General features: G+C 46.7%; 53 protein-coding genes and 1 riboswitch (1 of these 54 running past the window's edge). Of the genes, 37 read left to right on the top strand and 16 right to left on the bottom strand.

Annotated elements, in window-relative coordinates:
• The first annotated feature begins 61 nt into the window (after positions 1-61).
• From MKY35_RS03595 to nadE, 3 genes are all read left to right on the top strand, one after another.
• Positions 62-1,801: an ATP-binding protein gene (locus MKY35_RS03595; protein WP_342445618.1), complete on the top strand. Its 1,740-nt coding sequence runs from the start codon at positions 62-64 to the stop codon at positions 1,799-1,801.
• Between the two features lie 141 nt (positions 1,802-1,942).
• Positions 1,943-2,377 carry a BrxA/BrxB family bacilliredoxin gene (locus tag MKY35_RS03600; RefSeq protein ID WP_029515801.1) on the top strand — a complete coding sequence of 145 codons (435 nt, stop codon included), beginning with the start codon at positions 1,943-1,945 and terminating at the stop codon, positions 2,375-2,377.
• Between the two features lie 101 nt (positions 2,378-2,478).
• Entirely contained in the window at positions 2,479-3,288 is an 810-nt protein-coding gene (gene nadE / locus MKY35_RS03605) for an ammonia-dependent NAD(+) synthetase (protein WP_025722646.1), read from the top strand.
• Positions 3,289-3,402: 114 nt separating this feature from the next.
• Here the strand turns inward: nadE and MKY35_RS03610 are convergent, their stop codons facing one another.
• On the bottom strand, positions 3,403-4,230 hold the full coding sequence (locus tag MKY35_RS03610) for an alpha/beta hydrolase (protein ID WP_322251856.1): 828 nt from the start codon (positions 4,228-4,230) through the stop codon (positions 3,403-3,405).
• A gap of 183 nt (positions 4,231-4,413) precedes the next feature.
• Here MKY35_RS03610 and acpS point away from each other — a divergent pair, with 183 nt between their 5' ends.
• Together acpS and mutY are read left to right on the top strand one after the other, a co-directional pair.
• Positions 4,414-4,818: a holo-ACP synthase gene (acpS, locus tag MKY35_RS03615; RefSeq protein WP_029515799.1), complete on the top strand. Its 405-nt coding sequence runs from the start codon at positions 4,414-4,416 to the stop codon at positions 4,816-4,818.
• Between the two features lie 4 nt (positions 4,819-4,822).
• Positions 4,823-6,055, top strand: coding sequence for an A/G-specific adenine glycosylase (mutY, locus tag MKY35_RS03620; RefSeq protein WP_342445619.1), 1,233 nt, complete (start codon positions 4,823-4,825; stop codon positions 6,053-6,055).
• Between the two features lie 409 nt (positions 6,056-6,464).
• On the opposite strand, the gene MKY35_RS03625 is transcribed toward mutY, so the two are convergent.
• The 4 genes from MKY35_RS03625 to MKY35_RS03640 all read right to left on the bottom strand — a co-directional run bounded on the left by MKY35_RS03625 (position 6,465) and on the right by MKY35_RS03640 (position 9,306).
• Positions 6,465-6,812 carry a winged helix-turn-helix transcriptional regulator gene (locus MKY35_RS03625; protein ID WP_019685981.1) on the bottom strand — a complete coding sequence of 116 codons (348 nt, stop codon included), beginning with the start codon at positions 6,810-6,812 and terminating at the stop codon, positions 6,465-6,467.
• 162 nt (positions 6,813-6,974) lie between these two features.
• On the bottom strand, positions 6,975-7,721 hold the full coding sequence (locus tag MKY35_RS03630) for an SDR family oxidoreductase (RefSeq protein WP_058711000.1): 747 nt from the start codon (positions 7,719-7,721) through the stop codon (positions 6,975-6,977).
• Positions 7,722-7,961: 240 nt separating this feature from the next.
• Positions 7,962-8,360, bottom strand: coding sequence for an HAD-IA family hydrolase (locus MKY35_RS03635; protein WP_342445620.1), 399 nt, complete (start codon positions 8,358-8,360; stop codon positions 7,962-7,964).
• A 304-nt stretch (positions 8,361-8,664) separates the two neighbouring features.
• A complete protein-coding gene (locus MKY35_RS03640; RefSeq protein ID WP_029515793.1) occupies positions 8,665-9,306 on the bottom strand; it encodes a TetR/AcrR family transcriptional regulator in 642 nt (213 codons plus the stop codon).
• A 228-nt stretch (positions 9,307-9,534) separates the two neighbouring features.
• Here MKY35_RS03640 and MKY35_RS03645 point away from each other — a divergent pair, with 228 nt between their 5' ends.
• Complete coding sequence (locus tag MKY35_RS03645; RefSeq protein ID WP_342445621.1) at positions 9,535-10,422, top strand: NAD(P)H-binding protein; 888 nt, start codon at positions 9,535-9,537, stop codon at positions 10,420-10,422.
• A 451-nt stretch (positions 10,423-10,873) separates the two neighbouring features.
• Here the strand turns inward: MKY35_RS03645 and MKY35_RS03650 are convergent, their stop codons facing one another.
• Positions 10,874-11,281 (bottom strand): MerR family transcriptional regulator, encoded by a 408-nt coding sequence (locus MKY35_RS03650; protein WP_318627576.1) that lies wholly within the window; start codon positions 11,279-11,281, stop codon positions 10,874-10,876.
• A 230-nt stretch (positions 11,282-11,511) separates the two neighbouring features.
• On the opposite strand from MKY35_RS03650, the gene MKY35_RS03655 reads away from it, so the two are divergent.
• Positions 11,512-12,456 (top strand): MBL fold metallo-hydrolase, encoded by a 945-nt coding sequence (locus MKY35_RS03655; RefSeq protein ID WP_318627575.1) that lies wholly within the window; start codon positions 11,512-11,514, stop codon positions 12,454-12,456.
• A 285-nt stretch (positions 12,457-12,741) separates the two neighbouring features.
• Here the strand turns inward: MKY35_RS03655 and MKY35_RS03660 are convergent, their stop codons facing one another.
• Positions 12,742-13,563: an AraC family transcriptional regulator gene (locus MKY35_RS03660; protein ID WP_342445622.1), complete on the bottom strand. Its 822-nt coding sequence runs from the start codon at positions 13,561-13,563 to the stop codon at positions 12,742-12,744.
• 174 nt (positions 13,564-13,737) lie between these two features.
• On the opposite strand from MKY35_RS03660, the gene MKY35_RS03665 reads away from it, so the two are divergent.
• Positions 13,738-15,930, top strand: a complete 2,193-nt coding sequence (locus MKY35_RS03665) for an alpha-galactosidase (RefSeq protein WP_342445623.1) — start codon at positions 13,738-13,740, stop codon at positions 15,928-15,930.
• A gap of 24 nt (positions 15,931-15,954) precedes the next feature.
• Positions 15,955-17,388 carry a PTS transporter subunit EIIC gene (locus MKY35_RS03670; RefSeq protein ID WP_342445624.1) on the top strand — a complete coding sequence of 478 codons (1,434 nt, stop codon included), beginning with the start codon at positions 15,955-15,957 and terminating at the stop codon, positions 17,386-17,388.
• A gap of 179 nt (positions 17,389-17,567) precedes the next feature.
• Here MKY35_RS03670 and MKY35_RS03675 read toward each other — a convergent pair whose 3' ends face one another.
• Both MKY35_RS03675 and MKY35_RS03680 read right to left on the bottom strand, forming a co-directional pair.
• Positions 17,568-18,059, bottom strand: a complete 492-nt coding sequence (locus MKY35_RS03675) for a DinB family protein (RefSeq protein ID WP_342445625.1) — start codon at positions 18,057-18,059, stop codon at positions 17,568-17,570.
• A gap of 134 nt (positions 18,060-18,193) precedes the next feature.
• Positions 18,194-18,808: a superoxide dismutase gene (locus MKY35_RS03680; protein ID WP_039270645.1), complete on the bottom strand. Its 615-nt coding sequence runs from the start codon at positions 18,806-18,808 to the stop codon at positions 18,194-18,196.
• A 521-nt stretch (positions 18,809-19,329) separates the two neighbouring features.
• On the opposite strand from MKY35_RS03680, the gene MKY35_RS03685 reads away from it, so the two are divergent.
• The 7 genes from MKY35_RS03685 (at position 19,330) to MKY35_RS03715 (ending at position 25,009) form a co-directional block, all read left to right on the top strand.
• Entirely contained in the window at positions 19,330-19,755 is a 426-nt protein-coding gene (locus MKY35_RS03685; protein ID WP_039270647.1) for a GNAT family N-acetyltransferase, read from the top strand.
• Between the two features lie 319 nt (positions 19,756-20,074).
• Positions 20,075-20,659 (top strand): signal peptidase I, encoded by a 585-nt coding sequence (lepB, locus tag MKY35_RS03690; protein WP_029515784.1) that lies wholly within the window; start codon positions 20,075-20,077, stop codon positions 20,657-20,659.
• 38 nt (positions 20,660-20,697) lie between these two features.
• Entirely contained in the window at positions 20,698-21,135 is a 438-nt protein-coding gene (rnhA, locus tag MKY35_RS03695; protein ID WP_023986996.1) for a ribonuclease HI, read from the top strand.
• A gap of 95 nt (positions 21,136-21,230) precedes the next feature.
• Positions 21,231-22,979 carry a tRNA epoxyqueuosine(34) reductase QueG gene (gene queG, locus MKY35_RS03700; RefSeq protein WP_342445626.1) on the top strand — a complete coding sequence of 583 codons (1,749 nt, stop codon included), beginning with the start codon at positions 21,231-21,233 and terminating at the stop codon, positions 22,977-22,979.
• 107 nt (positions 22,980-23,086) lie between these two features.
• Positions 23,087-23,341: a YneF family protein gene (locus MKY35_RS03705; RefSeq protein WP_013308742.1), complete on the top strand. Its 255-nt coding sequence runs from the start codon at positions 23,087-23,089 to the stop codon at positions 23,339-23,341.
• Between the two features lie 54 nt (positions 23,342-23,395).
• Complete coding sequence (folE, locus tag MKY35_RS03710; protein WP_013308743.1) at positions 23,396-23,989, top strand: GTP cyclohydrolase I FolE; 594 nt, start codon at positions 23,396-23,398, stop codon at positions 23,987-23,989.
• Positions 23,990-24,163: 174 nt separating this feature from the next.
• Complete coding sequence (locus tag MKY35_RS03715; RefSeq protein ID WP_342445627.1) at positions 24,164-25,009, top strand: lipoate--protein ligase family protein; 846 nt, start codon at positions 24,164-24,166, stop codon at positions 25,007-25,009.
• Positions 25,010-25,213: 204 nt separating this feature from the next.
• Here MKY35_RS03715 and MKY35_RS03720 read toward each other — a convergent pair whose 3' ends face one another.
• Together MKY35_RS03720 and MKY35_RS03725 are read right to left on the bottom strand one after the other, a co-directional pair.
• Positions 25,214-26,593, bottom strand: a complete 1,380-nt coding sequence (locus MKY35_RS03720) for a Fe-Mn family superoxide dismutase (protein ID WP_342445628.1) — start codon at positions 26,591-26,593, stop codon at positions 25,214-25,216.
• Between the two features lie 256 nt (positions 26,594-26,849).
• Positions 26,850-27,887 (bottom strand): alpha/beta hydrolase, encoded by a 1,038-nt coding sequence (locus MKY35_RS03725; protein WP_307352489.1) that lies wholly within the window; start codon positions 27,885-27,887, stop codon positions 26,850-26,852.
• A gap of 299 nt (positions 27,888-28,186) precedes the next feature.
• Here MKY35_RS03725 and MKY35_RS03730 point away from each other — a divergent pair, with 299 nt between their 5' ends.
• Positions 28,187-28,930: an IclR family transcriptional regulator gene (locus tag MKY35_RS03730; protein WP_342445629.1), complete on the top strand. Its 744-nt coding sequence runs from the start codon at positions 28,187-28,189 to the stop codon at positions 28,928-28,930.
• 155 nt (positions 28,931-29,085) lie between these two features.
• Positions 29,086-29,198, top strand: a riboswitch (TPP riboswitch).
• Between the two features lie 187 nt (positions 29,199-29,385).
• On the top strand, positions 29,386-31,230 hold the full coding sequence (gene thiC, locus MKY35_RS03735; RefSeq protein WP_342445630.1) for a phosphomethylpyrimidine synthase ThiC: 1,845 nt from the start codon (positions 29,386-29,388) through the stop codon (positions 31,228-31,230).
• A gap of 122 nt (positions 31,231-31,352) precedes the next feature.
• Here the strand turns inward: thiC and MKY35_RS03740 are convergent, their stop codons facing one another.
• The gene (locus MKY35_RS03740) at positions 31,353-31,505 is read right to left on the bottom strand and encodes a hypothetical protein (RefSeq protein ID WP_010348453.1); all 153 of its coding nucleotides are present in this window, start codon (positions 31,503-31,505) and stop codon (positions 31,353-31,355) included.
• A gap of 508 nt (positions 31,506-32,013) precedes the next feature.
• Between MKY35_RS03740 and MKY35_RS03745 the strand changes: the two genes are divergently transcribed.
• From MKY35_RS03745 to MKY35_RS03755, 3 genes are all read left to right on the top strand, one after another.
• On the top strand, positions 32,014-32,850 hold the full coding sequence (locus MKY35_RS03745) for a YitT family protein (RefSeq protein ID WP_322251843.1): 837 nt from the start codon (positions 32,014-32,016) through the stop codon (positions 32,848-32,850).
• Between the two features lie 622 nt (positions 32,851-33,472).
• Positions 33,473-33,670 (top strand): SdpI family protein, encoded by a 198-nt coding sequence (locus tag MKY35_RS03750; protein ID WP_342446596.1) that lies wholly within the window; start codon positions 33,473-33,475, stop codon positions 33,668-33,670.
• Between the two features lie 184 nt (positions 33,671-33,854).
• A complete protein-coding gene (locus MKY35_RS03755; protein ID WP_342445631.1) occupies positions 33,855-34,202 on the top strand; it encodes a DUF1648 domain-containing protein in 348 nt (115 codons plus the stop codon).
• Positions 34,203-34,275: 73 nt separating this feature from the next.
• Here MKY35_RS03755 and acnA read toward each other — a convergent pair whose 3' ends face one another.
• A complete protein-coding gene (gene acnA / locus MKY35_RS03760; RefSeq protein WP_342445632.1) occupies positions 34,276-36,987 on the bottom strand; it encodes an aconitate hydratase AcnA in 2,712 nt (903 codons plus the stop codon).
• Between the two features lie 420 nt (positions 36,988-37,407).
• Between acnA and MKY35_RS03765 the strand changes: the two genes are divergently transcribed.
• The 14 genes from MKY35_RS03765 to MKY35_RS03830 all read left to right on the top strand — a co-directional run bounded on the left by MKY35_RS03765 (position 37,408) and on the right by MKY35_RS03830 (position 52,104).
• Positions 37,408-38,403, top strand: a complete 996-nt coding sequence (locus MKY35_RS03765) for an amidase domain-containing protein (protein WP_029515772.1) — start codon at positions 37,408-37,410, stop codon at positions 38,401-38,403.
• A gap of 73 nt (positions 38,404-38,476) precedes the next feature.
• On the top strand, positions 38,477-39,565 hold the full coding sequence (locus tag MKY35_RS03770; RefSeq protein WP_342445633.1) for a D-alanine--D-alanine ligase: 1,089 nt from the start codon (positions 38,477-38,479) through the stop codon (positions 39,563-39,565).
• Positions 39,566-39,666: 101 nt separating this feature from the next.
• Entirely contained in the window at positions 39,667-39,990 is a 324-nt protein-coding gene (locus tag MKY35_RS03775) for a hypothetical protein (RefSeq protein ID WP_007428793.1), read from the top strand.
• A 139-nt stretch (positions 39,991-40,129) separates the two neighbouring features.
• Positions 40,130-41,131, top strand: a complete 1,002-nt coding sequence (uvsE, locus tag MKY35_RS03780) for a UV DNA damage repair endonuclease UvsE (protein WP_029515770.1) — start codon at positions 40,130-40,132, stop codon at positions 41,129-41,131.
• 174 nt (positions 41,132-41,305) lie between these two features.
• Positions 41,306-42,172, top strand: a complete 867-nt coding sequence (locus MKY35_RS03785) for an inositol monophosphatase family protein (RefSeq protein WP_013308756.1) — start codon at positions 41,306-41,308, stop codon at positions 42,170-42,172.
• Positions 42,173-42,211: 39 nt separating this feature from the next.
• A complete protein-coding gene (locus MKY35_RS03790; RefSeq protein WP_029515768.1) occupies positions 42,212-42,454 on the top strand; it encodes a hypothetical protein in 243 nt (80 codons plus the stop codon).
• A 124-nt stretch (positions 42,455-42,578) separates the two neighbouring features.
• Positions 42,579-44,309 (top strand): histidine kinase, encoded by a 1,731-nt coding sequence (locus MKY35_RS03795; RefSeq protein WP_342445634.1) that lies wholly within the window; start codon positions 42,579-42,581, stop codon positions 44,307-44,309.
• The gene (locus MKY35_RS03800) at positions 44,287-45,846 is read left to right on the top strand and encodes a response regulator (RefSeq protein WP_039270670.1); all 1,560 of its coding nucleotides are present in this window, start codon (positions 44,287-44,289) and stop codon (positions 45,844-45,846) included. Before MKY35_RS03795 ends, MKY35_RS03800 begins: the two co-directional genes overlap by 23 nt.
• Before the next feature lie 175 nt (positions 45,847-46,021).
• Entirely contained in the window at positions 46,022-47,314 is a 1,293-nt protein-coding gene (locus MKY35_RS03805) for an extracellular solute-binding protein (protein WP_342445635.1), read from the top strand.
• Between the two features lie 238 nt (positions 47,315-47,552).
• Positions 47,553-48,461, top strand: a complete 909-nt coding sequence (locus MKY35_RS03810; protein WP_023987015.1) for a sugar ABC transporter permease — start codon at positions 47,553-47,555, stop codon at positions 48,459-48,461.
• 5 nt (positions 48,462-48,466) lie between these two features.
• The gene (locus MKY35_RS03815) at positions 48,467-49,306 is read left to right on the top strand and encodes a carbohydrate ABC transporter permease (RefSeq protein WP_023987016.1); all 840 of its coding nucleotides are present in this window, start codon (positions 48,467-48,469) and stop codon (positions 49,304-49,306) included.
• Between the two features lie 113 nt (positions 49,307-49,419).
• Entirely contained in the window at positions 49,420-50,532 is a 1,113-nt protein-coding gene (locus MKY35_RS03820; protein WP_342446597.1) for a rhamnogalacturonan acetylesterase, read from the top strand.
• 72 nt (positions 50,533-50,604) lie between these two features.
• Positions 50,605-51,639: a glycoside hydrolase family 88 protein gene (locus MKY35_RS03825; protein ID WP_342446598.1), complete on the top strand. Its 1,035-nt coding sequence runs from the start codon at positions 50,605-50,607 to the stop codon at positions 51,637-51,639.
• 51 nt (positions 51,640-51,690) lie between these two features.
• Positions 51,691-52,104: a sensory rhodopsin transducer gene (locus MKY35_RS03830; RefSeq protein ID WP_342445636.1), complete on the top strand. Its 414-nt coding sequence runs from the start codon at positions 51,691-51,693 to the stop codon at positions 52,102-52,104.
• A 94-nt stretch (positions 52,105-52,198) separates the two neighbouring features.
• Here MKY35_RS03830 and MKY35_RS03835 read toward each other — a convergent pair whose 3' ends face one another.
• The 3 genes from MKY35_RS03835 to MKY35_RS03845 all read right to left on the bottom strand — a co-directional run bounded on the left by MKY35_RS03835 (position 52,199) and on the right by MKY35_RS03845 (position 55,887).
• On the bottom strand, positions 52,199-53,158 hold the full coding sequence (locus tag MKY35_RS03835) for a DMT family transporter (protein WP_342445637.1): 960 nt from the start codon (positions 53,156-53,158) through the stop codon (positions 52,199-52,201).
• 207 nt (positions 53,159-53,365) lie between these two features.
• The gene (locus MKY35_RS03840) at positions 53,366-54,682 is read right to left on the bottom strand and encodes a glutamate-1-semialdehyde 2,1-aminomutase (RefSeq protein WP_342446599.1); all 1,317 of its coding nucleotides are present in this window, start codon (positions 54,680-54,682) and stop codon (positions 53,366-53,368) included.
• Between the two features lie 83 nt (positions 54,683-54,765).
• Positions 54,766-55,887, bottom strand: a complete 1,122-nt coding sequence (locus MKY35_RS03845) for an LCP family protein (protein WP_342445638.1) — start codon at positions 55,885-55,887, stop codon at positions 54,766-54,768.
• 103 nt (positions 55,888-55,990) lie between these two features.
• Here MKY35_RS03845 and MKY35_RS03850 point away from each other — a divergent pair, with 103 nt between their 5' ends.
• Positions 55,991-57,031 carry an ATP-binding cassette domain-containing protein gene (locus MKY35_RS03850; RefSeq protein WP_165150775.1) on the top strand — a complete coding sequence of 347 codons (1,041 nt, stop codon included), beginning with the start codon at positions 55,991-55,993 and terminating at the stop codon, positions 57,029-57,031.
• Positions 57,024-57,671, top strand: partial view of an ABC-2 family transporter protein gene (locus MKY35_RS03855; protein WP_053324641.1) — the 5' portion only. The gene runs 147 nt beyond the window's last position; only the first 648 of its 795 coding nucleotides appear in the window; the start codon lies at positions 57,024-57,026; its stop codon lies off the right edge, out of view. The genes MKY35_RS03850 and MKY35_RS03855 overlap by 8 nt, the downstream gene beginning before the upstream one ends.

Here is a 57,671-nt window from a genome sequence, read left to right on the forward strand (position 1 = left end):
TGTAGCCTGTGCTTTAATTCAACTAACGGCGTCAAGGAAAGATGATGAGGGGGAGAAGTCCTTGTTAATTGCGTTGAAGGAAAGTGTGCTCCAAGTTCTCCTTGCCGTTATATCGGCGGGTTTTTTCTCTATATTAACGGATTATGGGGATAAGAAAAAGGTTTGGGGCGGCAATCTGCTTCCTGGACCCACTCAAGGAATACTGTATTTGTGTTGCTTACCAGCCATATTGCTATGTACACTCTTTCAATATCAGTCTCCGTATGGTCTACCTTCTAATCTCGGTATTATTCCCCTTGCTGTTGGCATCATGTACGGTAGACGTCGCACTGCCTTTGTGCTCGCTGCTTCCGCACTGATGGGTGTCCTGATTGTAGCCCAGTCGACAGAAATGTCTCCAATGTATGTAGGTACTGGTTTTATCCTTTTTCCTTTTATGCTCCTGCATGTCAAGTTCTTTCAAAGAGGAACATTGCTGGACAAAAAGCTCCTGATCTCCGCATATGTTGTGGCTGATATGCTGTTTAAGGCGATATTTCCGCTACTGTGGGGCAAACAGGATGTCTCGGTATACATTCCTGACTTACTTACAACGTTTTGGAATATGGGTGCAGGGGTGCTGGCAAGTTTTACGGTCGTGAGTCTGATGCATAATGCCTTTGAGAAGCTGACGCTTCGGCGTGATGTGACTGAGTTTACGAGCAAATACTTAATTGAAGTGGATAAGCTGCGTCAAGTTATGGATTTGATGCCGTTATCTCTTGTTACTCTGGACAGCGAAGAACGAGTTATACATATGAACAAAACGATGCTGGAACTCTATCGAAACTACGATCCCTACATTACACTGCCTGAGATAGTGGGTCGTCCATTGAGCACGTTATATGGTTTTGACACTTTACCTGTGGTTAACGAACGGGTTGCGAAAGCGTTGGAAGGAGAGGCGGGGGCTGATTTTATAAATGTTACTCCCAAAGTATTCTTCTCCAGTTTCCTTCCTATTCGTGATAAACATGTAAACCAAACGACAGGCGTCATTATCGCCCTGCAAGATATTACAGAGCTTGAGACGCTGCGCAGTGAGCTAGGCAATTTCGAGAGGCTAAGTCTGGTTGGACAGATGGCAGCGGGCATTACTCATGAAATACGTAATCCGATGGCGGTTGTGCGTGGTTTTTTACAGCTTATGCGTGAGAAAAGCCCAGAATCGCTCAACCATTATTACCGCATTGTGATGGAAGAACTTGACCGGGCGAACGGGATTATTAACGATTTTCTTTCACTGGCCCAGAATCGAATTGTCGAGAAGGAGCAATGTCATCTGCATGATATTATTCGCGAACTGACGCCTTTATTGTGGGCAGATGCGAATCTGAGGGGGCAGACGATTGATCTAAAGCTGGAGGATCATGTGACGATGCTGCATTTGAACCCTAAGGAAATAAAGCAATTGCTGCTTAATTTATCGCGTAATGCGATGGAAGCCATGGGGGAAAAGGGAGTGCTGACCATTTCTACTCATGAGGAAGGGGATTTCGTGGAACTGGAAGTAAAGGATACAGGGCCTGGAATTCCGCAAAAACAGCTTGAAAAGCTGTTCCAACCTTTTTACACCACCAAAACGAAAGGTACAGGTCTGGGTCTGGCCTTATGTCAAAGTATAGTGGAGCGTCATCACGGTACGATTGCCGTAGATTCGGTGGAGGGAATGGGCACGCAGTTTAAAGTTCGATTGCGCAGAACTGTCCCGACTTACCGGGATCATTCTGAGCCTCCTGTCATGAGTCCGATACAGAAATAATCGTTCAAAAATATAGCCGGATTTTTGCAAATTACGTGAAAAAGATTGTATAATGAAATTTAGATGTCCATGCCTTTACTACGGCAAAGGATGAAATTAGAAACGTACTATACATGATTTTCGGAAAAGGAGTGAAAGAATATGTCTATGTCTTTCGATCAATATATGAGAGATTCAGTTCAGCCGATGCGCGATGAACTGACGAATCTTGGGATTCAGGAACTGCGTACCTCTGAAGATGTGGAGGCCAAGCTGCCTAATAGTAAAGGAACAGTGCTGGTGGTTGTGAACTCGGTATGTGGTTGTGCCGCAGGCCAATGCCGCCCGGGTGTGGGTGAAGCACTGAAGCATGATATTACGCCAGATCATCTGTATTCGGTTTTTGCCGGACAGGACAAGGAAGCAACGGCAAAGGCTCGCGAATTTTTCGCACCTTACCCACCGTCTTCCCCTTCTATCGCGCTGTTGAAAGACGGCGAGCTGGTTCACTTCATCGAGCGTCATCAGGTGGAGGACCGTTCGGCAGATCAGATTGCTGCTGATTTGACCAGTGCATTTGATCGTTTTTGCCGGTAAGACTGCTCAAGCTATGCCCCGCATTTTTCGCCTGCGAAACTTGCCGGGGCTTTTGCATGTTGGCTTGTGAAGGAAATTCCTAAAAAAGAGGTGCTTATCTGATGAGTTTGCAGGAACAGATTATTGCTGAATTGGGAGTACAGCCTACGATTAACGTAGAGGCAGAGGTCCGTAAGCGTGTGGATTTCCTCAAGTCGTATGTAACGAAAACGGGAAGCAAAGGGCTGTTGATCGCCATCAGTGGCGGGATTGACAGTGCCGTAGCAGCTGCTTTGTGCAAGCGGGCTACAGATGAATTGACGCAGGAACAAGGAGACGAATACAAAACGTTGGGTGTATTCCAGCCATACGGCCAACAGGAAGATATCGAGCATAGCTACGCGGTTGCCAAAGCGTTCGACCTGAAATATGCCGGGGAAACGAACATTAAGGAAGCCGTGGACAAGGTTGCCGTGGAAGTGGAGCATACGTTAAAGGATATTGGTCTTGAGCGTTCGATTACTCCGCAAGTGAGAGGGAATGTAAAGGCAAGAACACGTATGGTAGTTCAGTACGCACTTGCGAATGAGCTGAATTTGCTCGTCGTTGGCACAGATCACGCTTCCGAAGCCATCACAGGCTTTTATACCAAATGGGGCGATGGTGCGGTCGATATTACGCCACTTAGCACGCTGAACAAACGTCAGGTGCGCTTGCTCGCCAGCTATCTCGGAGTTCCGCAGGCCATTTTGGACAAAGCGCCTACAGCTGGATTGTGGGAAGGCCAGACGGATGAAAAAGAACTGGGGATCTCCTACGAAGCAAACAGTGACTATCTGGAAGGCAAGGAAATTGACCCGGCGGCACGCGAAAAGCTGGAAAGCTTCTTTACACGTACTGCGCATAAGCGGACAAGCATCCCAGGAGTTTAAGCATTAATCATTATGTAATTTTAAAATGCTCAAGCGAGGATTTTGCAAAATTCTGAAGTAAATAAATGCGGCGATCCGCCCGGCGGATCGCCGTTTGTATTGAAGGGGTAATAATTAATTGGCGATCCACTCAATGAAGCGGCGGGTTTCGGTAATCGCCTGATCCAGTGGAAGACTGCCTCCCTGGAATGGATGAACGGTATTAAAGGTATGATTGCCGCCTTGAATTTGTACCCATTCGATGTCGGGACGAACGGATGTGAGCAGGGCAGAGCCTTCTCGTAGACGTTTGGAATCTTCGGTTCCCTGGATCAGTACAGCTGGGAGCTGGCTGTTGGCAAGTCTGTCTACAATGGAAAAACGCTGGCGATTTTGTTCCAGGTCTTCCAGAATGATAGCATCCAGCGGGAGCTGTTGCCCGGTTCTGGCGTTCTCCACATAGCTGCGCCCCTTGGCGCGCATTTCTTCTTTTTGCGGTAAAGTAAACAGATCAAGATCTGTTACGCCATTCCATGAAATGACGCCAGCAATCTCGCCGGGATGATCCAGAGCGTATACAAAGCAGCTTCCCGCGCCACGGCTATGTCCTAACAGAAACAACGGCAATTCTCTGAACTCATGGCGTGCTCTCAGATTGGATAGCAATAGTTCCAGATCCTCTTGTTCGCGGCTATAGGTGTTGCGTGCGAACTTTTCCAGCTCGGTAAAATTCTCCAGATCCTCACCTATGCCATTATGTGAAAAGTTGAAGGTCACAACATGGTTATCCATACTCAAGGCTTCTGCTATATAGGGGAACATGCCCCAATCCTTAAATCCTTTGTAGCCATGAGCGATGATGAGCAGGCTTTTGGCTGTATTTTTAGAGGGAAACCAGGAAGCCCGGATCACCGCATCTGTTCCTGCTTCGGTACCTGCTTCAACAATAATGGTTTCTGACATCCTATCCTTCCTTTCTACGGGAATTTTTTTAAATGGGCATATCAGCTGAATTTCAAACATTCACCTATAGCCTTTCTTATTTTAACATATTTTGGTGCTGTTTTTACGCCTTTGTGACTCGCCAGGGTGTGGACGCACTGTTACAATAGATCCAGTAAAGTAAAAAGGACGGGGAATACCCAAATGATCTATGGAATTGGACATGATGTGCTGGAAATAAGCCGTATGGCTCATATTTTGGCAGGTAAATATGCAGATGCGTTTTTGAATCGGGTGCTGACCCCGGCAGAACGTGAGCTTGCTGTGGAACGCAAGGGTAGACTAACGGAGTTCGTAGCAGGGCGCTTTGCTGCCAAGGAAGCGATAACCAAAGCCTTCGGTTGCGGAATTGGGCAAATCATCGGGTTTGGCGATATGGATATTTTACCGGAACCTGGGGGGAAGCCAGTAGTTTATTTGTCTTCATCCGCGTGGGATCGACTGAGATTGCCGAATACAGGTGACTCAAATTACAGCATTCACTTGAGTATTACACATCAGCCTAACATTGCCTCTGCTTTTGTGATTGTCGAATATAAGGAGACGTGATGTGATGACTACAAATACATTGGAACAAAAGCGTTATTTCAGCTTTGAACTGTTGAATTGGTATACACGTAACAAACGCGATTTACCGTGGCGACGTCATCGGAATCCTTTTTATATCTGGATCTCGGAAATTATGCTTCAGCAGACGCGTGTCGATACGGTCATTCCGTATTTTAATCGCTTTATTGCACGTTTTCCTACGATTGAAGCGCTGGCGGAAGCACCCGAGGAGGATGTGCTTAAGCTATGGGAAGGACTGGGCTATTATTCGCGGGCCCGGAATTTGCAAACTGCGGCAAAACAAGTAGTTGAGCTTCACGGCGGACAGGTGCCGGATGATACACAAGCTGTTGCTGCACTGAAAGGAGTAGGCCCGTATACGACGGGGGCGATTATGAGTATCGCCTTCAATCGACCAGAGCCTGCTGTGGACGGGAATGTGATGCGTGTGCTGTCGCGTTATTTTCTCATTGAAGATGATATTATGAAGGGCAGCACGCGGGCGCATATGGAAAGTCTGGTACGGGAGCTGATTCCCGAAGGAAGAGCCTCTGATTTTAATCAGGCTCTAATGGAGCTGGGCGCACTGGTCTGCACGCCGAAGTCGCCTCATTGTCTGACCTGCCCGGTCATGGAGCATTGCTCGGGCAGGCTGGCAGGTCGCGAGGAGACACTGCCAGTCAAGACCAAGGCGAAGCCGCCGCGGCTGGAACCGCGCTCCGTTGCTCTCATCGAGGGCAGCGGAGCGAACACCGGCCGCCTGCTTGTGCGCCAGCGCCCGGCCAAGGGCCTGTTGGCCCGCATGTGGGAGCTGCCGCATGAGCTTGCCGGACCGGAGGGGTACAACGGTCCGGTGCCAGATGAGCCAGCCATGGATCACCTGGCGGCTCATTTGCTGGCAGAGGGCGTGCTTGCGCGCCCGGTGCGGTTTGTACGTGAGGCGGAGCACACGTTCAGCCACATTCACTGGAACCTGCGTGTGTTCCAGTGTGAGGAGGTCGCCGCCCCTGCCGGGGAGGCGGGAGGCCCCCCGCTGGCTGCCGAGCAGCGGGCCAGCTACAGCACCGGAGCGAAGCCGGGTGCGTTGATTGCGCTGGCTGAGCAGGCGGAGCACGCGCATAATGCGCTGCCAGCGGGGTACCGCTGGATCAGCGAAGCCGATATGGCCACCTTGGCGTTTCCCAAGGTGTTCCTCGATCTGATCACCGAGTATTATGCGAAGCAAAAAGAGAACTGATGTTAATGAAATAACTGTCAGCAAAAGACAAAGTATTAAACTTATCCTATAAAATGGAAACAGTGACAACTAAGGACGAGAAAATAAAGTCCTAGACTGTCGCTGTTTCCCTTGAACTAACGTTTCCAGTTAGCGTAATGGGTTCATTGTCATTAGCCTCAACCGCTTACCTGTTTGCTCAGACTCCTGGCAACAGCTGGGGCATGATGCTTTTGCCATAATCCAAGACGTACTTATTAATCTCTGAGACAAGTTTTGTGTCCTTAGTTTTGTAGTGCACCTTGTTAATTACGAAGTAACCTGTACTAGAATATTGCTCATCACTCGAAAACATCAACGTAAAACGATAAAACAAAAAAGCCGCTAAAATAGCGACTTCAAATGGGACTATGCTCTTGTCCCCCGACAGTTAATCCAGATACAAAATCTCAATCTCGCCCGGAGCGAAGGATTGCTCTGCGTAATTCCCCCCCCAATCACAAAGCGATCTCAAAATGGGTTCAAGTGATTGACCCAGTTCCGTCGTTGAATATTCCACCTTAGGCGGTACCTGATTGTACATCTTTCTGCGAATTAATCCGTCTGTTTCCAGTTCCCGAAGAGTTTGAATCAGCATCTTTTGCGATATATTATGAACGAGTCGCTTAAGCTCTCCCGTCCGTTTAGGTCCTTTTATTAAATAGTACAGAACAAGCCCCTTCCACTTTCCTCCGATAACCTCTAGTGTAACTTCCAGTTCACAGAAAAATGTTTTCATATCAATGCACCATCTCCCGATCTAAGAATATCCCCTTCATGTATCGCTTGATCCTTCAAGGATCACTGAAGGAAAAATTGAACGTTACATGGAGGGGATAATACAATTTAGCATTTAAGTTGATTTAAAAATCTTTGTCGTTTGAAAATTATTATGTTCTGGTTAAACTTGAGCTACTCCGCCATCTACGAATAATTCAACGCCGTTCATATAGCTGCTTTCATTAGAGGCTAGGAACATGACAGCATTGGAGATCTCTTCAACCTGCCCCACTCTGCCGAGCGGAATATCATTTTTTGCCTGTTCCAGGAAATGATCTAGTTCAGAGCCAAATAACTCATCGTACGCCGGCGTTACGATTGTTCCCGGACTAAGGATGTTTATACGAATTTCGGTCCCTCTCATATCAAGAATCCAGCTGCGGACGAGCTGTCTGATCGCTGCCTTGGATGCACCATAGATACTAAACGCTGGCATCCCCGTCGAGCCAGCAGTGGATCCCGTTAGAATAATCGAACCTCTTTTATTTGGAAACAAAGCTAATGCCTTTTGTACTGTAAAGATGGTTCCTTTCACGTTGACATCGAAAGTCTTGTAGTATTGTGCTTCTGTAATTTCTCCTAATGGAAGCAATGACCCTAGTCCGGCATTTGCAAAGAGAATGTCCAAGTGTCCCTTTTCTCGCTTAACTGTTTCGAATAATATATCTAGATCTTCCGATTTAGATATGTCACCTCGGACACCTGTAACATTCTTTCCGATCTGCTTTACTGCTTCATCCAGTTCACGTTGTCTGCGTCCCGTGATAAAAACGTAAGCCCCTTCTTTTACGAACTGTTGTGCCGACGCGAGACCGATGCCGCTTGTACCTCCGGTTACAACTGCTACCTTCCCGTCAAATTTCCCCATTCTATTACACTCCTTTTATAATGATTTATATGGTATAGGATGCTCTGTCTGCTTCATGAATCTCCTATGAACGATAGTATGGGGGAAAAGTTACAAGAAAAACAGTACCCACTTTTTTGTGATATAGTCACCAAAAAGTGATAATTGAGGCGGCACAAGCGTTTGTTTTTACAGCCTAACAGATGGAAGTGAGCTCCATTAAGTTTGAGATTGTATATGTGCTTTTAATTTCTGCCGGACTTATTTGTCCGGTTCTGTTGACCCAACAGGTGTCAATGCCCGACTGAGACCACCTTTGATATCCGTATTTAATGAATCTCCAATGACAAGCGCATCCTTTCTATTAAATTCTGAAATATGACTTATGACGTAATTGAAAAATTCTTCCTTCGGTTTTTGATAACCAATGCTTTGCGAATCAAAGATATCCTCGAAAAACTTATATAGCCCAGACTGCTTCAAGCGTTTGATTTGCGTGTGAGTGATACCATTCGTGATTACGAACATTCGATGGGTCTTTGATAAGCGATGACAGACATCCATTGCGCCTTCCATAAGCAATTGGTTTCCATCTCCCAACAATTCTCTATACAAACCTTCCCATTCCAAGCCGACCACGATTTCCCCCATTCTCAACATTGTAAAAGAGGGCTCCATTAATTACTCACCACATGATACCACGTATTTGAACTATCCTGCCCGTTAGTTAAACAAAGGCAGCCGATCACTATGATCGGCTGCCTTCTTGTCTTTTATGAGCTATCGTTTTCCGTTAGCATAATGACTTACTGTGATACGGTTCACCGCGCTGTCTCTAACCGGCAAGTTTAATGGTCATCTACACGGAGGGCCTTCTTAGCGTTATAAGCTACAAACTTTACAACGATTACTCAGATAACGGACGACAGCATCAATAAGAGCAAGTCGGGAGAAACGAACGCGTTCACGAAATGGTTTGTAAAATACGAATGATTTCTTTTTCGATAACGGAATCGTCAACAGTATCCAGATACTCAGGACTAATCACTTGATACTGTTTCATCTTATAAAATTCCATAACGGCTTGTTTCAAGGTGAGATCATACCATTGAATACTAAAGGTCGGTTCCATAATGCGCCGAAGCGTAGCATCGTCTTGAACTAAGGACAGCGCAACGTGCATTCTGTTAAAAATCTTTTTATCCATACCGGATTGAAAAAAAGATTGTAAATTTTTAATTCTATTTTGTTGAGCAACGGAAATATTTTCAAAAAGTCGTGGATAAAACTCCTTAAGGTCTTGCAGGAACAAATCGGATAAATAAATAACACCTATTAACGATTCCAGAAACGTTTTTTGAAAGCGATCAATATATGAAACGGAATCATCATATACAACGGTGTCAGCCTGCTGCAAGTACTGAATTCCATACTCTACAACCTGTTCGATGATTTCATCTTTGGATGAAAAATGCTTGTAAAGCGTCACTTTACTAATATCCATATGTTTTGCGATATCGTCAATTTTCAGTTGGCTGAATCTGGTTCTTCTAATTACAGGTTTGATTTTATTAAGATATTGATCTGCGCTCATGGGTTTTCTCACGATTGAAGCCTCCTCTACCTCGTCAAATCATATTATATCAAAATAGAGGTATCAATAAACAATATTTAAAAAGATTATTAAATTAACTAATTTTATTAAATTAGTTTACTTAGTTTATTTATCCGATGTATAATCTCTCTTGTAATGAATATCCAATCAAGGAAGGGATAACGGTCCCAATAAGCGATATCCATTTCTCGAAATCACATTAAAAAAGGAGATTACACAATGAAAATCACAGTTCTCGGCTCACTCGGCAATATTAACCGCAACTACCTCCCATCCCTAATCGCAGACGGCCACGATGTTACCGTCATCACAAGCTCCAAAGATCGTATCGCCGACATCAAAGCGCTCGGTGCCAAACCAGCGGTCGGCTCAAACCTCGATGTCGAATTCCTCGCGCAGGCTTTTGCAGGTAGCGACGTCGTCTACCTCATGATATCAGGTATCAATTATGCCTCTGGCACCGACATGTGGCAGACCGCCATTGATCTTTCTGAAAATTATAAGGCCGCTGTGCTAAAATCAGGTGTAAAAAACGTCGTCAACCTCAGCTCAGTCGGCGCCGACAACCCAAACGCCGGCATTCTCTACAGCTATCATTTTGCAGAAGAAGCGCTAAACTCGCTTGAAGACGTGAACGTTGTCCACATCCGCCCTGTCGGCTTTTACAGCAATCTTTTTGCCGACATGCAAAGCCTAAAAACCCAGCAGACCATCTTCAGCCCAATTTCAGTTGACATCCCACAAGGCTGGGTCAGCCCCGTTGATATCGCGGACGTCGCTTACGCCCTGATTTCTCACACCCCATCGGGTAAAAGTGCGAAGTTCATTGTTAGTGACTGGGCCACAGGTAACGACTGGCTCAATGCCCTTGCTGAGAATGGTATCGAGGCCAAATACCAACAAATCCCCGTTGAAGCTCTTGCTGAGAATATGAAAAAAATCGGCTTCCACGAAAACACTGCCAATGCCTTTGCCCAAATGAACCGCGCCTGCGAGAACGCCGACGAATTCTACGCCAGCCTTCGTGCCACCGACTACCACCTCGGTAAAGTCAAGGTCGAAGACTTTGCAAAAGTTTTTGCAGATGTGTATATTAAATCTGTTTAAACAGCGAGAATACTGTTTAACCTGCGGGTGAGAACGCGCCTAAGTGCGCTATTTCTTTCGATAACTTGAGACCTCGAATAGGGTTTACTATGACTTGGTTTTGACATATAAAGAACAAAGCTCGCTGAAGTGACAGCGAGCTTTGTTCTTTATTGATGAATGCGCACAAAAAAATAACCTTACCTGTGATAAGGTTCATATCGATTGACTTTAAACTAATCTGCTCGTTAGCTTAATGAAATAGCGTCAGTCTAATGTAGTGTAGTGCTTAGGAGAAAGAAAATAAGCCCATCACTTTGATTTGGAGGTTAAATCATTTCCAATTAATAAAGGGATAGGCTCTCTTTGGCATTAAATAAGGCGTGGTAAAAGCCAATTTATTGAGCTATCGTTTCCCGTTAGTTCAATCAATTCTGTTGCCATCGTATATGCTGGTGATGAACCAAGTTTCCTACATTACTATATCGTCTTTCATAAGTTTTTGGTACAGGGCTATCTTCTCGTTGGCAAGGGAAATCATGCGCTCAAGTTCCTGTCGCTTGGATTCCAGTTCCATCAGATGCTTCTCAAGAATTTCTATCCGTATGTGTAAGGCAGGAGTAAAATTAGCAAGTTCTTCCCCTTGTTGAATTTTATCCAGTACACATCCGTCACGAGTAAATTCCGTGATCTCCTCAAGCGACAATCCCAATTTTTTTAATCTAATTAAACATTGTATATATGAAACCTCACTTTCGGTATAAATACGTGTCCTTCCATTTCTTCGATTTGGTTCCTGTAGCACTCCAATTTTTTCATAATAGCGAATCGTATAAGGAGTTAACCCCGTTCTTTCTGATACTTGGCTTATAGTAAGCATTGTTTTATATGTCACTCCTTTTTTCTAAACCAAAATTTAAAACTATTATACATCTTTAAGTCAATTTGAAGTCGATATTTGCACCTCTAACTTCATTTCAAAGTTTGTGCTTGATTTCTAGTTGACTCTAACTTGTAAGCTAAAGTTGCTTATTGATATACATGAAAACAAAAAACATCCTAAAGATAAAAGGAAATGGTGTCAAACTTATTTTGATGGAGGTATAAACAATGAACAACAAATATTTCACGATTCAACAAGCAGCGGAAGGTATCTGGGGTGCTATTTCGGTACCTGGTAGTGGTTCTCTGGGGAATGCGGCAATTATTGACCTTGGGGATTTGACCGTTGTTGTGGACACAACCAACCTACCGCATTCTGGTGCTTTGTTACGTCAATCCGCAGAGCAATTAACGAATAAACCAATTAAATATGTGATCAATACTCATTTCCATGGAGATCATGTCAACGGCAATCAGGAATTCATGGAAAGTGATTTTATATCTACCGTTTGGACAAGAGATTTGCTATCTGAAATGGGTAAAGTGAATATTGATCTAATGCAACAAAACATTCAGAAGTTAATAAATAGCCTGCATCAAGTGCATTCACAAGAAAAAAATCCGCACATGTTAACCGAAATCGGTTATGATCTTTCTGTGCAGAGAGCTCTATATAATGCTATCCCTTCCCTTCGTAGAGTGATACCCACGATAACTTTTGACGATAAACTAGTTATAAAAGGCGCAAAACGCACTGTCGAAGTTTTATCTTACGGAGGCGGCCATTCTTTAAGCGATGCCGTTGTTTACGTGCCTGAAGAACGAACCTTAATTGCTGGTGATTTAATAACCAACAAGACGATTCCGGTCATGCCATACGGTAATCCATACGCTTGGATACGCATCCTAAAACGCATTCAAAGAGATCTGAAGGTAGATACTGTTATTCCCGGGCATGGAGATGTGTCCACTCCAGATAAAATTCTAGATGTCATTCGCTTTTTAGAAAAAACGATCGCTTATGTGTCTGAAGCTGCGACGAGCGGAAAACCAGAGTCTTACTGGTTAAATGAAGGTGTACTAAATGGTTATGAAGATTGGCATCTAGCTCAGTATTTCAGATGGAATTTTCGCTGGCTCTTCAATACAATGCTTGTTCAAAATAATAGATGAGACACAACTAGAACTCCCTTTAACTCCACCAAATTCAAAAGGCCAGTTCTGAATGTCAAACCGGCGGCACGTTTGGGTATTTTCAAACGTAATTGGCAGTCTACTTGTTAGGTTAACCTGCTCGTTAGCTTAATGAAGCAACGTCAGTCTAATACTTTATTTTTCAGTCTAGAACTTTATTTTCTTTTGACAATAGCGGCAGTATGGACATGAGGTTGATCCATGCTGCCGCTATTTTTCTGTTTTCTGGGAGGAATATGCCTAACTTACTTGCGAGCGAAGATGTTATTTTTGGTGATTTTTTCGGTATTCGGATGGAGTTACCTTGTTGACCGTTTTGAACATCTTGGAGAATAGGAGTACATCTTTATACCCTACAGACCGAGCAATATCTCCGATTTTAAGGGAAGTATTTCTTAATAGGGAGCACGATTTTTCCATCCTCAAATGTAATAAAAATTCCTGCGGTGACTTATTTAGTTGCTGTTTAAATAAACGATGCAAATACGAACGGTCAATTGAAATGTACTTGGCAATATCACTTACGGTAATGAAGTGTGAATAGTTTTGTTGAATGAAGAGAAGCGCTTCTTTAATATACCGCTGCTGTCTTACCTCAGGGTTGACTTCCTGATTAGGGTAAAGTTCAAACATCAGATACAGAAATTCATACAGCTTGGATGCAAGCAACAGGTCCTTGTTGGATTTCAGCGTAGAAGAAACCACGATGCTCTCCATACAGCGGGCAAGGCTGCCCTCCGCTTCAAACCGGAAAATGGGATTGTCCCTATGGATACAGGTCCGGCTTAGATATTCTTTTGCTTGCACCCCATTAAAACCAATCCAGGCATATTCCCATGGGTCGAGCTCATCCGCTTCGTAGTAAATTAAAACCTTCGGTTCAATAAAGAAAGCATCGTTTTTCTCCAAATGATAGATTTTATCGTTGACTTTAAAGATCCCTTTTCCTTTTAAAATAAAATGCACCATATACCCGCTTCGAATGGCTGGACCATAAGAGTGTTTGCTGGTACAGCTCTCTTTGCCACATGTGTATAGATTGAGATCCAGATTGTTATAGGAATGATTGGAAAAATGCGAACTCATTTGGTTTCACCCCTTAATTCATCTCTGCATATTATCACACTGTTTCATATAGAGTCTACATTATTCCATATAATTATTAAAACTATTCAATTATTATTAGAATGTAAACGATTAGCAAACAACATAATTTATAATTTTGGGAAATCGTACTATTAGCGCTATAAGGGGGTTGCTATGGCTATATACATCGATAAAGAGAAGCTTTTATTCCATTTACAAGGCAGCAATACAAGTTATGTCATGCAGGTTATACGAGGTGGTTATTTATCCCATCTGTATTGGGGAAAGAAAATTCAGAACTATCGGGGGAGCAATAAAATCATCTTTATGGATAGAGGATTTTCGCCCAATCCCGATGGCGAGGATCGAGCCTTTTCACTGGATACCATCCCGCAAGAATATCCGTCATTTGGGAATAGTGATTTCAGGATTCCTGCGTATCAGATTCAATTGGAGAATGGTTCTACCGTGACCGATTTCCGGTATAAAGAACATCGGGTTTTCCAAGGCAAACCAAAATTGAAAGGGCTTCCTTCTACGTATGCAGAGGATGATGGCGAAGTAGCAACACTGGAAATCGTCCTTGAAGACCCATTAATTGATGTAAAGGTTGTACTATGCTATAGCCTATATCAAAAGCGGGATGTCATTACCCGTTCAGTCCGTTTTGAGAATGAAGGTCGGCAACAGCTAAAACTGCTTAGAGCGTTAAGTGCTAGTGTGGATTTCCGTGATGATGAATACGAACTCATTACCATGTACGGTGCGCATAATAATGAGAAAAATATAGCAAGGCGAAAAATTTTACCCGGAATTCAAATGGTAGACAGCTGCCGTGGAGCTAGCAGCCCTCAACAGGCACCCTTTATGGCACTTGTAAGAAAAGGTACAGATGAAGAACAGGGTGAAGTGTACGCCTTTAATCTGGTGTATAGCGGGAACTTTACGGCCCAGACTCAGGTAGACTCCTATCGGAACACAAGAGTCACGATGGGGATTAATCCATTTGATTTTACATGGCTGCTTGAACCGGAGGAATCGTTCCAAACGCCAGAAGTGGTCATGGTATACACCGAAAATGGCTTGGGCGGTATGTCGAGAATTTATCATGATTTATACAGGAACAGATTATGCCGTGGGCCTTTTCGTGACAAGGAGCGGCCGATCCTGATTAATAACTGGGAAGCTACCTACTTTAACTTTGATGCCAACAAGATTGAGCAGTTGGCGAAGGAAGCTCAAAGTGTGGGAGTGGAGCTGTTTGTATTGGATGATGGGTGGTTTGGAAAACGAGATGATGACAATACTTCATTAGGCGATTGGGTGGTGGATCGTCGCAAACTTCCAGATGGATTGCCGGATCTTGCAAACCGCATTCGAAATCTGGGTATGGAGTTTGGTTTGTGGTTTGAACCTGAAATGGTATCCATAGACAGCGACTTATACAGAAAGCATCCCGATTGGTGTATCCATGTCCCTGATCGTCCGTATACGTTGGGAAGAAATCAGCTTATGTTGGATTTATCGAGGAAGGAAGTGTGTGAGTACGTTATTAAATCGGTTTCCGATATTTTATCGGATGTTCCAATTACTTATGTAAAATGGGACATGAATCGTCACATGACGGATGTAGGTTCGGCAGCCTTGCCACCTGAGAGACAAAGGGAGACTGCGCATCGTTATATCCTGGGACTCTATAATATTATGGAAGAGCTTACATCAAAGTTCCCCAATGTCTTATTCGAGAGCTGTTCTAGTGGAGGAGGCCGTTTTGATGCCGGCATGCTCTATTACATGCCTCAGACCTGGACGAGTGATAACACGGATGCCATTTGCCGACTGAAAATTCAATGGGGAACAAGTCTTGTCTACCCGCCAATTACCATGGGGGCACACGTTTCCACAGTACCCAACCATCAAGTAGGTAGAATAACTCCCTTGGAGACAAGAGGTTATGTCGCCATGGCCGGGAATTTAGGATATGAGCTGGATTTGACGACATTAACCGTTGAAGAAAAAGAAGTGGTGAAAAAACAGATAGCTCTATATAAAGAAATGAGATCGCTCATTCAGTTTGGAAATTTTTACAGAATGATTAATCCGTTTGATGAAAATGAAGCCGCATGGAGCTTTGTGTCAGAGGATCAAACGGAAATGGCGGCCAGCTATTTCAAGGTTTTATCCCAACCCGCTGCCGCGATTAAAACGTTAAAATTCAAAGGTTTGAATCCAGACTACGTTTATAGAAATGTAGAAACCGGTGAGCTGTTCGGCGGTGATGAATTAATGCATGTTGGCATAACGCTTGCCAGGGTGAAGCAGGACTTTTTAGGCATGTTCTGGAGATTTGTTAAAGAAGAGATCTGATTCAGCTAGAGGAGGGTTTACTAGATGGAAGCAAAAGAAAAGCGGTATAAGCACATTTCTCAAGAAATTTTAAAATATATCGGTGGTGAAGAGAACATTATCGGTGTGGCCCATTGTGCCACAAGATTAAGAATTGTACTTGAGGACAATGAAAAAGCGGAATTAAAAAAGATTGAAGATATTGATCTGGTTAAAGGTGTTTTCATAGCGGGGGATCAACTGCAGATCATTTTTGGAGCAGGGTTGGTCAATAATATCTATGCCGTGTTCTCCAAACTGACCGGAACGGAAGATATGTCATTAAGTGATGTCAAAACGAAGTCCGCACAAAAGCAAAATCCTTTTCAAAAAGCCATTAAGTCGCTGTCAGATGTCTTCATTGAGATCATGCCAGGAATTCTCGCCGCCGCATTGTTAATGGGGATAACCGGACTATTAGGACAGAAGGGGTTATTTGGTCCTAAATCAATTGTGGAGATGTATCCAATTTTTCAAGGGATTAATCGCTTTGTTCAAATCGTTTCCACGGGTATTTTCACCATCCTGCCGCTGCTTGTTGTTTATTCTGCAACCAAGAGATATGGCGGTCGTCCTATTCTGGGGCTTGTGCTGGGTGCGATTATGCTTCATCCAGCCTTGGCGGATGCTTTTGAGGTAGCTAAAGGGAGTCAAAATCCGGAATCGATCAGTCTTTTTGGCCTTCCCGTACAGTTGGTTGGATTTCAGGGTGGTATTATAATTGCTCTAATGATGGGATATGTGGTAGCCAAGTTGGATCAGTTTTTCAACAAAAAGGTTCCAGACATGATTAAACTATTTTTGGCTCCTTTGCTGACGGTCTTTGTTTCTTCCCTGCTATTGTTCACGATTATCGGCCCTCTTGGACGAGAGTTGGCCAGTCTGGTCACCGTTTCGCTGCTTTGGATGACGCAAAATCTTGGAATATTCGGTTTTATGTTTTTTGCAGGCATTCAGCAGATCATTGTTATTACAGGCTTACATCATGTTATGGGTGCGGTAGAAGCGCAGCTGTTAACCGATACAGGCAGAAATTTTATCAACCCATTGGCATCAGTAGCTTTGATGGCTCAAGGGGGCGCTGTATTGGGATATATTCTTTTGAATCGCAAAGACACTAAAGTTAAAGAAATGGGTTATTCTGCATTCGGGTCTGTACTTTTTGGAATCTCGGAACCAGCGATCTTCGGGGTCACATTAAAGTATAAGTTCCCCTTAGTTGCTGGATGCCTCGGAGGAATGGTTGCGGGAGCGTATGTATATTTAAGTAAACTGACAGCCATAGGATTCGGAACCACGGCTCTTCCGGGCTTTGCAATTGCAGCGTCAGATAATCACGGCCATATCAATTATCTTGTCGCTCATCTTATTGCCCTGTTATGTGGATCATTATTTACCTTGGCTTATGGTGCTATCAAGAGCAAGAGGTCACGAGCCTGAACCAAAAGAACATTAGCAGGTTGAAAAAATTAAGCTTTTATGAAAACGGTTAAAGGAAGAGAATATTTGTGGAATGGACAAGAGAGCATAGATGAAAAAGTAAAAGGGCCATCCTCCGTCGTTATAAACGACCGAGATGGCCTTAAGTTTACATAAGTATGCATGTACATTCGTTAAAGCTAATCGATGCCACCATCGCTTTCAATCAGCCCTTTGCCGATTACATTGGCCGAAACCGGAGCCTTGCCGAGCTCCCGAGACCATATGGACAACTGCCCAAAATGGTGGATTTGGTGAGCAATGACATGACGCATCACCTCGCCCCAGGCATCAATTACAATTCTACCATCCGGGAGGTGAGCTTCAAACCTTTTCCGTTCCAGATCATCATGCCAGGCGAGCACGAACGGCTCGACATCGAGTCGAAACTTCGCATCCAGCTCACGGACCTTGTCGAGCGTATCATACAGAGAGAAGTCCTCCTGAAAATCGGGTTTGCCCTGAATCGTTTGAATCCAGCTCCACTCCACGTCAACTATATGGAAGAGTGTCTTTAGAATGCCGCCGACTCCGCCGACGCGTTGTTTCAGTAATTCCTCCTGCGACACCTCTTCACACCAGCGGTACCATTGTTCCCGAATCAACCAGTTGTAACGAAAAAAAGTCTGCATCCATCAACCTCCAGAGCCATATTTGAGAATCATCTCCACCAGTTTACCATGGAATGCCAAAAGGGCTGTCTCATTCGTAGAAAATCTACTTTTGAGACAGCCCTTTATTATAGGATAAGAATGTTGCTACTGGCTTATTTCTTTGCAGCCGCGTAACGTTTGTTGACTTCATCCCAGTTGATTACATTGTAGAAAGCTGAAATGTAGTCTGGGCGTTTGTTTTGATATTTCAGGTAGTAAGCATGCTCCCAAACGTCCAGTCCAAGTACCGGAGTCAGACCTTCGAACAGCGGGCTATCCTGGTTTGGAGTACTAGTGATCGCCAGTTTGCCGTCTTTGCCGACAACCAACCAAGCCCAGCCGCTACCAAAACGAGTTGTAGCTGCTTTACTAAAGTCCTCTTTAAATTTGTCATAGCCGCCCAGTTCATTGTTGATTGCTTCAGCAATTGCACCTGTTGGCTGTCCGCCGCCGTTAGGACCGATAACTTCCCAGAACAGGCTGTGGTTGTGATGTCCACCACCGTTATTGCGAACCGCAGTGCGGATGCTTTCAGGAACGCTGTCCAGATTAGAGATCAGATCCTCCAGGCTTTTGCTTTGCAGTTCGGGAGCGCTCTCCAGAGCTGCGTTCAAGTTCGTAACATATGTGTTATGGTGACGATCATGGTGAATTTCCATTGTCTGTGCATCAATGTGCGGTTCCAATGCGTCTTTTGCGTAAGGAAGTTCTGGTAATTGAAATGCCATAGTAAAATCCCTCCTGGTTATATGGTTGGGTAAGTGTTCCTATGTAATAATACCCTCGACAGTTATATTAAACCGCATTCGGCCTATTTTTTCAACATTTTTGTTTGTAAAATAGCAAACTGGGCAATACGGCCTGGTAGCTAGCATGTCCAAAAACCCGCTTGAAATACACAATATATAGGCAATAAGAGGTAAATTGTGAACATTAAAATGTAAACGCTTTATATACAGCGCTTACATGAGAAAAAGGGATGTATTCCGTCAAAAAGTATGGTTTAATGGTCAAGGAAGCAGAAATTTCGGCTTTTTTGTCGTCTGCTATAAGCTGTCATGTCTATGACATGACGAACTTGAGGGCATACACCCTTTTCCTGTTCTTCATTTCATATATAGCAGATCGTATGCATTTTTATCATAATGCCTTGTGATTAACACCATGATAAGAAATTTAAGGATTTATGTAAAAATGACGGTGCTGTCTCAATTTTTTTATTATGCTTACGAAAAGGGAGATATTACTTATGCACGTTCGTTCCTTTCAATTAAGTGATGTGAACTCAGTAACGGAACTCATGCAAATTGCCTTGTCAGAGGAGTGCTACAAAGAGACGGTGAGAGCGTTTGCCCGTCAGCTTTCGTGGGATTCCGGTTTGATCATCGTTGCAGAAGAAGAGGGAGAGATCGTGGGTGCTTTGATCGGCACGATCGATCAGAATGATGGTTGTTACTATCGTATCGCTATTCACCCGGATCGTCGTCGGATGGGAATCGGCAAATCGCTTGTGGAGTCCATGGAGCAGCGTTTTCAGCAACGTAAGGTTAGCCGTATTTGGGTAGCAGGGGACAAGCATAACAGTGTGGCCATGCCTTTGTACGAAGCGATGGGCTATGGAGCAAGCCAGATTTTACAGGCTTTTCAGAAGCTGAGTATTTTGGCGCCTCATTAATCGGGAATCGAAATAAAGAGAATTGAATAACATTAAGTATAATATTTACATTTAGAGCATATCTGAGTAACCGTTGCAATCGGGTACGGGATATGCTTTTCTATTTATATATATGCTGTGCTGAAAAGTACATGTTGCGCCACTACGCAGATGGATGGTGCTTCCCATCGCTGTTGCCCCCAGATTTCTTGAATTAAAAAGTATAGTGGTAGAAATTTGGGGGCAAAGGCGAACGCTTACGCTTGTCCAGCACCATTCCGTCTGCTCCGTTAACATTTTATCGATTCAGCATATATAACAGGGTTGAGGAGGTTTAATTATGGACGCTTTGGCTCCTTCGTCAGGCCCGCCTCCCTCGCCGGAAACGTCCAAACAAGCAGGTCGCTCTGGTTACATACGCGATTGGTTAGTCACTCTTCTGATCGCTATGGTCGTCTTGCTGCTTCTGAACCTGTTTGTATTTAACTTGTCCACGGTTAGAGGACATTCGATGCAGCCGACGCTAATGGAAAGCCAGCATTTGTTCGTTAACAAGCTGGTTTATAATTTTCATGATCCGGGCAGGGGGGACATTGTGATTTTAAAAGATCCCGATTCCAAGCTGTCGAGCCCAAGATTTTTAGTGAAAAGAGTCATAGGTATTCCCGGAGATGTAATCCGAGTTGAACATAATCATTTGTATGTGAACGGTGAACTGCTAAATGAACCTTACACCAACTCTGACGTGGAGGATGGTGATTATGGTCCTTTTACGGTGGAGCCGGGGCACTTTTTTGTCATGGGAGATAATCGCCATACTGCAGCAAGCAAGGATAGCCGCTATTTTGGCAGCATTAAATCTCAAGATTTACTGGGACGTGCAGAATTTATATTTTGGCCGATATCTGAGTGGAAATGGCTATAGAGCAACTAAAGTCTGAAATCAAGGAAAGGAAGAGGATGATGAAAGAAGTGATGGTATATACCGACGGTGCTTGTTCGGGAAATCCGGGTCCTGGGGGCTGGGGGATCGTTTTGCTGTATGGGGAGCATCGTAAGGAGCTGTCAGGTGCCGAGAAAATGACGACAAACAACCGTATGGAGATTAAGTCCGTGATTGAAGCACTAAAGCTCCTCAAGGAGCCTTGCCATGTGAAAGTACACAGTGACTCTGCCTATGTCGTCAATTGCTTCAAACAGGGCTGGATTAAGAACTGGCTTCGTAATGGCTGGCGCAACAGTAAGAATCAGCCAGTGGAGAATAAGGAATTATGGGAAGAGCTGTGGGAACTGATGGGTAAGCATGAGGTTGAATATGTGAAGGTTAAGGGGCACAGTGACAACGAACTGAATAATCGCTGTGATTTTCTGGCGACCAGTGCTGTTAAAAATTTACGGTAGCATCTGCTGCTATTTTCTGTTGAAATTTGAGATATGAGAATTTTGCAAATCCTCATATCTGTAATGATAAAAAGTGGAAGAGAGGTGAGTATCGGATGCAACGCGGATTGACTCAGGCGGCTGCCGGAACCGCTTCGACTTGGGCTTCGCTCAAGCAGGAAATTATTGAGGCAGCTCCAGGGCTGGGTATCGACTCCATCGGGTTCGCATCCGCCGACCCCTTTCTGTCTCTGAAAGCTATATTGGAAGAGCATCGTGCGAAAGGCTATGAATCCGGCTTTGAGGAGCCAGATATTGATAAGCGGATCTACCCGGAGCTGTATGGCTCACAGCCTGCATCTCTGATTGCAATTGCGGTGGCGTACCCTTCCAAAATGAAGGACCCGCCGAAGTCGGACAAGGGAAAGTACCGTGGTATTTTGGCGCGTTCAGCCTGGGGAAAAGATTATCATCTGGTACTACGCGAAGCGATGGAAAAGCTTGAGGCTTTTATAAGCGAGCGGGTGCCTGATGCCATTATGAAAAACATGGTGGATACCGGAGAATTGTCGGATCGAGCCGTTGCGGAACGGGCAGGGATTGGCTTTAGCGGCAAAAATACGATGATGATTTCACCGACACTGGGATCATGGATTTATCTAGGTGAGCTATTGACGAACATTCCTTTCCAGCCAGATGAACCGGTAACGGAGGGTTGCGGCGAATGTACCAAATGCTTGGATGCCTGTCCTACGGGCGCGCTTGTGGGTCCTGGACAGCTGAATGCCCAGCGGTGTGTATCCTTTTTGACGCAAACGAAGGGCTTTCTGGATGAGGAGTTTATGCGGAAGATAGGGAATCGGCTGTACGGATGTGATACCTGCCAAATGGTATGCCCTAAAAATCGGGGGCTCAACTGGGATCACCATCCCGAGCTTACACCCGATCCTGAAATTGTGAAGCCGTTGCTGCTGCCGTTATTGGATTTGAGCAACCGTGAATTCAAAGACCGATTTGGTCAAAGTGCGGCGGCTTGGCGGGGGAAGAAGCCCATTCAACGCAATGCAGTCATTGGACTGGGCAATTTCAAAGATATCAGTGCGGTGCCCAAATTAACGGAGATTTTATTGGATGATCCGCGTCCCGAGCTGAGAGGCACGGCGGCGTGGGCTTTGAGTCGAATAGGAGGGGAAAACGCTATGACAGCGATCAAGCAAGCATCAGAGAAGGAACAACATGAGCAAGTACGCGAAATGATCGCGCAAGCGCATTCCAAACTAGAGGAACAAGAGCAGGCAGAAGAGCTAAAGGCACCTGAATTATCAAAATCAGAAGTAACGGCCGGGGATTCACAGAGTCCAACCACCATTTATTATGATGAGATGGAGACACCTGTGGGCACGTTAACGCTGTGCGCTACGAATCGGGGGCTGTGCCGAATAGACTATGGCGTTTTTCATGCGAAGGAAGCACTGCTTCAGCAATGGGCCCGAACATGGATTGGGGAATACGTCTATGTGCATGAGCCGGAAAAGCTGCGCGAAGCCGCGGATCAACTGCGTGAATATTTTGCGGGAGAACGACGGGAATTCAGTATAGCCTATGATTTGAGAGGCACTCCTTTTCAAGAGCAGGTATGGCGTGCACTGCAAAGTATTCCATACGGACAAAGTGTGTCCTACAAAGATATTGCGGAATCGATCGGACGAGCCAAGGCGGTACGTGCTGTGGGTGGAGCCAATAACAAAAATCCGTTACCCATTCTGTTTCCATGTCACCGGGTATCGGGTGCTAACGGAAGTTTGGTCGGTTATGCTGGAGGCTTGCCAGTTAAGACGAAGCTGCTGGATTTGGAGAAACAATAAGGACATATGTTTGCAAAAAGTGATTTGCTAGCTGTCCCATGTTTTGCTATGATAGGTTCGTGTGTAATTCAAGATGTTTCATATAAATATACAGAGGTGACGACTTCGTGGTGTGGAATATTGTCATTCCGATTATTACCCTGATTGCTGGTTTGGTTGGGGGATTTTTCATCGGTGCTTATTATCTTCGTAAACAGCTTGAAAAGATGCAAAACGACCCTGAAACGCTGCAAAAAATGGCTAAACAGATGGGTTACAACCTGAATGGGAAACAAATGCAAAAAGCCCAGCAGATGATGAAGAACCAACAGTTCTCCAAAAATCAGCCTGGTCCGCGTAAAAATCAGGGCCGTCGGAAATAATGAGCAACGTGAGTACGGATGCCGCATGAGGTTGCTGCATAGAGGAGGATTACTGTGGCTGGCGTAAAAGATTATATTAACCGCAAAGCTGCGGATAACCGGGATAAAATCGAGTACCATGTGGAGCAGATTTTACAACTGATCGGTGAGGACCCCAAGCGTGAAGGGTTGTTGGAAACACCGGCACGCGTTGCGCGCATGTATGAGGAAATATTTGCGGGTTATGAGGTTGATCCCCGGGATGCGTTGGGTGTGACATTTGACGAGAATCACGAGGAGCTTGTGATCGTAAAGGACATCGTCTATTACAGCCAGTGTGAGCACCATATGGCTCCTTTCTTCGGAAAAGTGCATATCGGCTATGTACCCAGCGGCAAAATTGTAGGATTGAGCAAGCTTGCACGCCTGGTAGAGGCGGTGACTCGCCGATTGCAGGTCCAGGAGCGTATTACATCACAGATTGCTGATATTTTAAATGAAGCGGTCTCCGCTCACGGGGTTATGGTAGTCGTAGAAGGCGAGCACCTGTGCATGTGTGCAAGAGGTGTCAAAAAGCCTGGTAGCAAAACAGTAACGTCTGCGGTACGCGGTACGTTTCGAGATGATGCAGCGCAGCGCGCAGAGTTTCTGTCGCTACTCAAGGATTGATCGAACATCGCGTACGTCTATGTGATGAACAAAAAAAGGGTGGTTTACGCATAGGCGTAGCCACCTTTTTTTGTTAACATCAGGATAGGTGGACGATGGAGAAAACAGCATAGCTGCCTTAAAAATTACAATTAGCCTATGGATAACAGTTATTTTTAAGATAGGGGATAACGTATGGATAATGTACATAGATCAACAGAAAAAACAACAGCTTTGCCTGAGTTGCAGTGGTTTGAAGCGCCACTGGCGGCCACTCAGGAGGACGTTTTGTCTCCGCTGGCTTGGGAGGAGCTGGCCTGTCGGCAAGTAGGGAAAGGAGCTGCACCCATTTTGCATCTTTGGCGGCATCCGTCAGCGCTTGTGATCGGTCACCGGGACCGGAGGCTTCCCTACGCCCCACAGGCAATGGAGCGAGTGCGCAGCACGGGAACTTCTGTATGCGTACGCCCCTCAGGTGGAGCAGCCGTCATGCTGGACAGGGGGGTACTGAACCTGTCCTTGATCCTGCCGAATCCACAGCGGGCCATCAGCCTGCATGAGGATTTTCGGCTCATGGCAGCGCTAATTGCCGATGCGCTGGTTCCGTGGTCTGGCGAGGCGCAGACCGGAGAAATCCCCGGGTCCTTCTGTCCCGGGGATTACGATGTCAGCGTCCGGGGCCGCAAGTTTTGCGGCATTGCACAGCGACGTCAAGCCAAGGCGTATATCATCACAGCCTTCGTGATGATTGAGGGCAGCGGTGCAGAGCGTGCACAGGCGGTACAGCAATTCTATACAGAGGCAGCCGGAGATACGTCGGCAGGCGTGCAGCAGCAGGATTACCCCCGGGTGGATCCGGCAACGATGGGTAGCCTGGCAGAGCTGGCTGGAGTGCCGTCTGTTGAGGCGTACACGGCATCTCTGCGCCGTGTCGTCGAGAGCCAGACAGCCATTTTACCTGCCGATAGCTGGCTGGTACAACCGGAAGGATGGACCGAACAAATGGCAGCGCTCAGAGAGCGATATGATTTGCAGGTGTAGTTTGTCTTTAGCTTAGAAGCCTATTAGTGCGTGTTCAAAAAGTCGGCTTTTCAGGACCGAGAAAGTTGGATGAAGCTAGGGACTGAGTAGCGGAGCGTAGACAGATCTACGTGAGCAACGGAAGGCCCGGCTGAATTCAAGATTCGACGTCGAATCCGCTTCTTGAGTAGCTTCGTTATGGAAAGACGACTTTTTGAACAACCTCTAGAAGGGTTGCCATCTTAGCTTGGAGGCTTGATCGTAGCGTGCTTCCACTTCAGGCCAGTTAACGACATGCCACCAATCCTCAATGTATTTGTTGCGTTCGGCCTGATGCTTTAAGTAATATGCGTGTTCCCACACATCTATCGCCAGCAGCGGAATGGACTCCCATTGAGTCAGATTCTGGTGCTTTTCGGCCTGCAAAATTTCAAGTCGTCCCGCGCGCGGACTCCATACCAGGATAGCCCAGCCGCCACCCTCGACCTTTTCGGCTGCCGAACTGAATTGCTTTTTGAATGCATCGTAACTGCCAAAATCCTTTTTAATCTGTTCAGCCAGTGGCCCGCTTGGGTTGCCACCGCCTTGAGGACTCATGATCGTCCAAAAAAGAGTATGCAGATAATGGCCTGCGCCGTTGAATGCCAGTTCGCGTTCCCAATGTTTTACGAGATCAAAATTACCTGTTTTTCGGGCTTCTTCCAGCTTCTTTTCCGCTTTATTCAGGTCATTCACATAGCTCAAATGATGCTTGTCATGGTGAATGCGCATCGTTTTTTCATCAATATACGGTTCAAGCGCATTATAGGGGTAAGGGAGCGGTGGGAGTCGATGTCCTCCAATAGGAACCGACCGGCCGATTGAGGTTTTTTCAGTTGCCGAAGGTTGAGCCTGGCTGGATTTGACGCCTTTAGTCGTCCATGTGCCTTCTCCCCTTATGCCTGCCTGCCGTTCTCGAAACGCTTCCTCTGGGTAATTCTCACCCTCTGTCGCTACATGATACAACCCAGCAGCCCTTGCGATGGAGCCAGGTTCTTGAAAGGGGGTTGTCGAGATCAGGAAATATTGGCTTTCATGTGCCGCGTGTAATACAACTCCAGCGGATTTTGGCTGCTGACGCAATGCATGACTGTGCTCGCTCAGCAGACCGAGCTGCCGTACATACTCCTGTGACTGACGGTTTGCGGTTTGCAGCAAATCGTCCAATCGACGATTTAATTCTTGTGAGTCAAGCTGAGAGTTTGAGGCAGACTCTGACGATGGCATCTTTACAGATGATGATCCGTCTAATCCCCTTGACTGTTTTGAAGGTTCAGTGAATTCGTGTGTATGTGCTTGTGGGGCAGCCGACAGCTGTTTCCATTCCTGATGCCACGCTTGATCTGCCGGATCAAGTGCGCTCCGTTGCTCTTCAAGCAACTCTATGGCGGTGCGTTCCGTCTGTTCGAATACAGTCCGCCAATCATCCAGCAGCCGTACATAAGTAGGCTCCAGTCCCTCGGTAGCGGATTTAATCACTTCCACATGCCAACTTTCCTGCTGCTTCCAATGCCGAATTTCCTCCAGCACACGTAAGGGCAGGAAAGACCCATAAGTACTCAGCATCGTTTTATACCTCCCGTATCCCACTATGGCTATCCGGCGGATCTGGCAGATCTGCCCTGGATGCATACGTACCCAGTATATTCGCTGTCCTATCGGGAATATGTCTATGAACTCGCTTAATCTGGTCACATCTGTTACGTAGAACAAGAATACCATGGTAAACGAAAAAGAAGCCCAGCTACGGAGCGGGTTAGTGTCCGTAGGCAGGCTTCTTCAAGGTGAAGAATTAAATACAGTTTTTTTGAAAAATAATTCTTTACTTCGTAGTCGTTTGTTTGTGGGCATCAGCGATCGTTTTCTTGTCCTCCAGCTCCTGTACACTGCTTAGAAACGTCGATACCCGCCGTAGATATTCACGGGGATGCTCTCTGAAAATAAGCTCATGTATCCCGTTTTTGACAATCCATACACTGGAAAGTGGGTTGGTTTGATTGGCAGCGAGCTTTTCCGCAATAGGATAAGGAGCCTTTTCATCCTGTGTACCATGCACAAACATGATCGGGAACGGATAGTTTTCCTTTTTAACCTCCTGATATGGAATCTGATGCAAGCTGGTGCCGTTCAAGACTGGAAACAGCAACTCCAGAATTTCCAAAGAGGGATGTCTTGGCAGGTTAATTTGATTGTGAATGTTATGGTACAGCGTATCCGGCTCCAACAGGAAAGTGCTGTCCAAAATCATTGCGTCCACATCCTTGGTTTGCAAGCCCGCCTGAAGAGCGGTTCCTGCCCCCATGGAGAAGCCCCATACGATAATCTCCGACGAGCCGCGTTGCTTCGCAAGCTGGATCGCTCCGAGAAGCTGCTGGGATTCCGCTTTGCCTCCGGTTGCGACTGCTTTGCTGTTTTGTGACGCGAATCCATAATCGAACATGACCACATTAAAGTTCAAACTGTGGGCATAATGCGCCAGATCATACATGGGAATCCAGCTTTCTTCGCGGTTAGCTCCATAACCATGGCTGAAAATAATCGTTTTCCGCGATTGATCCGCCGGGATATACCAGCCTTGTACTATGCGGCTACCATCCTTGGCAGGAAAGCTGACTTCCTCATAAGGCATGTTTTTGGCCTGCATCGGATTAGAGTACAGCGGCGCGACGGTAGGATTCGTAAGTACCCATGCGATGTAAGCATGCAAGGCAATAAAACAAAACAGCAGAAAAAAGACGACCGATAGCAGCAGAGCAATCACAACGTGCTTGAACCGCAGCAGACGGGGATTAAAGAGTGGGGTGGACGGCTCCTGGACAGCGGTCTGTAGCTGAGAGTTGCGCTGGGATGTAGAAATCATGTAAGAGCCTCCTTATATAAAATTGATCTTCGTTTCATAGAATTTAGGTATAATTCCACTTGAAAATGATAGTGTATATCCGTATAGATACCTATTATCGTATGATGGGGGTTATCCAAAGTCAACGCCTGAACCGGAAAAGTAAAAATGATGCAAAGAATTGTCGATGTTTGTTCTCGTTCTGTAATATGGTTGTCACAAAAACATCGGTTTACAGTAGCCGCGACTATTCTATATAATTTATGTAACCATGTTTCATAGTGTGAAACGAATATGGATACAAGAGGAGCGGTTCACGAATGGAAGACCGTAAATTAACCGTTCGCGCTGTAGAGCGTGCACTTGATATATTGTTGTGTTTTACCGCAGATTCGGATCTTGGCCTAACGGAGATTGCCTCCAAAATTGGTCTACATAAAAGCACGGTTCATCGGCTGCTGACTACGTTGGAGGATCGGGGCTTTGTCGTTCGGAATGCCGAAACGGAAAAATATCGACTTGGCTTCCGAATTTGGGAGCTATCCACACATTTGTCCCAAAGTGACGAGCCGGCGGTGTTGTTACAGCCTGCAATGGAAGGACTGCGTGACCGTCTGGGCGAAACGGTCAGCTTGTACTTACGGGACGGCAGCATGCGTATTCGCATACAAGCCGTGCAGAGCAATCAGGCGATCCGCAGGGTTGCGCCTGTGGGTGCGCGTATGCCGCTGGCTGTAGGAGCCTCCAGTAAGGTGCTGGCTGCCTTTATGCCGGCGCAGGAGCTGAAAGCCCTGCTAAGCGGGAATGAATGGCCGCCCTCGGTAGATGCGGAGGTCTATAAAGCCCAGCTGCAGGACATTCGCGAGAAGGGCTATGCGACCAGCTATGAAGAACGGGAGCCAGGAGCCGCTGCTGTGGCAGCACCAATTGTGAACCGGAAGGGACAGGTCACTGCGGCTTTATCTGTATCCGGTCCGGTCAGTCGGCTTGCACCCGAGACGCTACATGACTTTGCTCCGATTTTGATCGAAGCGGCGAAGGAAATGGGGCTTATGCTTCCGTAACAAGAATGAATGCAGTTGAAGCAAGCAAAGTGATTTGATGAGGAGCGTCTTCTTGCTAAATGGAACCTAGAAGGGTTGCCAAAGCCATAAATTTGAAGTAGTCTGATAAGGATGGCGAGATGTCTGCTATGTCCGCCTCATGTGAATAGAAGTATTGCAGTTACTGGGGGAGCCTGTAATGCCGGGCTGAGATGGAATCGTGTAAGATTCCGGACCCTTTGCACCTGATCTGGATCATACCAGCGTAGGGAAGTAATCGGCCATTGAAATGTATACGCAGCTGCTGTCTACGGTGACGCATTGGAATAGGATTATTCCACATGTGCACGGTTTGGATAGCTGCCTCGTTAGATTAGCCGGTTCCCTGGGGAACCGGCTTTTTTGCATAGATCAGTGCCACCCTGGGAATGGTTCCGGATCGGTGTGTCATTTCATCGAAACGGGAGGAATGGACAATGAAGCCGACAGAAGTAGAAGGAACAAAAGGAACAGAATTGAAATCAGCAGAAGTAAGGTTGGCAGGAACAAGGGAAGTTGAGGTAGAGAGAACAAACGGGAAGCAATCAAGTGGGGTAACGCCCTTTCCAGGGAGCCGTAAGGTATATATTCAAGGCTCGCGGCCGGATATTGCCGTGCCAGAGCGCGAAATTGCTCTCCATCCTACACATACGCCACAGGGTACAGAGCATCATGAGCCATTGCGTGTGTACGATACAAGCGGTCCCATGACTGACGAAGCCTATCAGGTCGATATCCGTCAGGGTCTGCCTCCACTACGGCGAGCTTGGGCACTGGAACGGGGCGATGTGGAGGCTTACGAGGGACGCGCCGTCCAGCCGGAGGATAATGGACTGAAACCTGGTTCCAAACGGGAGACGGTGGAATTTCCCGGCGTGACCAACCGTCCGCTTCGTGCTACGCAAGGGCGTACAGTGACACAAATGCATTATGCACGACAAGGGATCATTACGCCCGAAATGGAATTTGCGGCCATCCGCGAAGGGGTGGAGCCTGAGTTTGTACGGCAGGAGTTGGCTGCTGGACGAGCCATTTTGCCTTCGAATATCAATCACCCGGAAAGTGAGCCGATGGTCATTGGGCGTCATTTTCACGTGAAGATCAATGCGAACATTGGTAATTCTGCGGTTACCTCCTCGATCGAGGAGGAAGTGGAGAAAATGACCTGGGCTGTGCGTTGGGGTTCGGATACAGTTATGGACCTGTCCACAGGCCGTAATATCCATACCACACGTGAATGGATTATTCGGAATTCTCCTGTACCGATTGGGACTGTGCCGCTGTATCAGGCACTTGAAAAGGTGAACGGCGAAGCAGAAGCGCTGACGTGGGAGTTGTATCGCGATACGCTGATTGAGCAGGCGGAGCAGGGAGTGGACTATTTTACAATTCATGCGGGTGTATTACTGCGGTATATACCGATGACCGCGAATAGAATGACGGGAATTGTGTCCCGTGGCGGGTCGATCATGGCAGCCTGGTGCCTTGCGCACCATCAGGAGAATTTTTTGTATACACATTTTGAAGAAATCTGCGAAATTATGAAAGCCTATGATGTGGCCTTTTCTCTCGGGGATGGTCTACGTCCAGGTAGTATCTATGATGCGAATGATGAAGCACAGTTTGCAGAGCTGGAAACGTTGGGCGAGCTAACGCAAATCGCATGGAAGCATGATGTTCAGGTCATGATTGAAGGGCCGGGACATGTCCCTATGCATAAAATCAAAGAAAATGTGGATTTGCAAATGGAGATTTGTAAGGAAGCTCCTTTCTATACCTTGGGACCGCTCACGACGGATATTGCCCCCGGATATGATCATATTACCTCAGCCATCGGGGCGGCGATGATCGGTTGGTTCGGGACGTCCATGCTGTGCTATGTTACGCCTAAGGAGCATTTGGGTCTGCCGAATAAGGATGATGTCCGCGAGGGTGTCATTACCTACAAAATTGCGGCACATGCTGCCGATCTGGCGAAAGGTCATCCACGGGCGCAGCAGCGGGATGATGCTTTGTCCAAGGCACGCTTTGAGTTCCGCTGGCGGGATCAGTTCAATCTGTCGCTTGATCCCGAGCGGGCCTTGTCCTACCATGATGAAACGCTACCGGCAGAGGGAGCCAAGGAAGCACATTTTTGCTCGATGTGCGGCCCCAAATTTTGTAGTATGCGCATCACACAGGACATTCGCGCCTATGCAGCGGATAAGGGGCTGAACACCGAAGAAGCAGTAGCCGCTGGGATGCGTGAGAAGGCAGAGCAGTATCGGGATGGCGGTCAGTAAAACGAATGTGTGAGTTTAGGAACGCATGAATCAAAAAAAGCCGTGGTTCTCTACAGTCGATGTAGGAAACTACGGCTTTTTGGCTTATGTAAAGCTAGTCATGCAACCGGATAAACGGCGCCTTATTTTTTACCCATTTTTTCATTCAAAATGTCCTGAAAGCTGAGCTTCTTCTCCGAGCTATCTTCTTTCTTCTGCATACTCACCGCGTTGGCACGTTGGTATTGGTGGTGAAAGGGCATCAGGGTGTGGACGGTTAAGTTCATTGTATTCATGTAGATCATTCCTCCAATTCCATATTGTCAAATTCAGATTGAGTTGCTTTGGACGTCTGTATAGGACTATTTGTATGTACTTGATGTCGTAATGCTATGTAGGTTGCTTGGTTATGTTTCAATCATTATACCCACATTTTTTCAAAGTAAAACGCTTTTGACATAAAACAGGAAGATGGTCATATGTGTCCAAAATGCCGATTAGGAGGATGGTCGTTTTAGGGGAAAATGTGCCTAGGTCTAAAACAAGGGCTTGAGGCCCGTTTTCTTAGTTTAGTAGTCGGGATTGTGTTTTTTTGTCGAATAACCTTGTAAAAGGAGGATTTTGCGGAATCCTCAAGTCAGGATTGAGGCAGTCTGGTGGCGAATTAAAGTGTCAAAGTTGTATTGACTTTATGTTTGGTAGTAGATACCATGAACTGGTTGTCAGCGTATTTTGACAACAAGAGTCAGCCAATCGATCTGGCGATTCATCCTTTGAAATGTTAGAGAGAGGATTAGAGCATATATGAAAAAATGTATTGCAGACATCGCATTTATTATTCTGGGTGCGTTTTTTTTCGCGCTAGCTGTTAATCTGTTTGTGATCCCGAATGAGTTTGGTGAGGGGGGCGTTACAGGGGTCACAATCATCCTGTACTATCTGTTTCAGTGGTCTCCCTCGATCGTTAATCTGGTGATTAATGGCTTGCTGCTGATTGTCGGATATAAATTTTTGGACAAGAGAACGACCTTGTACACTATAATTGCGGTCGCTTTTAACTCGCTGTTTTTACATTTAACAGTCAACTGGCGGATTGATTCGCATGAGCCGACGATTAATGCCGTTTTTGCCGGAGTTTTGGTAGGGGCCGGCATTGGCTTAATCGTACGGGTAGGTGGCACAACGGCGGGAACGGTCATTTTAGCCCGGATTGCCAACAAGTATCTAGATTGGAATATCAGTTATGGTCTGCTGTTTTTTGATTTGATTGTCGCATTCTCTTCCTATTTTATTATTGGCCCGGAAAAATTGATGCTAACTATCGTTATTTTGTACGTTGGTACGAAGGTGATGGACTTCATGATCGAAGGACTGAACCCCAAAAAAGCGGTCATGATCATTTCGGAGCACCAAGATAAAATTGCCGAGATGGTCATTACGAAAATGGATCGTGGAGTTACTGTCCTGTCAGGCCACGGTTATTACACTAAAAATCCAAAAGAAGTGCTGTATATCGTCATTAGTAAACAAGAGGTATCGGCGCTTAAAAAGATAGTGAAAGCCATCGACACAGCAGCGTTTATCACCATTCATGACGTGCGGGACGTGTTCGGAGAAGGTTTTCTGGATATTTCGAAGTAGCTCGCGTGCGAAGGTCAGGTTATAGGAGAATAGGGTAGGAAGTCGGTCCTGAGGGATCGGCTTTTTTGCTTTGAGATGTTTATTTTAATAATCGAAATAGAGTAGATAGATAATAACTTCTTTTCGAAACAGAAGAAAAGCTATTTTTTGTAAAAAAATATTGTGAATGTGACTTTGATCTCTTATTTTTTTGAAAAATATGCATTATGATCTGACAATAATATATATTTTATTAAAATATATTCATTTTTTATATTGAAGTGTTATAAATGCACTTACTTCTAAAATCAACTGAGAAACAGTTCCAAGTGAGGTTGTTTTGAGTGGAGAATAACTATGATTTAAAAAAAGAATTTAAAAAGCCGTGGATTCAGATTTCTATTTTATTTATTATATTGCATTTTATAAATTCATTTATTATATTGCCTTCAATGAACCCTCTAAAGCTCCCTTTAGCTTTTTTTATTGTGTCATCAGGAGCGATGATTATCTCTTTTCTTATTGTTGTCTTGTATCCAAAATTCTCGAAACATAGAGAACAATTTTCTGAAAATAATTTGGTTCCATATCGTAAATATGTTCCAGTGTGTTTGTTGTTCTAAATTTTATTTTTCTTTTTTTAATGTTACTGTATTCAAATGCTATTTACTTCAGTCCCTTAAATATAGTTTTACTGGTTTCAGCGATATCGCACTTAACAGTAGGTATCACATTCACTAAATTAACACCTAACCGTTTAATTGGTTTGAAGTTCCCATGGCTGCTTTCGAATGAAAAGGCATGGAAGAAGACGCATCGTATCTCTGCTTATATTGGATAGCCTTTGGCTTAATCGGGATCGCTATAGGATTAGGACAAGAAGTTAATGTGTATATGTTGCTCGCTTCTTGTTTACCGACGATGATTAGTTTTGTTACTTCTCTCTTTCTAAGCCATAGGTATAAAAATATAGACTGCTGATATCTGTATAATGCGGATCGATTTAGCATATTAGGGGGATTTCCATGAGAAGTAAATTAAATTTTTCTAATGTATTGTCTTTTCTTATTTCTGTTTTGCCTTTCATTATCTACCTTTTCATGTATCCGACAATGCCCAGGAATGTAGCAATCCACTACAATTTCAATGATGTGGCTGATCGTTTTGTTGACAAATCTTCCCCTGAGGTATGGTTGTTGTGTGGAATTAGCTTCATATCTTTTATGATTATGCTTATGCTCCAACCCTATTTCAGTCGTCAGTTCAAGAGCGAAGAAGGCTCTGCAATCATGGAAAGCCTGCCTGGTCTCTTCACACTCCTTATAACCCTAGTGTTCTCAGTTCTCGGCATATGTTTCCTTTTAAAGGCTTAAAGCATGTAAAAAATCCCCTCTCAATGTGCAGTTTCCACTGCATTTGGAGGGGATTTTGTTATTTATACGCTCTTTACTCTTGAATCATTTGACGCAATACGGTTTGCAGAATACCACCGTTGTGGTAGTAGTCGATGTCGACGGTGCTGTCCAAACGAGCAATTACTGGGAATTCGAACTTCGTGCCATCCTCGCGTTTAGCCACAACCGTAAGCTCTTGACCAGGCTTCACGTCATTGTTAATGCCGAGAATGTCGAAGGTTTCACGACCATTGAGGACTAAGCTGGACCAGCCATAGCCTTCCTGGAATTGCAGAGGCAGTACACCCATGCCGACCAGGTTACTGCGGTGAATCCGCTCGAAGCTTTCGGCAATGACAGCCTTAACGCCCAGCAGAAGCGTACCTTTGGCCGCCCAGTCACGAGAGCTGCCTGTGCCGTATTCCTTGCCAGCAATGACGATCAGGTTCTGATCGGCTGCCTGATATTTCATGGACGCATCATAGATGGACATTTCCTCATCCGTTGGCAAGTATTTGGTCACGCCGCCTTCAGTACCTGGAGCCACATTGTTGCGGATACGGATGTTGGCGAATGTACCGCGCATCATGACCTCGTGGTTACCGCGACGGGAGCCGTAGGAGTTGAAATCCTTGCGTTCCACGCCATGCTCCTTCAAGTACAGTCCTGCCGGGCTGGAAGGAGCAATGTTGCCTGCTGGTGAGATATGGTCCGTTGTGACCGAATCATTCAACAGGGCAAGCACACGGGCATTACGGATTTCCTTGATATCCTGCACGCCATCCTGAAGTTTTTCAAAGAATGGTGGATTTTGAATATAAGTTGATTTTTCATCCCATTCATACAGTTCGCCTTCAGGAACCGGAATGGAGTTCCATTTTTCGTTGGCAGTAAATACATTTTCGTATTTGCGACGGAACATATCCGGGCTGAGAGACAGGCTGATGGCTTCCTTGATTTCCTCGGAAGTGGGCCAGATGTCTTTCAGGTAGACAGGCTGATTGTCCTGATCATAACCGAGCGGATCATTCACCAAATCAATGTTCACTGTACCTGCCAGGGCATAAGCGACAACCAGTGGCGGTGAGCCGAGATAGTTGGCTTTGACCTGCGCATGCACACGGCCTTCAAAGTTCCGGTTACCGGAAATAACTGCGCCAACCGTTAAATCATGGTCTGTGATAGCTTGACTCACTTCGTCAGGAAGTGGGCCGGAGTTACCGATACAGGTTGCGCAGCCGTAGCCTGCTACATGGAAGCCGAGGGCTTCGAGCGGTCCGATTAATCCCGCTTTTTGCAGGTATTCCGTTACGACGAGGGAGCCTGGGGTCAAGCTTGTTTTAACATAGCCTGGCTTTTTGAGCCCGCGCTGCACTGCTTTTTTGGCCAGCAAGCCCGCACCGAGCATAACGCTTGGATTGGAGGTATTCGTGCAGCTTGTGATAGCCGCAATAACGACTGCTCCTGTACCTAACTCGCTGGTGGAGCCGTCCGGATGGGTCAGCGGAATCTTCTGTGCGATTTTTTCATCGCTCAGTCCATAGCCGCCCTTGTCCACCGGGGTACGAATAATGCCTTCAAACGTTTCTTTCATGCGGCCAAGCTCAACACGGTCCTGCGGACGTTTGGGTCCGGCGAGACTCGGTACAACCGAAGCTAGATCCAGCTCAATGGTATCGCTGAACACAGGGTCCGGTGTATCGGATGTGCGGAACATGCCTTGGGCCTTGTAATATTCCTCTACGAGGCTTACTTGCTCATCGGAACGTCCAGTGCTGCGCAGGTATGCCAGTGTTTCCGCATCGACCGGGAAGAAACCAATCGTTGCGCCGTATTCCGGTGCCATGTTGGCAACTGTCGCACGGTCAGCCAAGCTGATGTTAGCCAGACCAGGCCCGTAAAACTCTACGAATTTGCCGACTACGCCTTTTTTACGCAGCATTTGTGTAACAGTGAGCGCCAGATCGGTGGCGGTAGAGCCTTCCGTCAGACTGCCTGTCAGCTTGAAGCCAATCACATCGGGAGTGACAAAATACAGCGGTTGCCCCAGCATACCCGCCTCTGCCTCAATCCCGCCGACACCCCAGCCAACAACACCAAGGCCGTTAATCATCGTGGTATGGGAGTCTGTTCCTACGAGGGAATCTGGAAAGACGACCGTTTCACCGTCAATGGTTTTGGTAGCGGCAACGGAGGCGAGATATTCCAGATTGACCTGATGGACGATACCTGTGGATGGCGGAACGGCGCGGAAGTTGTTGAACGCCGTTTGCGCCCAGCGCAGAAAACGGTACCGCTCCTCGTTACGTTCAAACTCTACATTAATGTTGTAATCCAGCGCATCACTGGTACCGAAAGCATCGACCATGACCGAGTGGTCGATAACGAGATCGACGGGAACGAGCGGATTGATTTGCTTCGGGTCCCCGCCTGCTTTTTTCACCGTATCACGCATAGCTGCCAAATCGACAACCACGGGGACACCGGTAAAATCCTGTAGCACGATGCGTGCAGGAATGAACGGAATCTCCTTGTTGGTGTCACGATCCTCGGCCCAGCCTGTCAGCTGTTGCACATGTTCTTCAGTGATGGCGCGTCCGTCAAATTGGCGAACCGCGGCTTCCAGCAACACTTTGATGGAGAAAGGCAGCTTGGCGATACCGCTTTTTCCTTGTTCCTCCAGTGCCTTAAGACTGTAGTAGCGATAAGGCTTCCCGTTAACTTCCAGACTACGGGCGATGGAGAATTGATCTTTTCCTGACATAAGTATTACCTCCTTGAAGTGAATGCTTGGGGGAAAATAGGGATGTCGTTTTTTCGACGTCTTGCCCAGTTGGTTTAAATTGGTTGCGTTCTCAATTTCATCTTCAGTAGTTTATTGCGTGTTAGAGGTTAAGATGAATGTAATTCGTTTCATTAGATGAAACATGATTTCAAAATGATTGCTTTTGGATTAAGTATACCGTTTTCAGACGGTTCCGTAAAGTTTTTTTGGCCTAAATGATGCGTTGCAGATTGGAAAATAAAACGTTCCGCTCCCTCGCGTTTCGATGTTCATACGAAGCTTTAGAGATTCATACTTATAGATAGAGAGCATATCAGACCAGAGAGGGAAAAAAGGAAGTTCTACATCATTCCGGTTATCCCCGGAAAAGGATAGCGGGACGAATTTGGAGGGATAGGGATGGGGGAGCGGGAATGGAAACAGGCCCTTTTTGCTTACGTGAATCAATACAATCGCAGTGAAGTCAATGGTGTACCGCAGCCAGATGAGTATCTGGAGGTGGGTCAGCGGATGGAACGAGCAGCACGTGCGGCCAGGTTGGAGCAGTGGTACAACGAACGGGATGCTGTTCCCCTACGCAGCGAGACACGCGCCAAGCCACTACGAATGGTGCAGGATACCCCGGATGAGGCTGTGGTAGATGTACAGCTGCATGTCCGACTCTTTTATGAGAAGGGCGGGATGACTCACCGGGAGGATCGGATTGAACGGGAGCGTCTGACGTTCACACGCGAGGGTGAAGCCTGGCAGGTAGCGAGAATTGAGCGCGATCCGGCAGAAAGGAAGCCAGCGGGGGGAGAGGTTCCTTTTGAACAGGCTTCGTTTAATCAGGGAGGGAGTTTGCCGCTGCTGAATCGCGGAGTGCTGGGCTTTGGCACATCAGCACGTCCCAGCCGATATCGCCGTGAAGAAGCAGCGGCTTATGCAGATCAGTGGTGGGATAGCTTTAACCCGGAGTTTGAAGGTTTTGATGTGGATTGCACCAATTATATCTCGCAATGCCTCTTTGCAGGGGGAGCACCGATCCACTATACTGGTAAAAGGGAATCGGGCTGGTGGTATAAAGGACGGGTCGCCGGACGTGAGCTGTGGAGCTACAGTTGGGCAGTTTCCAACAGTCTGGAGCGGTATTTGGGCTCCAGCTCATGGGGTTTGACTGCTGAGCAGGTGAGTCGACCGGAGCAGCTCATGCTGGGGGACGTCATTTTTTACGATTGGGATGGTGACGGAACCTTTCAGCACAGCACGGTGGTAACGGCCTTTGATGCGGGCGGCATGCCGCTAGTCAATGCGCATACGGTAAGCTCCAGACATCGTTATTGGGACTATAAAAATTCGTATGCGTGGACCGACAACACGGTATATCGCTTTTATCACATCGCCGACTATTTTTAAATGAGATGATGGATAACAGGTATAGTGACGCAAATCAGTCATAATGACGAAAGTAGGAAAGCGGAGGATAGGCATGGCAAATCAAAAAATGACCGTAGGGCTGGTGTACGGTGGCAAATCGGGCGAACATGAGGTTTCGCTGCAAACGGCATATGCGGTAATGAACGCATTTAACTATGAGAAATACGAGATTATTCCTTTTTATATTACGAAGGCTGGCGATTGGCGTAGAGGGGCGCTATTAAGCGCTCCTCTGGCTTCTGTAGAGCAATTGAAGCTGGAACGTGCAGAGGGCGGCACCAAGGCGGCATTAGATACGTTGTTCGGCAAGCTGTACGGAGAGCAGACGCTGGATGTGCTGTTTCCGTTGCTGCACGGCACCTTTGGCGAGGACGGAACGATTCAGGGTCTGTTCGAAATGGCGGATATGCCTTATGTCGGTGCAGGAGTGCTTGCTTCGGCAGCGGGTATGGATAAAGGCGTCATGAAGAAGCTGTTTGAGCATGCAGGATTGCCGCAAGTGAAATACTGTTATTTTAATAGTACACAGTGGGCCCAAACCAGTCATGATCTGGTACGTAATATGGAAACCGAGCTAGGTTATCCTTGCTTTGTCAAACCGGCCAATCTGGGATCAAGTGTCGGTATTTCCAAAGCCAGCAACCGAGAAGAGCTGGAAAAGGCTGTAGATCTGGCTTTGCAATTTGACCTGAAGGTGATTGTCGAGGAGTACGTCGATGCCCGTGAGATTGAGGTCAGCGTACTTGGCAATGACGAGCCGATTGCCTCGGTACCGGGTGAAATTGTATCGTCGAGTGATTATTATGATTATGCTGCCAAATATACGGATGGCCAATCGGAAATGCTTATTCCGGCACCGTTGGATGAGGAAGTGGCAGATCGTATTCGTGAAGCCGCATTACAAGCATTCCGCGCGCTGGAAGGCTGCGGGATTTCCCGTGCCGATTTCTTCGTCAGACGCTCGGACGGACATATTCTTATTAATGAAGTGAATACGATGCCTGGTTTTACACCGTTCAGTATGTATCCATTACTGTGGAGAGAAACCGGCGTATCCTATGCAAGTCTGCTGGACCGCATGATTGCTCTTGCACTGGAGCGTTATGAGCGCAGGTCGGTACTGCACTACGAGAACTCATAAACGAAACAAAGGAGAGCTGATCACTCTCCTTTTTGTTCATATATATGGCACATACTTGAGCATTTCACTAAACCCTTAATGATGAAAGGTGGCGGCTACACATGGGCTTTCAAACTGAATTTAACTCCGTGTGCAAATTCAAAAGCGAACAGGAACTTTACGAACTGCTGGAATACGGACGTGGCAAAATGGTTAAATCCGGGCTGCGCGTGTTTCCGACAGGCCAGAAGGTCATTGCTTACAGCGTGGACAACGTGGCAGTAGCCATCGTGCAGATTGTGGGCTGTATCGCCGAAATTAATTTCCAGGGCGATGAAGTGACCGAAGTTGAAATGATCCTCATTCGTAAGCTGAATGAAGAGGAATCAAGAATTCAGACCGCATTGGCGGATGAAATGTTTTTTGGAGCACAGCAGCAATCCTAGCTGTTTGCTTCTTGCAATTTGTGCGATAACACCGAATCAGCATGTGCTTTTCCGGGTATGATCAGTAGAAAAGGGTTTTAGGTCACAGAACGAAAGCGGCCTTACCATCTACTGCGAACTACTGAAAGGAAGACACCCTATGATCGTAAGGTTAGGTTATGTAGCCATGTCGGTTACCGTGCAAAATGCATCCCCCTCTAAAACCATGACGATGGCCAGCTTTAACAAGATTGGAGACCGAGAAGCTGCGATCCGCAAGCTAGAGCGGATAGCAGCCGAAAATCTCCATAATACATTGAGGCTGCTGCGCCATAATCGCGCGAGTGATATCCAGGTCTATCGTTTCTCATCCAAGCTGATTCCGCTCGCGACCCATCAGGATCTGCGGGATTGGGACCCGTTTCAGGCGCTTGCTACTGACTTTGCAGAGGTTGGGAACTATGTCAAGGCGAATAGGATGAGGGTATCGTTTCACCCCGATCATTTTACAGTGTTAAGCACTCCCCGTCCTGAGGTGTTGGAGAGCTCCATTAATGACTTGAAGTACCACAAAGCGATGCTGGAGGCCATGGGGCTCGGTGCCGAAGCCAAGAACAATATTCATATTGGTGGTGCATACGGAGATAAGGTGACCTCAGGCCAGCGTTTTGTAGAGCAGGTTAGTGCTCTGGATCTTTCGTTAAGAGAACGGTTGACGCTGGAAAATGATGATAAAACATTCAATGCGGTGGAAACACTGGAAGCTTGCAAAATAACGGGCTTGCCGATGGTTCTCGATATTCATCATCAATGGGTCAATAACGAGGGTGAGAAGCCGTGGGAGCTATGGCCGGACATATTGAATACCTGGAAAGGGGAATTGGCCCAAGCCGGATCTTCTACTGATCATCCATTGCCGCCCAAAATTCATGCCTCCAGTCCCAAAAGTGAAAAAGACCCTCGTGGTCATGCAGACGGTGTTCTGGTGGAGCCGTTGCTGACCTTTCTGCGCAATATTGCTGGATATACGGATCGGATTGATGTCATGCTTGAAGCCAAGCTTAAGGATGAAGCGTTATTCGGATTGATGAATGAACTGCGCCTTCAGGAAGATAATGGGGTTAAAGTGCTGGATGGAGCTTCCGTAGAAATTATGCCTTAGAAAGTAGCATTTCGCGGATAAAGCTCCCATTTAGAGAAACTTTATGCAGTTTATTGTGTATACTAGAATGTGTAAACTAGCAAACTTGTACTGAAACAGAGATGGTTAAGAGACTGTGTTGTAGAGCAGCTTCGTAAACCACGTAACAATGATATAGAAAGTAGAGTGAACACGTTGAACGAACATGAAAACGAAAAGGTTCCCTATATCGTATCAGGAAAAAGCTATACTGCCGTGGCTATTAATGCGGCATCCAAAGCCGGGGAATGGATTAAGAGCAGACTGGGAACTGTTGAACATTTGAATACCAAACAGTCTCCTACGGATCTAGTGACCGAGGTAGATAAAGGTGCAGAGCAGATGATTCGCAGACTAATTCTGACCCATTTTCCCGATCATGCGATTTTGGGTGAAGAGGGTGTAGAGCCGGGAGCCGAAGCTTCGGCCCGCGCACTAGAGGCTGCCCGTGAAGAGGAATATTTATGGATTATTGATCCGGTAGATGGCACGACCAATTTTGTACACAGTCTGCCGTATTACAGTGTGTCTATTGCCTTGGCCCATCGTGGAGAGGTGATTGTCGGGGTTATTTATGATCCGTCCCGTGATGAAATGTTTGTAGCGGAAAAAGGAAAAGGCGCATATGTACATGGTAATCGCATGCAAGCCTCAAGAGAAGAAACACTGGGAGATAGTCTGGTGTGCATCGGCTTCCCGCCAGATCGTACGTATGCACAACCGCTAAATATGAAAATCACGCAGGTTCTTACACCTCAGGTACGCGGCATTCGGGCGCTGGGCTCGGCAGCATTGCATCTGGCTTATGTGGCGTCGGGACGGTTATCGGCCTATTGCGAAATTGGTTTGAATGCGTGGGATGTAGCAGCGGGCGCTTTGCTGGTGCAGGAATCAGGCGGTACCATTACCGATACATTGGGCAGACCTTATGACCTGAGTGTACGGCATATTGCAGCTACGAATACAGCTATTCATTCTCAACTTATTCAAGTGCTGAAAGAAGCAGACGCAACCGGGTTATAATTCTACGTAGGGACCATCACCCTAAAGGAGGAAATCGCGATGAGTCAATCCGAAGAATTGGAACGCCAGCTCAGTGAACTGCTGACGGAAGGCGAAATTCGTGAGAATGAGGCCCAAAAGCGGGAACGGCTCAGCCCTAAATATGAGGTGCGGGTTCAGACTCATATCGATCCCATTGTTGAGGAAACGCGTAAATACCGGAGTATGGCACGGGAACTTGATGACCGATACGACGAATATATGAGCAAGGCGGACAAATCGAAACCAACCGATCAACGCTAAGCAAATGCAAATACCTCTTGCCGAATGACCAAGGCATGGGGTATTTTGTATGTTATAAAGGAGGCGACAATCACTGATTACCTACTTTAAAAGCGCTTACAAAAATGCTGGAATCCATCATAAAATGGTACTGCTGATCACGGTGCTTATGCTGGTTAATTTTGCAGTTGTTGCAGTCATACTTAAATACGTATTTCACATTTATGATAATCAAATGTACAAAAAAACATCCGAAGTACTCAATATTTCTTCAATCGGTATAGAAAATGAGCTGAAGGATGTGGAAAAAGTTACTTTCAAGGTAACAACGGACGAGCAGCTTCAACGTTATTTGCTGCAATTGGAAAAGGAAACGTCACCTTATGCCAAAATGGTGCTGCGTAAAAAAATAACGAATAGGCTTGTCGCCTTTGCTGGCTCTGAAACCTATGTCTATTCTATGATGGTCATCGACAAAGAGGGACAGGTCATGAGTGCGGGCAACCGCGAAGGTATTCCCCAAGAGCTTCGATCCACCCTGTCGGAGCTGGCAGACGAACATGACGGTTCCAATGCATGGTATGCCGCAGGTCATTCCTCCTTGCTGGCAGCTCGGCAGTTCAAATCCTTTACCGATTCCAATTTTACGCTGAACGGGCTTGGAACGCTTGCGATTCGTGTGCGAATTGACCGAATTGTAGCGGATCGTGTGCAGACCTCCGGCCGTGACGGACAGTTGATGATTACAGACGGAAGACGGATGATTTATCCCGAAACACCGCTTTTGAGTGAGAGCGATATTCAGGCAGAGCTGGGCCGGAAGCAGCCTTACGGGATCGCGACCTATACAGGCGGGACCTTTTTTGCTGCTCAAATCAAATCCTCTTATACGGGCTGGACGTATTTACATATGACTCCCTTTGATGATATGTTTCGCAGTATTACGATAATCAAAGAAATTGTAAGCGCAATTTTTGTAATTATGCTGCTTATTGCACTGGCACTGGGCGCTAGGTTATCGGGCAGCATTACCCAACCGATCGTTCAGTTGATCCAGAACATGCGTAAAATAGAAAAAGGAGATCTTGACCGTCTGGAAGAGGAAGCGCTTGGGGCGGTACCCCTTTCCACACAGGATGAGGTAGGCTTACTGCATCGGACGTATAAGAAGATGATCCGCCGGATCCGTGAGCTTATTAATGAGAATGTTGCCAAGCAGCTACTGCTGCGGGAAACAGAGCTAAAGGCGCTTCAGGCACAGATAAATCCACATTTTTTATACAATACATTAGAGTCCGTGAACTGGCTCGCCAAGGCCAACAAGCAGGACCGGATTTCAGAAATGGTGGAAGCCCTTGCTTTTCTACTACGCAGCGCGGTCAGTTTTGAAGAGCAGCTGATTCCGCTTCAAAAAGAACTGGATATCGTGAGAAGCTACGTAACGATCCAAAAAACACGTTTTGATGAACGTCTCGTTTTCCATCTCGATGTCCCGGAAGAATTGATGGACGCGCAAATTCCGAAGCTAACGCTTCAGCCCTTGGTGGAGAATGCCATCCATTATGCGCTGGAGCCGCGTATTGAACCGTGTCGGATCACAATTGTGGTCAGAGAAAAGGAGGGGGCGCTGTTCCTGAGGGTTGAAGATGACGGACCTGGAATGACCCCGGATTTCTTGGAAAAGCTGCGGAGCGGACAGATCACAACCCGTGGGCGGGGTATTGGACTTGCGAATATTCAAGAACGGATTAGCCTGACATTTGGTACACCTTGGGGGATAGAGCTGCATAGCGAGTCAGGAACAGGAACGTCGATTCATGTCTGTATTCCATATGTGAAAGGGGATCAGGGTCGTGTACAAGGTGCTATTGGTTGATGATGAGCGTATGATTTTGGAAGGCATTTCACAGGTGGTCGATTGGGGCAAGGCAGGAACACAACTGGTAGGTACGGCGCGTAATGGGATTGAGGCATATGATCAGATCCAGGCGAGTCCGCCTGATTTTGTGATCAGCGATATTTCTATGCCAGGACTGGACGGTATCGGACTCGTTGCCAAAACGACGGAGCATTTTCCAGACGTTCGGTTTATTCTGTTGTCAGGTTACAAAGATTTTGACTATGCCTGTCGGGCCATGCAATACGGGGTGAAGCACTACTTGTTGAAGCCCTGCAATGAGCGGCAAATTCATGAGGCTCTGACAGAGTTGGGACAGGAGCGAGAGGAACAGGAAGAACGCAAGCAGTTTGTGAACCGGATGAAGCTTGATTTTCAGCGTATGCTGCCGCATGTGAAGGAACATTTTTTGAAGGAGTTTATTTCCTATAAAACTTACGGTAGCCGTGATATCGCATTTTATGAGCGGTTATTCGGACTTGAATTGCAAGATAAGCAGGTTCGAATGCTGCTGCTGCGGGTGGAGGAATCCCATGAGCCGGAGCATTTATTTGCATTGCAAAATATAGCGGCAGATTTGATGGATGATGTCTTACTCAGTACGACCATGCAGGGACAATTGCTCATTGTGCTGGAAAGTGAGGATGATACGTCCAGGTTTATGAAACAGATTGAAGCGGTACGTGCGACATTTCATCGCTTTTACAAGCTGGAGGTAACGGTCGCAGTTAGTGAGTCGGATAGTATGCAGCATTCACGGGGGATGTATCGGGAGACACTGCATTGTATGAATCACCGTTTTTACACCGGGGAGGGCAGTCTGATTACGAAGGAGGATTTAGCGGCTGAGGATACCCGGGAGATGGCAGATTTGGAGCTGGACGAGGAGAAGTTCGGTCTGTTGATCAAGGCTGGAAATACGGTGGAGGTTGCACAGGAAGTGGATCGGTTGTTCGGTATTCTGTCCCGTATGAAGCTGGAAATCTCCGTGACCCGCTCCTATGTGCTTCAGCTCTATGCCGCTATGATCCGTATATGCCCTGAAGAAGAGCGTGCGGCGTTTACGAGCCGAATGGTGGTGTTGGCAGAGCAAAAAACGCTGGCATGTCTCAAATCTTTTGTACAGGAAGCTGCCGAACGAATGACCGCAATCTATTATAAAAGTAATGTGTATCGCCAATCTTCTACCGTTGATAAAATGATCACTATTATTGAGCAAAACTATAGAAAATCCGATTTGTCGCTGAACGGAGTGGCAGGTCAAATGCTGTATATGAATTCCGACTATTTAGGGAAGATTTTCAAAAAGGTGACGGGGGAAAATTTCTCACACTACGTCAATCGTTATCGGATCGAACGTGCGGCTGAGCATATTCGGGAGACCGGAGACGTGAAGGTATTTGAACTGGCGGAATGGTTCGGCTTCGGTGGCAACGCGCAATATTTTAGCCAGGTGTTCAAAAAGTGGGCGGGTATGACGCCTTCCGAGTACATTAAATCACATGAACGGGGATGAGCTGATGGAGTCCCACTGTTTTTTAAACCCAGGAAACCTGATTTGTGTATTCCAATGCTTCTCAGCTTTTGGGAAAATAACAACAGGAGCTAATGTAAACGCTATCAAAAATGCGTAAATACGTTGTCACTTGTAATTTGGCTCCTTTCTAGAACAGCGAAAAGGGGAGAGATAGGTGGGCAAAAAGGGATGGTTTCTGATTATAGCTATGCTGCTCGTTTTGACGACAGCATGTAGCGGAGCGGACGGCGGCGGCAATTCGGGCACAAGTGCAGACGGGAAAGTAAAGTTACGTATCGCTTGGTGGGGATCGGATACGCGTCATGAATACACGCAGAAGGTCGTTGATTTGTATAAGCAGAAAAATCCTAATGTAACGATCGATGTGGAATATGCCTCTTTTGATGACTATTGGAAAAAGCTCGCCCCACAGGCTGCGGCTAATCAGTTACCGGATATCGTGCAAATGGACATTTCGTACATTAGCCAATATGCAAAAAATGGTCAACTGGAGGATCTCGCGCCTTACTTAAATCAAAAAATTCAGGTCGCTGACGTGAACGAAAATGTACTCAGCACCGGCGTAATAGCAGGAAAGCAATATGGTATTCCAACAGGTGTCAATGTTCTAGGTTTCCAGTATGATCCGGCGCTGCTCAAAAAAGCGGGCATAGACAAAATTCCTGACAACTGGACATGGGATCAATACAAAGAAACGGCTTTAAAGGCTGGTTCCAATAAAGTATACTTTGACAGCTCAATGGCTGCCGATATTTTCTTCCACTACTATTTGCGTACGCAAGGAAAGACTCTCTACAATGCGGAAGGGACAGGATTGGGGTATGACGATGATAAGCTGTTTGTTGACTTCTTCAGCGGATTGGCTGATCTGATTAAAAAGGGAGCGACCCCGCCTCCTGAAATCATGAACCAGACCAAGGGGATTCTTGAGGAATCCGATATCGTAAAAGGAACAGGCATCGGCATTTGGCAGTGGTCCAATCAGTATGTGGGCTTACAGCAGGTTGTTAACCGCCCAATGGCACTGGCTCCAATGTTTGGGCCGAATATGGAAAAAGGCGTATACATGCAGCCTACGATGTACTGGACGGTTGCTTCCCGTTCACAGGTGAAGGATGAGGCCGCAAAGTTTATTGATTTCTGGATGAATGATGTAGAAGCGAATAAATTGATTAAAGGCGAACGTGGCGTGCCGATTTCCTCCAAAATCAAGGAGGCTGTTGCGCCAGAGTTAAGCGAGCCTACGAAGCAGGTGTTTGAATTTGTAGCTTCTATGGAGCCGAAGGCTTCTCCAATGAGCCCGCCGCCACCAGTCGGATCGCCAGAAGTGATTGCGACTCTGACCGATTATATTGAGCAGGTCAATTTTGGACAGATGACACCAGAAGACGCAGCGGCCAAATTCCGGGCTGATGCGAATACTATCCTTGCGAATAACAAGCAATAATGAGCGCAATGTGACCTTTAGGATATCTGACACTGTTTTAGCATAAGATCGATAAGATCGAAGGAACGTTTCGTTAAGTTAACCGTGCGTAGTCCAAAGCATGATTGCGTACGGTTGATTGGACGAACCAACTGCATAAGCACCCTTTGCAGATATCATAATATTATTCATATAACAACTGACTACTAACACTTTAGAGTTTTGCTAATTCTTTAAAATGCAACAGAAGGGAGGCTTGATGAGCTTGCGAAATCATCAGAGCTTGAAAGCCAATATGACCGGATATGCGTTTATCAGCCCGTTTATTGTGGGCTTTCTGGCGTTTACGTTAATTCCAATGTTTATTTCGCTGTATCTGTCCTTTACCACCTACAACCTGTTCACCCCGCCCAAATGGATTGGTCTGGGTAACTTCGAAAAGATGTTCACAGGCGACCCGAAATACTGGAATTCGATCAGGGTCACGTTTACGTACGTATTGGTCGGTGTACCGTTGCGACTGATTTTCGCGCTGTTTGTGGCTATGATTTTGAATACCAAATCGCGCATGGTCGGCACCTATCGGACGATGTACTATCTACCGTCCATTATCGGAGGTAGCGTTGCGGTATCCATTATGTGGCGGAACATTTTCAGTAATAACGGCATAGTGAACAGCCTGCTTTCGACCCTAGGGGCGACTCCCGTGAAATGGTTTGGTGATCCGGATGCTTCGCTTACAATGCTGATCACCCTGTCCGTATGGCAATTTGGCTCCTCCATGCTGATTTTTCTGGCAGGTTTGAAGAACATTCCTGTTGAATTGTACGAGGCGTCCAGTGTAGATGGCGCTAAGCCAGTACGAAAATTTTTCAGTATTACGCTACCGTTGCTTAGCCCCATTATTCTATTTAATCTGATTATGCAGACGATCAGCGCCTTTATGACCTTCGTCCCGGCTTATGTTATTTCTAAGGGCGAAGGAGGCCCGATGGATGGAACGATGCTGCATTCACTGTATCTGTTCCGGCAGGCGTTTATGTTCAGCAACATGGGATATGCGGCAGCCATGGCTTGGGTCATGCTCATTATGATTGGGATACTGACAGCGATTTTATTTATAACCTCCAGATACTGGGTATTTTATGAAACGGAAAAGGGGCGCTGATACCGATGGCATGGAAAACGGTCAAATGGCCAATTTATCACATACTGGTTGCTGCACTGGCGCTCCTGATGCTGTATCCCGTGTTTTGGATGCTGTTCAGCTCGTTTAAAGAAAGTCGGACGATATTCGTCACGGCATCCTCGCTTTTCCCTACAGAATGGATCTGGCAAAACTATGTAACAGGCTGGAAAGGAACGACTGGCTACAACTTTGGCACGTACATTCTGAACTCGCTCACGATCGTGGTGATTTCAACGATTGGAGCCGTGCTTTCCTCCTCATTGATCGCATTTGGCTTTGCGCGCTTGAAATTCAAAGGACGTAACTTGTGGTTTGCTTTGATGATGGTGACGCTTATGCTACCAGGGGATGTGGTACTGGTACCGCAATATATTATTTTCACCAAGCTCGGTTGGATCAATACGATCTTACCGTTGGTGGTACCCTCCTTTTTCGGGATGCCGTTCTTCATCTTTCTGATGGTGCAGTTTATACGTACGATTCCAGCAGAGCTGGATGAAGCGGCAACGATTGACGGATGCGGCAAGTTCCGGCTGTATTTTAGAATTATTTTACCCTTACTCAAGTCGTCGTTGGCTACAGCGGCAATCTTCTCTTTCTACTGGAAGTGGGAGGATCTGCTTGGTCCGGTACTATATCTGAATTCGCCGGAGAAATATACCGTATCTATTGCACTCAAGATGTTCCTCGACAGCGAGTCGGCTTCCAACTGGGGAGGAATGTTCGCGATGTCTATCCTAAGCCTGCTTCCAGTTATCGCTGTATTCTTCGCATTCCAGAAGCAAATTGTAGAAGGAATGAGTACAAGTGGTTTGAAGGGATAAGATCCAAAATCCATAGCGTGAGGATATGAGGCTTACGAGTGAAAATGGAAGGTATTCGGGTTTATACAATTAAATGGTTGGGATTTGAGGGCGATGGCTGAGAGGTGAGTAAATTGTGGAAGTTTGATTTTGGTCCGGGGGAACCTGCGGATGGCTACAAGGGAGTGTCTCCGGATTGCTTATATACAACTGAACAGGGCTATGGCTTCGAGACTACGGAGCATGTATACGGTCGAAAAAGGCAGTGTGCAGCCAAGGATGCACGCACGCGGCTACGAAGCAGCTTTTGTATTCCACTGAACGCTGCATTTGTTGCAGATGTGCCAGACGGGATGTATCTCGTCACTATACTGGTGGGCGATTCGCAGGCGGAAACGCTCACGCGACTCAAGGCTGGTGAAGGCAAGCACATGCTTCCCCCGGTACACACGCTGCCGGGTCAGTTCACCGAAGCCCTGTTTGCGGTGCCTGTCCGGGGTGGCAAGCTGCGCCTCACCGTATCAGGCACCGCGCCACGGCTCAATGCGCTGGAGATTGCGCCAGCGCCACAGACCCTCCGGCTATTCCTAGCCGGAGATTCCACGGTTACGGATCAGGACGCATCCGGTTATCCGTATACTGGCTGGGGCCAGGCTTTGCCCGCCCTGTTCAAGCATGATGTCTGCGTGGATAATCATGCCGTATCGGGAAGAAGCTCCAAAAGCTTTGTGGACGAAGGACGGCTGAGTGCCATTTTGGGCGAAATAAAGGCAGGAGACTTCCTGTTCATCCAGTTCGGCCATAATGATCAGAAGCCTGATCCGGAGCGGGCTACAGAGCCTTTTACAACCTACAAGGAGCATCTTCGCCTCTACATCGACGGCGCAAGAAGCCATGGGGCAACCCCGATACTGGTCACGCCCGTACATCGTCGCTATTTTAATGAGGATGGTACGCTATCTGACACACATGGTGACTATGTAACAGCGGTTCGTGAGCTGGCGGAAGAAGCGAATGTACCGCTGATTGATTTGTCTGCCCGCACGCAGGAGTTATATGAGCGGCTGGGCCCCGAAGAGAGTAAAGAGCTTTTTATGTGGCTGCTGCCTGGTGAATACATGAACTTTTCCGGCGGCTTAGAGGATAACACACATTTTCATGAGAATGGTGCGGCTCGTATTGCAGACATGGTGGTGGATGCTGTGAGGGAATTGGATTTGCAACCGCTGCGCATGTATTTACGTTGAAAGACGACCTTTTCATGTACGGGCGTTAAGGGGGTAACTCATGTGAAACTTACCAAAGGGGGAGACGTGGAAATGCCTGCATTGATTTTTGATGAAGAACAAGTTAAGCAGGTGATTGATCGGGTCGTAGAACGCACCTTTCAAATGCACTACAGCTGGGATTGGCCGGGTGGAGTAGCCTTTTACGGAGTATGCGAAGCGTATGAAGCGACAGGGAACGAGAAGTATTTGACCAAGCTGAAAGAATGGGTTGACGAAAATATCGAAGATGGGCTTCCATCTCTCTCGGTGAACGGCGTTTCTGTCGGGCACTGTTTGTTGACGCTTTACCAGGCCACAGGTGAGCAAAAATACCTTGATATTGCCATCGAGATGGCAGAATTTTTGGCCAAAAAAGCGGAGCGGTTTGCCGACGGCATTTTCCAGCATACGGTAAACTCACTTCACGATGTATTCCCGCAGCAAGCATGGGTGGATACGATGTTTATGGCCGGTTATTATTTGCTGCGCATCGGTCATCTGTTGGGCAACAAAGAGTATTGGGAGGATGGGGTTCGTCAATATCACGGGCATGAAGAATTTTTGCAGGACCCGGATACGAATCTGTATTACCACGGCTGGGATCATGCGAATCAAAGCCGGATGTCAGGAATATATTGGGCGCGTGGCAATTCATGGGCAGCTCTCACGATGGCAAAAGCGCTGAAATTTGTGGAGGTGCAGCATCCATCTTATATGATCATCGATGGCTCGCTGCGTGACCAGCTCAATGCACTGGTGCGGCTGCAATCCCCCGAAGGGCTGTGGCATACGGTGCTGAACGATGATACCTCTTATCTGGAAACCTCGGGCTCGGCAGGAATCGCGACTGCCTTGCTTATGCAAGGAAGATTGTTTAACAAATACACACAAAAGGCGATCGATGGTATACTTTCCTGCATTAAGGACGACGGCACAGTAACGGGGGTATCCGCTGGAACTGCTGTGATGAACGATATTGATGGCTATCGAAACGTCCCCTACAAACGCATTCAGGGCTGGGGTCAGGGATTGGCGCTTGCTTTTCTGGCTCAACTGTTGCGTACCAAGGAGAATCCGTACGGCTAGAAGAAGGGGCATAAGCGCCAAAAAGTAATTCGGGTAAAGGAGGCCGATAGCATGGGAGATACTGAACTTTTTCAGGAGCTTTTTCAGGAAAAGGCAGCTAATCAGCCGCGAGGCAGCCTATTCTGGGTTATCCCCGATGGGTATATTCCACCGGAAAGCCGGGGAGAGCTGCTCAGTCATGAGAGTATATGTGTGCTGAATTGTGGGAGCCGTGTGGCAAATCTAAGTATAGACATCTATTTTGAAGACCGCGAGCCATTGGAGGGATTGATCGAGGTAGTGGAAGGAAGACGAACCCGTCATATCCGAACAGCCTCGTTGGAGAAATCCGGCGAACGGATTCCCACAGGCATTCCTTACGCAATTACGGTCACTAGCGATGTGCCCATCATCGTACAATATAGCAGATTGGACACGACACAGCCGGAATTGGCGTTAATGAGTGTCATGGCGTACCCTATTTAATCCGACGAAGACTAAGAAGTGAAGAAAGAAATCTCCCGGCTGGAATTGCGCAGCTGGGAGATTTCCTTTTTTGCAGGCAAATTAGTATCTATTTTTAGCTCGTTTTTTGTGATTTTGCCGAAGTTGTTTTGATCGGCGTGAAGTTTTTTCGCCCTCCGAAATTGGTACCCAGCACGCCGATAATGATCATCACAGCCCCAACAATGTGATAGTAGGCGAGCTGCTCCTTCAAAATGTAAGCACCGGCAATCATGGAAATGAGGGTGGATAAATTACCGATCACACTCATTTTGGAGGCTTCGATCCACTTCAAGGCAAAGCTCGATAACAGTGAGGTGACGAGGGTAGACAGAATGCCCAGATAAATCAGTGCCATCCAATAACCAGGCTTCACCAGTGGAGCGGTATAGGCGCTCATGGAGCCGTCTATGGCATGATACCCCAGTGCCACCACGTTAAAAACGATACACCCCAAAATAGAGGTAACATAGGTCAATTCCATGGGGCTATACTTTTGTGTTAAGGGTCGTGCCAGCACATTATAGCCGGATAGGCATATCGCAGAAAGCACGAGCAGAAGAATACCCCCATAGCTATTGGACGCTAGCGGTGCTCCGCTTTTCATTACAAATATAAAAACCACACCAAAGACAGAGAGCAGTAAGGAAATCTTTTGGACTACTGTTGTACGCTCTTTAATAAAATAAGAAGCTAACAGCAGCGTAAAGATGGGAACGGTTGCTTGAATAATTCCACCTTCCGATGAAGAAGTGCTCATCAGCCCGAAGGCTTGCAGTGGAAAATACACTAATGGCGAGAGCAGCGCCAGTGGTAAAATGCGCAGAATGTCACGCAATTTGATGTTGAGCTTAATCCAACCGAGCAGCACTGGAACGGTCAAAGCGATAAAAGACAGCGCAAAGCGGTGGGCGATCACATCCAGCGGGCTCGCCTCTGTGACCGTCAATTTTACAAATAAAAATGAAAATCCAAGTATAGCTGCATAGCTGAGAGCTGCCAGATAGGCGGCTCCATTTCTGGAACGACTGTGCATAATAGACCTCCGTAGTCATGACCTTAACCTGTGGTTCTCTCAATATACCCGGATGGCATAACATGATACAATCCATAAAATCTGCAACTGTACGGGTACAGTTGTAAAATAAAAAAAGCCGGAACGAAGTCCCAGAGGTCGAATACCCTTCCCTAAGACTACTTCCAGCTCTTATCAAAATTCATATTCTATCACTTACTGCTGGGTTTACTTCCCTTGTGACATCGCCCGGAACGAATCGTCCGCCGCTTCCAGCGTAGCATCTACATCTTCGTCCGTATGCGCTGTTGTGAGGAACCAGGCTTCGTACTTGGATGGTGCCAAATGAATACCGCGATCCAGCATGTGACGGAAGAAGGATGCAAACGCTTCGCTATCCGTATTCTGCGCCTGCGCGTAGTTCGTGATCGGATGATCACAGAAATGCGTCGAGAACGCTCCACGAATACGGTTGATCGTCAATGGCACGCCATAGCGTTCGGCAGAGGACTGAATACCGTCCGTCAGCCTCACAGCCAGACGTTCCATCTCTTCATACACGCCTTCTCCTTGAAGGACTTCAAGGCAGGCGATGCCTGACGAGATGGACGCCGGGTTGCCTGCCATCGTACCCGCCTGATAAGCCGGGCCGAGTGGGGCAACCTGCTCCATGATCTGTTTGCTGCCACCGTAGGCACCAATTGGCAGACCACCACCCATGATTTTGCCCAGCGCGGTCAAATCTGGCTGAATCGCATCATGGTTGTCCAAACCTGCATACGTTTGAGTAGAGCCGAAGTGGAATCGGAATGCGGTAATGACCTCGTCATAAATGACGAGTGAGCCGTTCGCACGCGCCATGGAGCACAACCCTTCCAAATAACCGGGCTGCGGCATAACCATGCCGAAATTACCGACAATAGGCTCGACCATAACTGCCGCCACATCGTCGCTCCAGCGCTCCAAAGCTTGGCGCAACGCGTCGAGGTCATTGAATGGCACAGTAATGACCTCGCTCGCAATGTTGGTTGTAATACCTGCACTGTCCGGTATGCCCAGTGTGGAAGGACCGGAGCCTGCGGCTACAAGTACCAGATCCGAGTGACCATGGTAGCAGCCGGCAAATTTGATGATCTTGTTCCGCCCAGTATAAGCCCGTGCCACACGAATCGTCGTCATGACTGCTTCTGTGCCTGAATTCACAAACCGGACCTTGTCCATAGAAGGAATGGCTTTCTTCAGCATCTTGGCCAGTTTGATTTCCAATACCGTTGAGGTTCCGTATAATACGCCGTTCGCGGCCGCTTCGCTGATCGCCTTGGTAATATGGGGGTGAGCATGTCCGGTAATAATAGGGCCGTAGGCCGCCAAATAATCGATATACCGATTATCATCCTCGTCCCAGAAATGAGCGCCTTGGGCGCGTTTCATGAATACTGGAGCACCGCCGCCCACAGCTTTAAAGGAACGTGAAGGGCTGTTAACGCCCCCGACAATATGCTCCAGGGCTTCTTTATATAGTGCTTCGGAGTTTTCCCGTTTCATCATCAAAAACTTCCTTTCCGTTCATTAAAATAGGGTATACACACGCCAAAGGGCAGCGTTCACGGCTGCCCCTGCATACATCATTATAGCTCTTTTTGACCTGTCTTTGTTGTTGATTGTTTGGAAGCATTCTCATCACTGGCTTTACTGCCCCCTGTAAAAGAAGCTTTATCCGTCTTGGTAGACGATGCACTGTCTGGCTGTTTCGTTTCGTTCTGATCCTTATTTTGTTCCTGTGTTTGTGTGGGTGGATTATTAAAAATATCCTGCACATACGTTTTCAGTTCCTCCGGATCGCGGACAGTAAGAACTGCCGCGCCGCCCACATTCTCTTCTCCGAGCATCTTCATCGGTGGAACCTGTTCGCTGCCTGCAAAGTTGCTTTGGTACCCCACATTCGCCAGCTTCCACATATCGTTAACACTGAGATTCGTGTCGATGTACGGGTTAACCTGCTCTAAAATATTCGGCAGGTTGGCGATGGAAGTCGTGGTCTGCATTTTCTGGGCTACGGCCTCCAAAAATGCGCGTTGCCGTCCTGATCGGGAGAAGTCGGACATCGCATCGTGGCGGAACCGCACATATTGAAGCGCCGTGTTGCCATCCAGATGCTGCATACCCTTTTTCAAATCAATATCGTACTGATGTTTATCCGCATTACTTGTATAATGCATATCCTTTTCCACTTCAAAATCAATCCCGCCTACGGCATCCACCAGTTTGATAAAGCCCTGGAAATCCGTGTACACATAATATTGCACCGGGATGCCCAACAGATCGCCAGCCGTCTTCATGGCTGTGTTGGGTCCGTGAGTAATGGCGGTATTAATTCGATTTTTTCCGTAACCGGGAATATCCACGTACGTATCACGCAAAATAGAGAACAGGTGGATTTTTTTCTTGACGGGGTCTAGTGACACGACCATCATGCTGTCTGATCGGGGGACTTCCCCTTTCTGGATACCGCGCCCATCGACACCCATTAGCAAAATATTGACCATATCGGTACCTTCCCACTTGGGCGGTTCTGGCGTACGAACCTGATCGACCTGCTTTACATTTTTGAAGGGGGAGTTAGCACCCTCTTTATGCAGATTATCCAGCTGATTATAAATAGATGTAAAATAGTACACGGCAAAGCCGACAATCGCGACGATAACCACGGCTAGAACCGACCATATCGTCCTTTTGGTTCTGCTTGTCATGGATGCTCTCCCTTTCGCTTTTCAGTTCATTACATTATAATTTCTTTTTGGAGCACAATCAATTTAACTATGGATTTTACAAATCCTGATTGAGAGGTATAACATGCTGGCAATTGATGTGCAGGATCTGCGCAAAACATTTAAGGTTCAAAAAAATCGCGAGGGCCTAAAAGGTGCCTTCCTTGATTTATTCGCCCGCGAATACAACGAGGTGGCCGCGGTCAAAGATATCTCCTTCCGTATTCCGCAAGGGGAAATATGCGGTTATATCGGTGAAAACGGCGCTGGAAAGTCCACCACGATTAAGATGCTGACAGGTATTCTCGTGCCGACATCGGGACATCTCAAGGTGGGCGGTTATGTCCCCTATGAGGAGCGCGAGAAATTTGTAGGCAACATTGGTGTTGTTTTCGGTCAGCGCAGCCAGCTTTGGTGGGACATCGGTGTGATCGAGTCTTTTCAGCTACTGCGGAAAGTATATCAGGTTCCGGCTACTGACTTCAAACGCAGGCTGGATGAGCTGGTGGAGAGACTGCAATTGCAGGATCTGCTAAGCCGCCCGGTACGCAAGCTTAGTCTCGGGCAACGGATGCGCTGTGAGTTGGTAGCAGCTTTGCTGCACAATCCGTCTATTGTTTTTCTGGACGAGCCGACCATTGGGCTCGATATTATGGTAAAGTCCGAAATCCGCGAGTTTCTAAAGGACATGAACCGGGATTACGGTACGACTATTTTGCTGACAACCCATGATTTGCAGGATATTGAAGCGCTGTGCTCGCGCGTCATTATGCTGGATGATGGGAATATCATCTATGATGGTGGTCTTGAGGATCTGAAGGCGCGTTGGGGTACAGGTCGAGAAGTACGGTTCCAGTTCGGCACATCGACCCAATTGGAGCAATTACAGGCATGGACTGCTGATATGCCATTGGCTTGGACGGTGGATAACGATTTGGCTGCCAAGGTATGGATTCCTCTTCATATTAATGTATCGGATGTTCTCGCTTGCGTAGTCGGTCGCACGGACATTACGGATATTAAAATCATTGAAACCAACACGGATGATATCGTCCGCAGTATCTATCAGTCTGGCTCGGCTGAACGCCAGGGCAATCCGGTAGTGGAGGCCAAAGTTCATGCTTAGCGTATACACCGATTTTATTCGTATTCGATTTCTCACGATGCTGGCTTATCGTGTGAACTATTACTCAGGAATCCTTATTTATTGCATGAATATTGGCGTGTATTATTTCACATACAAAGCGATATATGGCGATGCGGGTAGCATTGGAGGCTTTACCGCTGCTCAGATGACGACGTATGTAGCCGTATCGTGGATGGCGAGAGCCTTTTATTTTAACAATCTGGATCGTGAGATATCGACGGATATTCGTGATGGAAGCATTGCAATTCAGATGATCCGACCTTATAACTATGTACTTGTTAAATTTATGCAAGGACTCGGCGAGGGAATGTTTCGTTTTCTGTTGTTTATGATTCCAGGCATGGCGATTGCGATGCTGCTATTTCCGGTGAAGCTTCCCACGGATCCGGTAGCCTGGGTTGGTTTTCTGGTCATGCTGTTTTTTAGCTTTATGATCAACACTCAGATTAATATTATTACGGGATTAACGGCCTTTTTTATCGAAAATAATGAGGGCATGATGCGTATGAAGCGCGTAGTTGTAGATCTGTTTTCTGGGTTGATTTTGCCAATCAGTTTGTTTCCAGGCTGGCTAGCGACGATCGCCCAATGGATGCCGTTTCAGGCGATTACCTATTTG

Source organism: Paenibacillus sp. FSL L8-0638, assembly GCF_038593075.1.
In the GTDB taxonomy this organism is placed as follows: domain Bacteria; phylum Bacillota; class Bacilli; order Paenibacillales; family Paenibacillaceae; genus Paenibacillus; species Paenibacillus polymyxa_D.

What these genes read in the sequence shown, in the direction of transcription:
- MKY35_RS03610 (WP_322251856.1), bottom strand. Translation starts at nt 4,230, where the DNA reads ATGTCAGAAACCATTATTGTTGAAGCAGGTACCGAAGCAGGAACAGAT.
- MKY35_RS03790 (WP_029515768.1), top strand. Translation starts at nt 42,212, where the DNA reads ATGAGTCAATCCGAAGAATTGGAACGCCAGCTCAGTGAACTGCTGACG.
- MKY35_RS03740 (WP_010348453.1), bottom strand. Translation starts at nt 31,505, where the DNA reads ATGAATACAATGAACTTAACCGTCCACACCCTGATGCCCTTTCACCAC.
- MKY35_RS03725 (WP_307352489.1), bottom strand. Translation starts at nt 27,887, where the DNA reads ATGATTTCTACATCCCAGCGCAACTCTCAGCTACAGACCGCTGTCCAG.
- uvsE (WP_029515770.1), top strand. Translation starts at nt 40,130, where the DNA reads ATGATCGTAAGGTTAGGTTATGTAGCCATGTCGGTTACCGTGCAAAAT.
- MKY35_RS03650 (WP_318627576.1), bottom strand. Translation starts at nt 11,281, where the DNA reads ATGCTTACTATAAGCCAAGTATCAGAAAGAACGGGGTTAACTCCTTAT.
- MKY35_RS03825 (WP_342446598.1), top strand. Translation starts at nt 50,605, where the DNA reads ATGCCTGCATTGATTTTTGATGAAGAACAAGTTAAGCAGGTGATTGAT.
- MKY35_RS03670 (WP_342445624.1), top strand. Translation starts at nt 15,955, where the DNA reads ATGGAAGCAAAAGAAAAGCGGTATAAGCACATTTCTCAAGAAATTTTA.
- queG (WP_342445626.1), top strand. Translation starts at nt 21,231, where the DNA reads ATGCAACGCGGATTGACTCAGGCGGCTGCCGGAACCGCTTCGACTTGG.
- MKY35_RS03660 (WP_342445622.1), bottom strand. Translation starts at nt 13,563, where the DNA reads ATGAGTTCGCATTTTTCCAATCATTCCTATAACAATCTGGATCTCAAT.
- MKY35_RS03770 (WP_342445633.1), top strand. Translation starts at nt 38,477, where the DNA reads ATGGCAAATCAAAAAATGACCGTAGGGCTGGTGTACGGTGGCAAATCG.
- acpS (WP_029515799.1), top strand. Translation starts at nt 4,414, where the DNA reads ATGATCTATGGAATTGGACATGATGTGCTGGAAATAAGCCGTATGGCT.
- rnhA (WP_023986996.1), top strand. Translation starts at nt 20,698, where the DNA reads ATGAAAGAAGTGATGGTATATACCGACGGTGCTTGTTCGGGAAATCCG.
- MKY35_RS03755 (WP_342445631.1), top strand. Translation starts at nt 33,855, where the DNA reads ATGAGAAGTAAATTAAATTTTTCTAATGTATTGTCTTTTCTTATTTCT.
- MKY35_RS03810 (WP_023987015.1), top strand. Translation starts at nt 47,553, where the DNA reads ATGAGCTTGCGAAATCATCAGAGCTTGAAAGCCAATATGACCGGATAT.
- MKY35_RS03600 (WP_029515801.1), top strand. Translation starts at nt 1,943, where the DNA reads ATGTCTATGTCTTTCGATCAATATATGAGAGATTCAGTTCAGCCGATG.
- thiC (WP_342445630.1), top strand. Translation starts at nt 29,386, where the DNA reads ATGAAGCCGACAGAAGTAGAAGGAACAAAAGGAACAGAATTGAAATCA.
- MKY35_RS03720 (WP_342445628.1), bottom strand. Translation starts at nt 26,593, where the DNA reads ATGCTGAGTACTTATGGGTCTTTCCTGCCCTTACGTGTGCTGGAGGAA.
- MKY35_RS03845 (WP_342445638.1), bottom strand. Translation starts at nt 55,887, where the DNA reads ATGACAAGCAGAACCAAAAGGACGATATGGTCGGTTCTAGCCGTGGTT.
- MKY35_RS03795 (WP_342445634.1), top strand. Translation starts at nt 42,579, where the DNA reads ATGGTACTGCTGATCACGGTGCTTATGCTGGTTAATTTTGCAGTTGTT.
- MKY35_RS03765 (WP_029515772.1), top strand. Translation starts at nt 37,408, where the DNA reads ATGGGGGAGCGGGAATGGAAACAGGCCCTTTTTGCTTACGTGAATCAA.
- MKY35_RS03685 (WP_039270647.1), top strand. Translation starts at nt 19,330, where the DNA reads ATGCACGTTCGTTCCTTTCAATTAAGTGATGTGAACTCAGTAACGGAA.
- MKY35_RS03815 (WP_023987016.1), top strand. Translation starts at nt 48,467, where the DNA reads ATGGCATGGAAAACGGTCAAATGGCCAATTTATCACATACTGGTTGCT.
- mutY (WP_342445619.1), top strand. Translation starts at nt 4,823, where the DNA reads ATGACTACAAATACATTGGAACAAAAGCGTTATTTCAGCTTTGAACTG.
- MKY35_RS03830 (WP_342445636.1), top strand. Translation starts at nt 51,691, where the DNA reads ATGGGAGATACTGAACTTTTTCAGGAGCTTTTTCAGGAAAAGGCAGCT.
- MKY35_RS03655 (WP_318627575.1), top strand. Translation starts at nt 11,512, where the DNA reads ATGAACAACAAATATTTCACGATTCAACAAGCAGCGGAAGGTATCTGG.
- MKY35_RS03645 (WP_342445621.1), top strand. Translation starts at nt 9,535, where the DNA reads ATGAAAATCACAGTTCTCGGCTCACTCGGCAATATTAACCGCAACTAC.
- MKY35_RS03635 (WP_342445620.1), bottom strand. Translation starts at nt 8,360, where the DNA reads ATGTTGAGAATGGGGGAAATCGTGGTCGGCTTGGAATGGGAAGGTTTG.
- acnA (WP_342445632.1), bottom strand. Translation starts at nt 36,987, where the DNA reads ATGTCAGGAAAAGATCAATTCTCCATCGCCCGTAGTCTGGAAGTTAAC.
- MKY35_RS03745 (WP_322251843.1), top strand. Translation starts at nt 32,014, where the DNA reads ATGAAAAAATGTATTGCAGACATCGCATTTATTATTCTGGGTGCGTTT.
- MKY35_RS03775 (WP_007428793.1), top strand. Translation starts at nt 39,667, where the DNA reads ATGGGCTTTCAAACTGAATTTAACTCCGTGTGCAAATTCAAAAGCGAA.
- nadE (WP_025722646.1), top strand. Translation starts at nt 2,479, where the DNA reads ATGAGTTTGCAGGAACAGATTATTGCTGAATTGGGAGTACAGCCTACG.
- lepB (WP_029515784.1), top strand. Translation starts at nt 20,075, where the DNA reads ATGGACGCTTTGGCTCCTTCGTCAGGCCCGCCTCCCTCGCCGGAAACG.
- MKY35_RS03680 (WP_039270645.1), bottom strand. Translation starts at nt 18,808, where the DNA reads ATGGCATTTCAATTACCAGAACTTCCTTACGCAAAAGACGCATTGGAA.
- MKY35_RS03840 (WP_342446599.1), bottom strand. Translation starts at nt 54,682, where the DNA reads ATGAAACGGGAAAACTCCGAAGCACTATATAAAGAAGCCCTGGAGCAT.
- MKY35_RS03630 (WP_058711000.1), bottom strand. Translation starts at nt 7,721, where the DNA reads ATGGGGAAATTTGACGGGAAGGTAGCAGTTGTAACCGGAGGTACAAGC.
- MKY35_RS03730 (WP_342445629.1), top strand. Translation starts at nt 28,187, where the DNA reads ATGGAAGACCGTAAATTAACCGTTCGCGCTGTAGAGCGTGCACTTGAT.
- MKY35_RS03850 (WP_165150775.1), top strand. Translation starts at nt 55,991, where the DNA reads ATGCTGGCAATTGATGTGCAGGATCTGCGCAAAACATTTAAGGTTCAA.
- MKY35_RS03715 (WP_342445627.1), top strand. Translation starts at nt 24,164, where the DNA reads ATGGATAATGTACATAGATCAACAGAAAAAACAACAGCTTTGCCTGAG.
- MKY35_RS03835 (WP_342445637.1), bottom strand. Translation starts at nt 53,158, where the DNA reads ATGCACAGTCGTTCCAGAAATGGAGCCGCCTATCTGGCAGCTCTCAGC.
- MKY35_RS03625 (WP_019685981.1), bottom strand. Translation starts at nt 6,812, where the DNA reads ATGAAAACATTTTTCTGTGAACTGGAAGTTACACTAGAGGTTATCGGA.
- MKY35_RS03665 (WP_342445623.1), top strand. Translation starts at nt 13,738, where the DNA reads ATGGCTATATACATCGATAAAGAGAAGCTTTTATTCCATTTACAAGGC.
- MKY35_RS03750 (WP_342446596.1), top strand. Translation starts at nt 33,473, where the DNA reads ATGTTACTGTATTCAAATGCTATTTACTTCAGTCCCTTAAATATAGTT.
- MKY35_RS03675 (WP_342445625.1), bottom strand. Translation starts at nt 18,059, where the DNA reads ATGCAGACTTTTTTTCGTTACAACTGGTTGATTCGGGAACAATGGTAC.